This window comes from Leptospira bourretii (genome assembly GCF_004770145.1).
Classification (GTDB): Bacteria; Spirochaetota; Leptospiria; order Leptospirales; family Leptospiraceae; genus Leptospira_A; species Leptospira_A bourretii.
Genome location: NZ_RQFW01000005.1, coordinates 1 through 57,671, shown reverse-complemented (window position 1 = coordinate 57,671; position 57,671 = coordinate 1). Strand labels below are relative to the sequence as shown.

Genomic DNA, 57,671 nt, shown 5'->3' with positions numbered 1-57,671 from the left:
TTAGCATGAAAAACCGCAGGCTCTTATCCCTCACCTTATTTCTATCGGCTTTTGCCCCTACCATTCTTTTGTCTCAAAATTTGAAAATGAAATCTGTCCGGATCTGGGACAGTGAAAAATCCAATTTTAGCGGGTTTCTCGACCTGGAAGTTGTCCAAGGCAAAATCATCTCGATCAAGGAAGGAACCGTAGTTCCTCATCCCAAATACTTACTACCAGGATTTTGTGATGCATCTGTCACAATTGGTTCGAATGGACGAGGGGGAAAAACAAGCCGTGATGAACTTTCCACTTATCTTTTGGGATATTTGGCAGCCGGATTCAGCCATATTGAATCTGTAGGTGACCCAACACTGATACCCTTACAAAACGAAATCGCTAAATCCAAATGGTTTTCTCCCATTCTCACACAATCACAAAAGCCCGCTCTTTATGAAGAATTATCAGCAGGCGAAGGTGGTCTTTACACATCGGGACTGGTTCTTTCTTTTGATTCCAAACGAAACCGGCACCTCCCGATCTTTCTCAAAGAAGCAGAAAATCGGGGATTTTCTCAAACTGAACTTTTTGCGAAACGCAGGGAAGGAGAGGAGAAAGGTTATCTTCCCGTTGCTTATACCTTCGCTGACAAAACCAGTTGGGAAGATGCATTGGATACTGGTTATGCAGTCATTTTTCATCCCATGCCCGAAGGAACAAATTTATACCGAGCTCAGAAACGGGATTTCCTTTGGGCACCAATGTTATCTGTTTTGTATCTCCAAAGCCTTCGGGCAAACCCAGAACAATGGAAGGCTGAGGTTTCTCTTTGGTCCGATCTCCATTCTGTTTTTGGCTCTCGGTGGAAAGATTCACTTGCTGTGAATGCGGAAGAAGAAGAGGGAACGGTTTTCCGTGCCAATTCCTTTTCAGAATACCAGGCCACATTCCAAACAGAAGCCGAGATCAAACGAAATCTTCTTTTTGCAAGTGGGGCTGGCCATTGGGGGCTTTTCCCCGGCCAGGCGGCCATTGTGGAGATTCGCCTTTGGGAGTCACTTCTCACCAAACCAAAAGAAAGAAAGTTGGACCCTGTGGCAAACCGACCTGGGTTTTGGGCCTCCGTATTTGGTTCTTTTTCGCAAAACCTTGTCCCAACAAATGCTGATCCGGACTCCTTGCCCCAGATTCGTCGCGAGATCATCCAAACCCTCACTTGGAAAACCTGTTCCTATCTCGGAGCTGACCATGGCGGACGGATCCGCATAGGTGGCCCGGCCCATTTCTCCGTTCATAACGAAAATCCTTTGAAACGCACTTCCGGAATATTTCCAATTGAATCCATGGTATTAGGAGGAAAATTGGTTTATACCCCAAAACCCACCAAGGAAGGAACCGCAAAATGAAAGGCCCATCCTCAGAATTTGAACGTTTATTAGAAGAAAGTTTTAAAAAAAGACAATCCATCGAACCTGGTTCTCGTCATGAAGCTAAGGTAACAGCTGTTAAGAATGATTATGTGTTCATTCGAACATTAGAAAATAAAATCTTAGGAAATATCTCCACAGAAGAATGGCGAGATGAAGTTTTGCCTAAGGTTTCTGATTCACTCGTAGTTTATTTTTTGAAAGAAAACTCGGGAGATTTTTATTTTACTACCTGTTTATCTGGAGACAACCTAACAGAAGAACATATGGAGATGGCAGCACAGTATGAAATCCCTGTTCTTGGACAAATGCTTGTGGAAGCAAACGGAGGATGGGAAGTCAAACTCGGTAGCCATTCTGCCTTTGTTCCGTTTAGCCAATTGGATGTTTCTGTAAAAGGAAAAAATATCGCGGGCAAACGAATCAAATTTGTGATCTCTGAGATAGGGAAAAAACAAAACAAAATTGTTCTGTCTCAGAAAAAAATTGCTGATAAAGAAAGAGAAACCAAGAAGCAACTGTTACGTGATGAGTTGAAAGTTGGAATGTTTGTATCCTGCACAGTGAAAAGTATTCATAAATTCGGACTCATTGTGGATATGGACGGGTTTGATGCTTTGGTCCCACAATCGGAAGCCACTTACAAAAAAAATGCCGATCTTACAACTGAATTTCGAGTAGGGGAAACTTTACGTGCAAAAATTCTGACTTTAGATTGGGCCTCGAATAAAATTTCACTTAGCGTAAAAGACTTTTTAAGTGATCCTTGGTCTGGAAAACTTCCTTTTAAAGAATCAGATATTGTGACAGGAACTTTGGAATCGATCAAACCGTTCGGTCTCTTTGTACGGTTAGGTGATGATTTTTCGGGTCTTGTTCCCAACAAAGAAACAGGAGTTCCTTCTCGCACTCCACTGAATACCGTATTCAATCCTGGTCAAAAATTGGAAGTGTTTGTTTTGGAGATCAATCCTGAAAAAAGGCAAATTGCATTGTCGATTTCAAAAGCGGCAGAGGCAAAAGACCGGATGGAATACCAAGAGTATATGTCCAAAGAGGAGAATCCGGGGACAGTTTCTAGTTTTGGACTTGCTTTGCAAAAATCTTTGGAAAAAAAGAACAAAAAGTAATTCACGAATTGGAAATCGCACTTTATCGCCCAGAAATACCTCCTAACACGGGTAATATTGCAAGACTCTGTGTCAATGTCGGAGTTCCTCTCTCTATTGTCGGGGAACCGTCTTTTGATCTGTCAGAAAAAGCTGTACGGCGTGCGGGTCTAGACTATTGGAAAGATTTGGATCTTCGTCGTTTTGCAGATTTTGAAGCATTTAGAAGCCAGAAAGAAGCGGAAGGCAGTCGGATTTTCCTGGTTTCTAAATTTGGAACCAAAGTGTACTGGGATGTCAACTTCCAGAAAACGGATGTTTTTTTGTTTGGGAGAGAAACCTCAGGACTTCCGGAAGAAATCCACAAGTCTTGCCCTCCAGAACATATTATTTCCTTACCTATGGCAGAGGTGAGTCGTTCGATCAATCTTTCCAATGCGGTTGCCATTGTACTTTATGAAGCACTGCGCCAAGAAAAAACACGGACTAATCCTTAAAGGATAAAACAATTTACAACTCTTCCGTTCCCGTTGAAATGGGAATATATGCCGTTCCCTCTCTCCAGAACTGAGTTAGAGAAAGAAGTGAAGACTTTGTTCTCCAATGGCCTCTCGGGGAATGTGAACGATTTTTACTCCTGGGTGTTTATGGAAACCCAGCGAAAATTCAAAGATAACCCCAATACAACTTTGGAAGGCATCACCTCTCTTCTCGAAGAATTGATCAAAGACGAAATCATTACCACTAACCCTTTGGACCCAAGGGAATATTTTATTGCAGAATCTTCACCTATCACTCGCAAGATGGGAACGACCGAACAGTTTGTAATTCTTGGTGCTCTTTCCTATAACCCGATGCAATATGTTCGTGCCAGGCTTGATTATTTTCTGAAACGGAACGGAATTGTCGAAGAGTTGCGAATGGATCTATGCATTGCCACTGTGGAAGCTGTGGAAAATGCCGCAAAGTATGGTGACGGAGGTGGAGTGGAAGTGATCTTTCAGATCGATAAACACAAAACCTTTACCATAGAAATGATCAATACGGTAAAAGACTTTAATCTAGAAGATGATATTCAGAGAGGTAAGTTTTCTTCCACAGCAACGCTCATGCGTGGTATGATGGTCATGCAAAAACTTTTCGATTCGGTGGATTTAGAAATCAGCGACAATCGAAAACAAGCTATACTCAAAGCAACTCGTAAACTAACATAGGTTCCTATGGCAAATTTTAAAATGGTTTCTCCTTTTAAGGCAGCCGGAGACCAGGTCAAAGCAATTGAAGATATTGCTAAGTCCTTCGGCGAGGGTAAAAATAAAATTACACTGGTTGGTGTGACTGGTTCAGGAAAGACCTTTACCATGGCAGAAGTCATCGCCCGTGTCAAAAAACCAACTCTCATTTTGTCACATAACAAAACTCTTGCAGCCCAGCTCTTTCGTGAGTTTAAAGAATTTTTTCCAGAAAATGCTGTCGAGTATTTTGTCTCATATTACGACTATTACCAACCAGAAGCCTATGTTCCTTCTTCTGATACCTTCATTGAAAAAGATATGTCAATGAACGAAGAGATCGACAAACTTCGGTTACGTGCCACTTCTAGTTTGTTGGAACGAGATGATGTCATCATTGTAAGTTCTGTATCTTGTATTTATGGTTTAGGTTCTCCCGAAGACTATATGAACTCTGTGGTTATGTTAAGGATCGGAGATAAAATTGATAGGGACCAAATCATTCGAAAATTTCTCCATATCCAATATGCAAGAAACGATATAGACTTTAGTCGTGGTAATTTCCGTGTGCGTGGGGATACCATTGAAATTATGCCTTCTTATCAAGAAGAGGGAATTCGGATTGAACTATTTGGAGATGAAATTGATGGACTCTCCAAAATTGATCCACTCACCGGAAAGGTAAAAATGAAACTAGACCGAGTGGTGGTTTATCCAGCAAAACACTTTATCACTTCTGGTCCCAAAATCAAAGATGCCATTGAAAAAATAAAAGAAGAGATGGCGGAACAAAAAGATAAGTTCCTTAAACAAGGCAAACACTTAGAAGCCGAACGAATTGAATCTAGAACCAATTATGATATGGAGATGTTGGTTGAACTTGGTTATTGTAGTGGGATTGAAAATTATTCTCGTCACCTAACGGGAAGAAGTGAAGGAGAAAGGCCTGCTTGTTTACTCGATTATTTTCCCAATTTAGATTTTTTACTGATCATTGACGAATCCCATGTGACCCTTCCGCAAATAGGTGGGATGTATGCGGGGGATAGGTCCAGAAAACTAACGTTAGTTGATTTTGGGTTTCGCCTCCCGAGTGCATTGGACAATCGGCCTTTGAATTTTGAGGAATTTGAGACTCTCACACCAATGACTTTGTATGTTTCGGCCACTCCGGACCAAAAAGAAATTGATAAAAGTGAAGCAGTCATTGAACAAATCATTCGACCAACGGGTCTACTGGATCCAGTTGTAGAAGTTCGTCCCACGACAAACCAAATTGAAGATTTGCTAAACGAAATCAGACTTCGTATTGAAAAAAAAGAGCGAATCCTGATTACCACTCTGACCAAAAAAATGTCAGAAGATTTAACTGACTATTATAAGGAAGTTGGATTAAAAATTGCTTACCTTCATTCGGAGATTGATACCATTGAACGAACGGAGATCATTCGAGATTTACGTAAAGGTGTTTATGATTGTATCGTGGGGATCAACTTACTCCGAGAAGGTTTGGACATTCCGGAAGTTTCCCTTGTTGCGATTTTAGATGCTGACAAAGAGGGTTTTTTACGGAATTATAAATCCCTGATCCAGACCATTGGGCGGGCTGCAAGGAATGTGAATGGGAAGGCCATTTTGTATGCAGACCGAATGACTGATTCCATGAAAAAAGCAATCAGCGAAACGGAACGCCGCCGTCTAATCCAAGAAGCACACAACACGGCAATGGGGATCACTCCTCAAAGTATCATTAAAGAAATTCATGATATCCTTCCACGTGAAATGGCGGAAGAGGATAGCAAAGAAGAAGCACTCAAGGAAATGGAAAAAGAATTTACCTTGAAGAAATACAAAACCAAAGACAAGTTACGCGATGCTTTAAAAAGAGAAATGTTGCGTTATGCTTCGGATTTGGATTTTGAAAAAGCGGCCATGTTTCGAGATAAGATGTTAGCACTCGGGCCTGATAAAATAGAGTCATAAGGTAGGATTTTGATTGGAAACAAATGAATTTTGGGAAAACTCAACAAAACTGGCGAGAATGGAAGACTCTCTTCCAAAACAAATTTTTCTTCTCCCCATTAAGGTAAGGCCAGTATTCCCAGGAATCATCACGCCTTTAATTGTTCCTCCCGGCAGGTTCATCCAATCCATTGAAGAATCATCCAAAGGGGCTGGGTTTTTAGGTCTTATCCTTCTCAAAGAAGATGAATCGGATCTTCCATCGGAAGATAATATTTTTCAAATCGGGGTAGTAGCTCGAATTTTGAAAAAAATCAATCTGCCTGATGGTGGGATGAATATTTTAGTAAACACGATCCAAAGATTCAAAATCAATTCTATACATACAAAAGAGCCGGTATTGATAGCTAACGTAAGTTATCCGGAAGAGGAATTAGGAACTAGCAAAAATAATATCAAAGCTCTGATGAGAACCTTACTCATTTTGACCAAGGAACTCGCACAAAACAATCCTCTGTTTACAGAAGATATGAAACTGACTATGATGAATGTGAACGAACCAGCAAAAATGGCTGATTTTGTTTGTTCGATTCTGAATTTAGAAAAAGAAGAATACCAATCTGTCATTGAAGCTGTCCAAATTAACGATCGTTTAGAGAAGGTTTTATTATTTCTAAAAAAAGAAATTGAGTTGGTAGTTCTTCAGAAAAAAATCCAAGAACAAATTAACGATAAAATTGATAACCAACAACGCCAATTTTTTCTCAGAGAACAACTAAAAGCCATTCAGCAAGAGTTAGGTGCAGGGGAAGATAAAACAGAACTCAAATATGAAAAACTTTTAGAAAGATTAAAGTCCATCCCCGTTGCTGAGGAAATCATCACAGAGGTAGACCGCGAGATTGATAAGTTTAAAAACTCAGATCCGATTTCAAGCGATTACAATGTCATTCGAAATTATTTAGATTTAGTGGATTCCTTACCTTGGGAAAAACCTTCTGAAAAAGATGTAAACTTGATTCATGCCAAAAAAATTCTCAATCGGGATCATCACAAATTGGAAGATGTGAAGGAAAGGATCTTAGAGTTTCTTGCAGTTCATAAACTAAATCCAAAAAGCAAAGGATCGATCCTTTGTTTGGTGGGACCTCCTGGCGTTGGTAAAACATCTATTGCAAAGTCTGTTGCAGAAGCACTTGGTAGAAAGTTTTTTCGATTTTCTGTGGGTGGTGTTAGAGATGAAGCAGAAATCAAAGGGCATAGAAGAACTTATATTGGTGCCATGCCAGGGAAACTCATCAATGCATTAAAAATCACAAAGGAAAGAGACACTGTGATTCTTTTGGATGAAATTGATAAGATGTCGCAAGGATACCAAGGAGATCCTCAATCAGCTTTGCTTGAGGTTTTGGATCCAGAACAAAATTCAAATTTTCGAGACCATTATTTAGATTTACCTTTTGATCTCTCTGATGTACTATTCATCGCCACTGCAAATACATTTGAGCCAATTCCTCGGGTGTTACTAGATCGTATGGAAGTGATTCAGTTATCTGGATATATCACAGAAGAAAAAGTACAAATTTTCCAAAAGTATCTTTGGAAAAAGATATTTGAAAAAAATGGATTAAATCCAGATTCTTTTTCGATGAAAAAGGAAACTGTGGCCCTTCTCATCAATTCCTATTCAAGGGAATCCGGTCTACGAGGACTCGAAAAAACATTTGATAAGTTGGTTCGTAAAATTGCCCTAAAACAAGTGTTAAAGGAAAAGTATTCCAAGGAAATTCGGGAAAAGGATTTGGTTGAATACCTTGGACCTCCTCCATTTGTTGATGACCGAATGACAATTCCAAAAGTTCCAGGTACGGCGCTTGGTCTTGCTTGGACCAATGCAGGTGGTTCAACACTCCTGATTGAAGCAGTTCTCATCCCAGGAAAGGGTGGTCTCACTCTTACTGGCCAAATGGGAAAAATGATGGAGGAGTCAGCTAACATTGCGTTGTCGTTTGTAAAAAATTATGTAAACAATGATAGTTTGTTTGAAAAGAAGGCCATCCATTTGCATGTTCCTGACGGGGCAACTCCCAAAGATGGTCCTAGTGCGGGAATCACAATGGCCACAGCTCTTTTGTCGCTTGTGACAGATCAGGTGATTGCTCCCGGTTTTGGTATGACCGGAGAATTAACGTTAACTGGTGAGGTGCTTGCGATTGGCGGATTACGAGAAAAAATCGTGGCTGCCAAACGTGTGGGAGTGAAAAAAATCATTTTCCCTAAAGATAATGAAAAAGCTTTCCAAGAAATTCCTGATTATGTAAAGCGGGGAGTTACTTTTTATCCTGTGACTCGTTTCGAAGAAGTAGAAAAACTAGTTTTTCCTAAATCCAAAGGTAAAAAGAAATGAACCATCGAACCAATTCCTTTTTTCTCATTCTAGAAGTATTGTATGGTCATTTAAAAGATCTAATTCGTTTTTTCTGGGTTAGGCGAGTCAGGTTTTTTACTTTAGGAATTGTATTTGGAATTTTTTTATCTTTTTTCTTTTTAGGTGGAGCTTATGTGGTGTGGTCTGGAGAAGAAGCTCGAGTCCATAAGTCATTAGAGAAATATAGATCGGAAGTCTCTAACTTTTACGATAGTTTCCAACCAAAGTCAGTGAAGATTTTGGATCGAAGTGGCAAAGTGATGGGTGAGTTCTACAGGAGAAACTTTCGTCCGATCCGAACTGATAATTTAGGAAAACACAATGTGATTGTATGGGCAGTTCTTTCTTCCGAGGATAGAGAGTTTTTTTCCCACTCTGGTTTGAATTATACGGCCATTGGTCGAGCAGTTGTTACCAATTTGGTGCAGTTTCGATTGTCACAAGGTGGATCTACCATCTCACAACAGTTAGCAAAACTTACCTTAAACTTAGGGAAACGTAATTTATTTAACAAATTAACCGAACTCTATTGTACCTTCTATATCGAAAGCCAATATTCAAAAGAAGAAATTTTGGCCATGTATTTAAACCAAATATTTTTGGGAGAAGGGAATACTGGTGTAGAAGAAGCGGCAAGATATTATTTTAGAAAACCCGCATCAGAACTAAGCCCAGAAGAGGCTGCCTTACTTGTCGGGATTATTCCTGCACCAAGTGTATACAACCCTGTTCGGAATCTAGGAATAGCACTTTCTAGACAAAAACGTGTGTTATATGACATGGCAAGGAACCCAGAACTCCATCCTTCACAAAAAGAAATCCCACATAAGTTTTCCGATTCCATAGAACTAAATTTAAAAAAGTTTAAAACCATCTATAAGGTAAAGGAAAACAAAGACGAAGAGGGTAATCCAAAGTATTCAAGTGAAATTGGGAAATATGGTGCTGATAAAGACTTTCGTGTTAACTTAGCTCCTGATTTTAATTCAGAAATTCGAAGATTTATTTTAGAAAAGTTTTCTAATGAGGACTTAGAAGAACGTGGTCTACTTGTTTATACAACTTTAGACTTAGAAAAACAAAGACTCGCCGAAGAAGCATTACGAGTAGGAGTTGATTCCGTCCGAGCAGATCTCACCAAACAAGAGTCAGATTACCAGAGTAAAGGAAAGGCTGATTTAGCAGAGGTCACCCGTGCGATTTTACCACAGTTGAGTGGCTCCATGATTTCATTAGATCCTGAAACGGGAGATGTGGAAGCAATGGTAGGTGGTTATAAAATTTCAAATGTCTTTCGATTTAACAGGGCAGAAGATGCAAGAAGACAACCTGGTTCCACCATCAAGGCACTTGTGTATGCACTAGCCTTTGAAAAACGCATAGTCAATCCATCATCCAAAATTAAAGACGAAAAATTAGATATCTCGGGATATTCGCCAAAAAACTGGTACAAAGGATATAAGGGAGAAATCACGGTTAGACAAGCATTGGCTCAGTCGGTCAACACCGTCTCTGTTAAGTTATTACATGAAATTGGAATTTCTTATTTTGTTCAAAAATTAAGTGCCATCCTTTCGATTCCTGAAGAAGAAGCCGATGTCCGATTCCAAAGAAATTTATCCTTAGCACTTGGGTCTGGGGAACTTAGTCCTATGGAACTATCTGTAATTTATGCTACCCTGATGAATGGGGGAAGGCGAGTCACACCTAGGAAAATTTTGAAGATAACCGATTTGGATGGAAACGAATTTTATAGCACAGTTGCCAATGAAGCCGCAGAACAAATCTTAGATCCTGTTGCCTGTGCTATGGCAATCAACACCCTACAATCAGTTTTGACAGAAGAAGGAACCATGACTTTGAAGCGAAAAGAAGGAGAACCTTTTTTATACGCTGGAAAAACAGGTACCGTCCAATCTCCCAAACTAAAATCATCAAGGTGGAAAGGTTTGAAAGGGGTTCGTGATGTCTGGTTTGCAGGTTTAACTCCAAGGAATGTAACGGTTGTTTGGGTAGGGCATGATGAAGGAGCACCTTTCCCTGGTTCGGGGTCAGGGGTTTCTGGTGGGATTTGGTACCGATACACACAAAATGTAAAATCAAAACTCGGAATGGGGAATCAATTGATTTCGAATTTCGTAGGGGATTTTGTAAAAGTAGATGTTTGTGCTGATGACGGAACCATCATTGAATCCACTCCGGATTACGTTTGTAAGGTGCCTTTGTATGCGCAGTATTACTATATTGGTGATTTGCCGCCTAAACGAGCAGGTTTTGCAAAACAAGAACCTTTGAACCAAAATACAAACCTGAAACCAGAACCAATGGATGAGGATGATTCGGAAATTTCTACCTATGATTCACAAGGAAGTCGTATCCAGCCAACGGCAGTGGATTCAGTGGAATTAGAACCACCTCTTATAGAAAATCGGCGAGCACGTTATAACGAAGAAACTCCTTAGAAACCAAATAGTTTTCCTGGATCGACCAAAGAAATATCCAGGGTTTGTCCTTACGTATGATTTCTATTGCTTTGATTGCATCTTGGTTGTTCTTAAAAGGTTTATCTAAAATATTTCCCACCTCTTTGTTTTGATAAAAAGAGCGGTTCCCGCCATTGCCTACTTTATTCGGATGAAATAGTGGGTCTAAAAAATTCCAAACAGAATCAAAATCAGAATACCAAGTGAGTAATGTAAGATCTCCTTTACCTTCCCCGTTTTCTTTATACAAGGGAGCTTTTTCCATTGGTTTTAGTTTGATGGTAAGACCAATTTCTTCTAATGCTTGTTTAATGGCTCTTCCTTTGGCTTGGTTTTCGTCATCGCCACGCATTCGAAATTCCAATTCCATCAATTTAATTTTGGGAAAACATGTGGATTGTTCTAGTTCTTTTTTCGCCAAATCTTTGTTATATATTTCGCCGGTTATAGTTTTTCCTTTCGCCATTTTTTCGATGTATTGAATGGGAACTGGACCATAACTAAGATCTGCATGGTTTTCTAGGAGTTTACTGATGATAAGTTCGCGGGGTATGGAAAAATTGACTGCGGCGCGGAAGTGGTTATCAAAGCAGGGATTCTTTTGGTTGATTGCCACATATTGAACAGATCTACCTTTTTTGGTAACAGTGAATTCAGAATTTGCCTCAGGCAAAGAAAGAAGAAAGTCAGTGAGTTTAAACGCATCTAACTTTCCTTTCCGATATAAAAACAAAGAAGTAGAAGATTGTGGTAAGATGAGAAAACGGATTTTTTCCGGAAAATTCTTGTCCTCTTCTTTTTGTCTTTGGACGTCGATGTATTCATTTTTTTTCCAATCGATGAGTTTGTATTTTCCATAGGATTTGAAAGTATTCGTCTCCCATTCTTTTTTCCCAATAATAGAAGCAAAAGGTAAACTGAGTTTCTCTTTCCATTCGGTTTCCAAAGTGCCCGGCTTAAATTCTAACTCCAGTTGATTTTCTGGTAAACTTTGAACTTGGACTAAGAACTGATAGTCCCTTTTTCTTGGATAGGATTCTAGGACCAAACGAGACAAACTAAACTGAATGTCTTCCACAGATGGGGAGGAAGGATTCATTTGGAACCACCAAAGGTTCTTTGTTGGATGAGGGATTTTTCTGTAAGAAAGAATCCAAGGAGAGTGGAATCCTTCTGGATTTTGGATCCAAAGGCCCTGGTGGATGAATTTCGCCAATTTTTGACCCGATAAATCAGTGATATGGAGGGGATCTAAATGTGCCGGATCGGAGGGAAGTGCAATTTTTAAATCAAAATCAGGAGTTTCCTTCCGGCAAAAAGTGAGGGACAAGAGAAAGAAAACAAGGGATAAGGTTCTCATACGTGAAGATTTATCGAAAACTCTGGCCATACTTAACAAAATACAAATACAGACTTAGCCTCGGTGTTTTCTTGTCTATATTTGTTTCCATTTTTAATGGGGCCTCCCTCACGTCTCTCATTCCGATTTTTGACTCTTTGGGAACAGGTGAGAATTATAAGTTTCAAATTGCGTTAACGAAAAAGGACCAATCTCTCCTGGCGGAATATAAAAAACCCGATCGTTTGGAAGGTCTCAAATATTGGGAATGGCAATTTGCAAATCTAAAACAGAGCACAAACGAAGAACTCGCTGATAAAAAGCCAGATGACTTAGTTTATCTATTTTGCCTCATCATTTTACCAATTTATTTTTTGAAGTTAATTTGCCTCGCAGGAACAGTTTACTTTGTCAACTCAGCAGGACTTCTTGCAGTCAGTGACCTCAGGCAAGCTTTATATAAAAAACTCCAGGTATTGCCTCTCAACGAGTTTTATCGTGAAAAAACTGGCGTACTGATGAGTCGAGTGATCAACGACGTCGATATTGTAGGCAAAGTAGTTTCGAATGATTTAAAAGATGCTATCAATGATTTCTTTTATATCGTGACCCACTTAATCATTTTACTTGTGTTAAGTTGGAAATTGTTTTTTTTACTATTTATTGTTATTCCTTTAATTGTCGGCCCCGTAAGCACATTTGCTGATCGGATTAGAAGGACCACTAAGAACCAACAAGAACAATTGTCTGAATTAAACGGTGACCTACAAGAGGTCATTTCTGGAATTCGAGTCATCCGAGCTTTTTCCATGGAGGACAAAGAAGCAAATCGATTTTTGAAGGTTAATCAAAATCTATCTGACAAAACTTTTAAAACGCATTTTTATCACCAAATTGGCCCCGCCTTGACAGAGTTATCTGGTTCAGTTGTTACAATGGTATTTTTAGGGATTGGTGCTTATTTATTAGAAGACGCCAGTTTTTCTAAAGGGATGTTTATTGCATTTTTTCTTACATTGATATTCCTGATGCGTCCACTGAAACAAATGAGTATTCTTGTAAATTTAATTCAGGCTTCCGTTATTGCAAGTGATCGTGTGTTTGAAATTTTAGGAAGAAATGTGGATATTAAGGAGCTGGAAGTCCCAAATCAATTAGGTCCACTCTCAAAATCTATCGAGTATAAAAATGTTTCTTATTTGTATCCCAACACCGAAATTTATGCATTAAAGAATATCAATCTTACGCTTCCGCGTGGAGGTACCATCGCCATTGTTGGTTCTTCTGGAGCCGGAAAATCTACGTTAGTCGACCTTTTGCCTAGACTAATTGATCCAAGTGAAGGTGGAATTTTTTGGGATGAGGTGAATGCAAAGGATCTGAGTTTAGATAATTTACGTAAACGGATTGGAGTAGTATCTCAAAATATTTTTCTATTTAACGGTTCGGTTCGTGAGAATATTGCTTTTGGAAAACCAGATGCTTCTGAAGAAGAAATAAGACGTGCTGCCGAGGATGCATTTGCTTCAGAGTTTATTGAGGCCTTCGAAGAAGGTTATGATACCATTGTTGGAGAACGTGGTGTTATGTTGTCCGGTGGCCAAAGACAAAGGATTTCTATTGCGAGAACATTACTTGCAAATCCTGAAGTTTTGATTTTGGATGAAGCCACTTCAGCCTTAGACACAGAATCGGAACGTCTGATCCAACAAGCATTCGTCAGGCTGTATGAAAATAAAACAGTTATAATCATTGCACACCGTTTATCGACGGTTAAAATAGCAGATACAATTTATTATTTAGAAAATGGTGAAATAGTGGAAAGTGGAAGTCATGCGGATTTACTCAAAAACCAAAATTCTAAATACAAACGTTTGTATGATATGCAGTTTTCTAGTTCTACCTAACTAAAAGTAGGATCGTTTTTAAGCGATCCTACTGGTTCCGCAGTTAGGACAAAACTTTGCATTTGGTACAGCTACAAACGAACCACAGTTAGAGCAAGTCCAGTTTTCATTGATTTTTGGAGTATTTAAAACAGTTACATTTGTCTTTTTGGTTTTTAATTCCAGTTCGACGGAATCCAAAGCCTCTATATAAGGAAGTGACTGAATTTGGAACTCTTCTTCTGTTAATTTTCCTGAGTCAAAATCAGAACGAATGTCTTTCAGTGAATCGAGTAGGTTTCTTTTTTTTTCAGCAATTGGTTTTAGATGGGCATCTTCATCCTTTCCGAAAGGAGATTCATCCAGACGAAACCGGTAGTGGAATAACACAAAAGGAGCGATCAGAATGATTCCAAAAACGAGACAATACAGATATAAGAGAAAATCCATACGTTCAGAATTTGGACTTTTTATTTTTAGGCAATCTCTTTATCTTTGGTCATAGAAGAGATTTTACACTTATGGCCGTTACAAACTCACTGATTGAACAAAAATTAAAAACTGCAGAAGAGGTGGCAGCACTTCTGCCCCAACATGTCACTCTAGGCTGTTCTGGATTTACACCAGCAGGATACCCAAAACTCATTCCGGTTGCCTTTGCCAAAAGAATCGAAGAAGAAAAACAAAAAGGAAAAGAATTTTCAATTAACTTGTATGCCGGTGCTTCTACGGGTGAAGAACTAGATGGTGCTTTGGCAAGAACAGGTGCCTTAAAATTACGAATTCCCTACCAATCCAATTCCCATCTTCGTAACCTCATCAACCAAGGGGAAACGGATTTCATCGATATGCACTTATCTCATGTTGTAAAATACATTGAACATGGGATTTTGCCAAAAATTGATGTTGCGATTGTGGAAGCCATTGACGTTACAGTAGATGGAAAAATTTATTTATCAACCTCTTCTGGTATGAGTGCAACTTACATCCGCAATGCGGAATCCGTTTTCGTTGAGTTAACTGATACACATCCCCTGGAATTAAAAGGATACCATGATATTTATCTTCCAAACCATCATGAGAAGGGACTTCCAATCAATATACTCACACCAGGAGATCGGATTGGATTACCATACATCCAAGTTCCGCCCGATAAAATCAAAGGGATTGTTCGTTCTAGTAAACCTGATGCAGCAACTGTTTTCAAAACTCCCGACGAAGATTGCCAAAACATTGCCGCTCATGTTTTATCTTTTATCCAACATGAAATTAAAATGGGAAGAATTCCAAAAGAATATCTACCATTTCAAAACGGAGTGGGGAACATAGCTAACGCAGTTCTTGCCAGTATGGCAAAAGATCCAAACTTCCACTCAATCCAAATGTATACAGAGGTGGTTCAGGATTCTGTTTTTGATTTGATCGATGCAGGAAAATTAGATATTGCTTCAACCTCTGCTTTAACTTTCTCTGAAGCAGGACTAAAAAGATTCCATGAGAATATCGCCGAATGGAAATCCAAATTTGTCATTCGCCCACAAGAGATATCCAACCATCCTGAAGTGATTCGAAGAATGGGACTGATTGCTATGAATACTGCCATCGAAGTTGATATTTATGGAAATGTAAACTCCACTCACGTGATGGGGACATCTATGATGAATGGAATAGGTGGCTCAGGTGACTTTACGAGAAATTCCCACTTGTGTATTTTTATGACACCATCTCTTGCCAAAGATGGAAATATTTCTGCTGTGGTTCCAATGGTATCACATACAGATCATAATGAACATTCAACAATGGTATTTGTCACGGAACAAGGCTTAGCTGATTTGAGAGGTTGTCCTCCTAAAAAAAGAGCAGAGCTGATTATCAATAACTGTGCTCATCCCATTTATCGTGATAAACTTCGTGAATATTATGAAAATGCCCTTCGTGTTTCCAAAGGAAAACACACTCCGCATGATTTGGAACGTGCACTTTCTTGGCATGTCCAATTCTTAAAAACAGGAAGTATGAAGTGATTGCAGTTGTTGGTTCTGGGATTGCAGGACTGACTGCCGCTTGGGCCATACGTAAATTTAAAGATGTAACTTTATTTGAAAAACATCCAGAGATTGGTATGGCTGCGTTTGGCGCCAAACAAATGATTGATGGGGGAGAGGTTGAGTTTGATATCCCTTTTAGAACCATCAAACGTGACTATTACCCAACTTTATTTCAGGTTTACGAAAAAGCGGGAATTAAAACAAGACCAGTTGATTATTCCTTTCGAGTTGAATCCAATGGTGATTCTGTTTTTGGATTTCGTTCCCATCAAATTTTCGGTATTCCGTTTGGAATTCCAACAATAAACTCATTTGTTTCATGGAAAGGACGAAGAATTTTCTCCGACTTACTAAAGTTTTATGCCAACGCAAAAGATGATTGGAAACGAGAAAGTCGCAATATTTCAATTTTAGATTTTCTGATTAAATATGGTTATTCTAACGAATTTATTTACGAATTTTTACTCCCCACCTTTGCACTTGTGAATACTTGTAAAACAGAAACTGTGGGTGCCTATCCTGCTGAAACAATTATCGGTTATCATTCTCGGGGTTATTCTTATACACCACAAGAAACGGCAAGTTTAGGAACAAGAGATATCGTAAATCGTCTTACTCAAAATTTAGAAAACGTAAGTTTGAATGCCGACATCCAAAAGATCTACAAAAAAGATGGTAAAACAATCATTCAGTTTGCAAACCAAGAAAAAACATTTGATCACGTGATCCTTTCCACACAAGCAAACCAAGGAAAAGATCTTCTTGGGGCTGGATTTGAGTTAGAAAAAGAAATTCTCGGCGAATTTCGTTATGAATCAAGTGATGTTGTTTTACATACTGATCAGTCTTATTTTTTAAATCCATCAGTCTCATTGGTGTTTAAGGTTAGGGATGGTTTTGATAAACCAGAAGTTACTTTGGACTTAGGGAGAATCATCCCGGAGCTTAAGGGCAAAAAAATCTTCCAAACATGGAATCCCCATAAACTTCCTAAGGACAATGATATCTTAAAGCTTGCGAAGTTTGAAAGGCCTGTCATGGATGATCGAACGGCAAAGGCCATTCAAAGGATCACTGCATTACATTCTGAACCGGATCGTAATCTTTGGTTATGTGGGTCTTATTCTCTTTATGGAATTCCTCTTTTAGAAGCAGGAGCAAAATCTTCTTTGCTCGTCGCATCTAAGTTACTCAATCAAAACATTGATGACTTGATTCGAAACTGACAAAAGGGTTTTCTATTTTTGAAAAACGTAGTAATGATAACTAAGACAAAATTGTTTGGTAAACCAATTTAAAACTTTACCAAATGTTTTTAGAGAAGCCGGTAGATTTTCTGAATATTTAATAAATCCATAAAGAACCGGTTTTGTCCAATTCTCTTCTTTTATTTGTTTGAAGCCAATGGATTTTAAATCTTGAATGGTTTCCTCGACTAACTTCAAATTGCCTTTGGGAATGAGAAAGGGAAGATACAACCACCAAAAGTTTTTTTTCTTTTTTTCTGTAATTTGAAAATTTGTAAATACAAGTCTTCCGCCAGGTTTTAAAACTCTGTAACTTTCACGATAAAACGCATTTAAGTTTTTAAAATGATAGGAGGCGTCTAAAGAAAAAACATAATGATAGGAAGAATCATCCAAAGTTGTGATTTTTTCCCAACTCCCTTCTAAAAAAGGAGAAACTGCTATCTTGTTTTCGGTAAACAATTGTTTTGCGAAATCTGATTGTTCCCCAGGTAAATTGATAGCAGACAATTTTTTTGGATTGTACTTTTTTGCAAAGTAAACCAAACTGCCGCCGAGTCCCGAACCCACCTCTAAAATTTTTGTTTTTTCTTCTAACTGACAGCCTTCGGCAAATTCTGATACAAACCGAAGTCCTGCCGTTTCATAAGAAATTTCTCCATCCCAATACCCAAAATTGGAAAGGTAGTAGGGAGGCGCCTGGGGAAGGACGGTGGCTGGTGATTTTGAGAAAGGGAAAGGTGTCATTTTTTGCTTGATGGAATCTTATACCCTGCCGGGTATATACTATGAGCCTTTCGGAAAACCAAACCAAACTGATCCACCGTATCAATCGAATCCAGGGACAGCTGGAAGCAATCAAGAATACCATCACGACGGAAGAAAAAGACTGCGAAAAAGCAATTTTACTTTTAAAAGCCGCCCACCAGGCCATGAAAAAATTTGGCGAAGCATACATCCACGAATACATGGATACCTGCTTTAAAGAAAAAAAATCCGTTCAGAACATCGAAACGGACGTTAAAAAAGCCATCACAGCCGCATTTTCTCTCTAAAATCACCCCCTCCCTTTTTTAAAAAATCTTAAAATCACTTGCCATATATACCCCATGGGGTATATATGGATTTAGAATCTATATACTATAGGGGGTATGGTAATGTTTCTAGCTTCAACAAAATCTTGGTATTTGGAACGAGTGGTGTATTTCATTGCAGGACTTTTCAGTCTTGTGGGGGTATCACTTGGAACTTTTGTTTCACCTTGGTGGTATTTATTGAATCTGCTTGTCGGTGTAAACTTGGTTGTTTTTTCAACCGTTGGTTTTTGTCCAATGGCAATTCTTTTGAACAAACTTGGTTTTGAACCAAAGGTTAGGGACTAAACAATGAAATCAATCATTAGCTTTTTGCTTTTGGTAGGTCCGATGGCTCTCTTTGCAGAGGCCGTCGGGTTTAATGATTTGTGGAAACGGATTGAGGAAAATTCTTCGGCTAGAAAATCCAAATATTTGGAATGGAAGGCAGGTGAAATTGCCAAGGACAGATCCGACAAACATTGGTTACCTAGAGTTTATACCGATTTACGTACTTTCCAAACAAACGATCCTACTCTAAATTTTATGGGAAAATTGAGCCAACGAAGTGCAACAGATTCGGATTTTTCTACGGCTTCTACAAGATACAGACCTGGAAACTTTTTAGATTCTAATAACCAACCTTATTCGACATTAAACTCGGATACAATGAATCTTTTTGCAAAAGATACGCTCAATTATCCGGGAAGTCATACATATTCTCGAGGAACACTTGGAATGGATTTACCTTTGTATGAAGGTGGTTCAGGCAAAACTCTTGCTGCCATGAATGAAAAACGTTCGACAGGTCTTAAGTTTGAGTGGCTTGCCATCCGCGACCGAGAGTTTGCACAAACCGGATTTTATTATAGAGCCATTCAATCTTTGAATGAATATAAAAAAAGATTGGAACAAATTAAAAAAATTGAATCTAGGTTTCAATCGAACTATTCACTGGGTAATAAAGGGAATCCAGTTGGGTATGCAGGTTATCTTGCATTAAAATCGATCAAAAATCAAATTGCAGTTTTAGAAAAACAATCGGATCTGCAAATCAATGATTACAAAGAAACCTTATATGTTCTCTCTGACCTTCCTTCCTCTGAATTAGAGATCGTCGAATCTGATTTGAATGTGTTTTTAGATACATATTTCAAACGCCCCGCAGGTTACGAAAGATCCAATCAAATGAATGCTCAAATCAAATATGCAGAGGGTGAAAGACTCAAAGCAGATATGGAAACGGCAAAGTTTTTACCTAAAGTTGGCGCTTATTCAGAAGCTTATGGGTATCATGGAAGCCGAAATACAACCAATGCCTACCAAGCAGGAGTATATCTGCAAATGAATCTATACAATCCCAAGGATATGGGTGTAGTAGAAGAATCCAAACTCAATGCGGAAGCAGCCTTAAAAAAAATTGAAGAAAAAACCAAAGAAGAAGAAGCGCATGTAAAGTCTCTTTTCCAAAAAGAAATTTCTCTAAAAGAGAGTCTTGAGTTGGTAAAAGAAACAGTAAAATACCAAGACGAACAAATTGTAAATATGCAAAGACTCTTCCAAAGCGGAGCCATCAATGCCATTCAATTTGCGGAAACATTAAATAAGTCTTTGGAATTGGCTCGTGTATTAATGGAAACAGAAATCGCGGTTTTACAGGTAAGAACAGAAACATCGTTATTTTCAAATAAGGAAGGATCAAATGAATCCATTGGAAGAAATTAGAAAAGGGTTTGCTGGACGGCTTGCAGAAACTTTTTTGCATTCACGTCTTACGCCAGTCATAGCGATAGCAAGTTTGGTTTTGGGGCTCTTTGCAGTTTACCTAACACCAAAAGAAGAAGAACCACAAATTTCGGTTCCGATGATTGATATCCAAATTCCTTCTCCTGGGTTTTCTCCAGAAGAAACAGAGCGGAAAGTTACGGAAGTTGTCGAACGTGCTGTTTGGGGACTTGAAGGTGTTGAATATGTTTATTCCACAAGTAAATGGCATGGAAGTTATATCACAGTGCGTTTCAAGGTGGGAGAACCAATTGAACCTTCTCTTGTGAAGATTCACCATAAGTTAATGGAACTAAAGAATGCACTTCCTAAAAATGCGCTGAGTCCAATGGTAAAATCCTATTCCATTGATGATGTTCCATTTTTAGCATTGAGTTTTAGTTCCGAAACTTTGGATGATTATTCTCTACGCCAACTGGTAGCTCCTCTTGCTCGTGAACTTTCTTCTACTCCCGATTTAGCCTCCGTACAAATGTTAGGTGGATTGAAAAAGGTCATTCGAGTGAAAGTAGATCCGAGTCTTCTCAGTCGTTATGGAGTGACTGCGATTGAAGTAGCGGAAAGTTTAAAACAAAACGATGCTTTGATCCCTGCTGGGAAAAATTGGTCTTCCGATTCCGTTTTTGATATGGAAGTTGGGGGAGTATTAAAGAAAATTTCAGATGTCAAAAGACTCCCTGTTGCGCAAAGGGGAGGACGCGTGGTACGGATCCAAGACCTTGCCGTTGTAGAAGAAGGGCCCGAAGAAAGAACAAGATCTTCTGCTTTGTATGATAAATCGTTAGGTGAAGGAAAACGAAATGCTGTCACCATCGTTTTTGCCAAAAGAAAGGGAACAAATGTTGTTAATTTATCTAAGGACTTGTTAGAAAGGGCCAATCTCTTTCAGAAAGATTTACCAAAAGAAATTCGTTTGAGTGTCATTCGTGATTACGGAAGTACAGCAGAAGACAAATCACATGAACTTATCGAACATCTTTTGATCGCTACCATTTCTGTTACGGTTCTCATTGCCCTCTGGATGGGATGGAGATCTGCTCTTGTGGTTGCCATAGCAATCCCAGTGACGTTAGCTCTTACGTTGGCCATTTATTATTTTCTTGGATACACTCTGAACCGTGTGACTTTATTTGCTTTGATTTTTTCCATTGGGATCCTTGTGGATGATGCTATAGTCGTCGTGGAAAACATCGAAAGGCATTTAGAAGAAAATCCAAAACTAGGAATCATTCGAGCAACACTTGTTGCCGTGTCAGAAGTAGGAAATCCTACCATTCTTGCTACCTTTACTGTCATTGCGGCCATTTTGCCTATGGCCTTTGTTCGTGGGCTCATGGGTCCTTATATGAAACCAATTCCAGTCGGTGCAAGTCTTGCGATGATATTATCTTTGATTGTTGCCTTCGTGATCACTCCTTGGGCATCCATAAGATTACTAAAAGAAAACCATTCACATACTGGAAATGAATCTGCCGAACATAAGATTTCAAAACTCGATCAAATCTACATACGTTTTATGAATTGGTTGTTAGGATTTAAAAAGAACGCAGCTGTATTTGGTGCCGTTACCATTGGTTTGTTGTTTATTTCAATGGCCTTTGTTGGATTTAAGTGGGTAAAGGTTAAAATGTTACCTTTCGACAACAAAGAAGAGTTTCAGGTATTATTAGATTATAAACCAGAAACAACACTCGCTCAAAGTATGAGCCATTCAGAAGAATTAACTAAAATCCTATTGAAAAATCCCAATGTAGAAAAAATTCAAATTTTTGCAGGAGAAGCAGCACCATTTTCTTTTTCCGGGATGGTGAAACATTCCTTTCTTCGTAACCTTGATTCAATGAATGATTTGCAGGTGATTTTAAAGAACAAAAACGAACGTAAAGAATCAAGTCATGAGATCATAGAGGTTTTACGATCCGATATACAAAAGTTTGGTGAACGTAACCATGTTGTGACTAAGGTTTTAGAAATTCCACCAGGGCCACCAGTCATGGCAACTATGGTAGCAGAAGTATATGGTCCGACTGCCCTTGAAAGAAAACGTGTAGCAGAAGAAATTTACAATGTTTTCCGTGAAGAACCAAGCGTTGTGGATTTAGATACGTCCTTGCGGAATGGTCGTCCCAAACTAGTATATCCGATTGATTTTGAAAAGTCGGGGCTTTTTGGAATCAAAACTTCTGCCCTTGCCTATACGGGTTCCATTCTTTTTTCAGAATCACCTCTGGTTAGTTTGGCGACTGCGGAAGAACCGGAAGAAGTATCCGTCAACCTTTCTGTCATACAGAGTGCACGTGGATCAAAAAATCCATTCCAAAACCAAAACATCATGTCTATGGAATCTGGAGTTGTTTCCTCTGAACGAGTATTGGGAAATGTTTACAAAGAAGAAGATAGAGCCCTCTTTCGTAAAAATCTAAAACCGGTCAACTATGTCATGAGTGAACTTTCAGGTGCAGAAGAAGCTCCCGTTTATGGGATGTTAAAACTGGCTCCCAAAATCAAATATGAAACACAAACTGCCGATGTACCTTGGAATACAACAAAACCTGTGATCAAATGGGATGGGGAATGGTTTATCACCTATGAGGTGTTCCGTGATCTTGGTGGTGCATTTGCTGTTGTGATTTTACTCATTTACGTTTTGGTTCTTGGCTGGTTTAAAAGTTATACTGTCCCACTTGTGATTATGGCTCCGATTCCCATCTCTCTCATCGGAATTTTACCAGGTCACTGGACAATGGGAGCGTATTTCACTGCAACTTCAATGATTGGATTTATTGCGGGAGCGGGGATCATTGTTCGAAACTCCATCATTCTCGTGGATTTTATCGAAGGTGAAATTAAAAAGGGAGTCGAACTCAAAGAAGCCGTTGTCCATGCGGGAGTCGTTCGGTTTAGGCCAATGTTACTCACTGCTTCTGCTGTTGTGGTTGGATCCTTTGTGATGTTATTTGATCCCATCTTCCAGGGTCTTGCCATCTCACTTATGTTTGGTGAAATCGCAGCAACTGTTCTTAGTCGATTTGCAGTTCCTGTTATGTATTATTGGCTGATCGGAAAATCAAGACAGGGAGTCATCAAACACGCCTAAAGAATGAGTCGAAAATTGGCTTCAAATAAAAAAGGCTGAAATTACTTTCAGCCTTTCAGTCGGAACCCTTTGGCAAAAAACCAAAGGGTTTTTTCTCAGACGAATGAATTAACGAGTTCCCTCGTTTTTAATCTCACTATGATTCTTATACAAACCGGTTGCTGTGAGAGAAGGTGCTCTCAGGTGTCCAGTGTATTGTGTATAAGTAGTGCTACCACTCACGATAGAAGTTTGGCATTTATCAAGTCCACCAGCACGGTTGTATCCACAAGAAGAATGGTATGCTACTGCATAGTCGTCTTCTCCAGGAAGGATGGCAGATGGTCCGAATGCACCTTTATAACCAGGTACATGGTTGATCTGAATTCCACCAGTGTTGTTGTGATTGAATGCCCCACGAGCCGTGGATACGATGAGAGATTTGTCCATCGCATTTCCTGCAAATCCAAACGTTACGCCATTGAGTGCAGAAGCAAGTTCTGATCCACCTGAAGCAGCAGCAAGAGCTGTCACTTTTGTTAGATTAAACCCTTTTGCTGATGCAGTAGAACCAAGGTTTGACAACCAGAATTCAATCGCATAACACCCTGCTGAATGACAAACGATTTTGCAAGAGTTAGACCCTTTGCAATAGTTTGTGAGTCCAGTCGCAATGTTTGTTTGCGCACGGGCAGTTCCGTAAGTTCTAGGATCAGAAGTTCCATCGTAACCGATGAAAATTTTAGATCCAGATACTGTATTCGCAGAGGTTCCCCAATACGAATTTACGTCTGTTGTTCCCACGCCGTTGTGGTTTTTGTCTGATTTTCCGTGAATGAACACGGTGTATGTTTGTGCACTGAGCGAGCCTGCAAACAGCATCGCAAGTACAGTGGTGATCGTTCTTCGCATTTTTTTTTCCCTTTCCTGATTTTCTATATTACGACACAAATACCGTAAATAAGTCAAATATGTCAAATTATATACGAAGAAGGCAAAAAAAAGGCCAGCCAATTTGGCTGACCTGTCCTTTTCCTTTTTTAAGAGGAGAGGTGTGGGAAGTTCGGCTTACCGATATCCTTCTGTTTTGATTTCGCTGTGGTCGAGGTAAAGACCAGTCGCAGTCACAGACGGTGCACGGTAGTGTCCACTGTATTGTGTGTAAGTAACGTTGGAATTGAAAGGCCAGATTCCTTCACTTTGTGTGAGAGATGATTGGCATTTATTCAAACCGCCAGCTTTGTTGTATCCGCAAGAAGAGTGGTATGCTACAGCATAGTCGTCTTCTCCTGGAAGAATGGCGGAAGCACCAAACATACCTTTGTAACCAGGAACGTGGTTAACAGCAACACCAGCAGTGTTGTTGTGATTAAAAGCACCACGAGCAGTGGAAACGATAAGAGACTTGTCCATCGCATTTCCTGCAAATCCAAACGTTACGCCATTGAGTGCAGAAGCAAGTTCTGATCCACCAGAAGCAGCAGCCAGTGCAGTTACTTTTGTAAGGTTAAAACCTTTTGAGGATGCAGTAGAACCTAGGTTAGACAACCAATACTCAATCGCATAACAACCTGCTGAATGACAAACGATTTTGCAAGAGTTAGTTCCTTTGCAATAGTTTGTGAGTCCAGTAGCAATGTTTGTTTGTGCACGGGAAGTTCCGTAAGTTCTTGGGTCAGAAGTTCCATCGTAACCGATGAAAATTTTAGATCCAGAAACGGTGCTAGTAGAAGATCCCCAGTATCCGTTTACGTCTGTTGTTCCCACACCATTGTGGTTTTTGTCTGACTTACCGTGAATGAACACAGTGTAAGTTTGTGCACTGAGCGATCCTGCAAACAGCATCGCAAGTATTGTTGTAATTGAGCTACGCATCTCTTTTTTCCTTTTCCTTTCTTTAAATGATACCGGTTAACTTATCTCCAACCCTCGGTTTTGATTTGACCGTGGTCTAGGTAAAGTCCTGTGGAAGAAACAGAAGGAGCACGGTAGTGTCCACTGTATTGGTTGTAAGTTTTGTTTGATCCAAATGGCCAGAGCCCTTCGTATTGTGTGAGTGAAGATTGGCATTTGTTAAGACCACCAGCACGGTTGTATCCGCAAGAAGAGTGGTAAGCCACAGCGTAGTCATCTTCACCAGGAAGAATGAGGGATGCACCAATCATACCTTTGTAACCAGGAACGTGGTTAACGGCAACACCAGCAGTGTTGTTGTGATTGAAGGCACCGCGAGCGGTAGTGACGATAAGAGATTTATCCATTGCGTTTCCACCGAATCCAAAAGTGATTCCATTGAGTGCGTTCGCAAGTTCTGATCCACCAGAAGCAGCAGCAAGAGCCGTTACTTTTGTAAGGTTAAAACCTTTGGCAGAGGCAGTAGAACCGAGGTTAGACAACCAATATTCGATTGCATAACATCCAGCCGAGTGGCAAACAATCTTACAAGAGTTTGATCCTTTGCAGTAGTTTGTGAGTCCTGTAGCAATGTTAGTTTGTGCTCTGGAAGATCCGTATGATCTTGGGTCGGTTGTTCCATCATAACCGATAAAGATTCTTGTTCCACCAACAGAATTGACTGAAGAACCCCAGTAGCTGTTTACGTCAGTTGTTCCCACACCGTTGTGGTTTTTGTCAGATTTTCCATGGATGAAGACTGTGTATGTTTGGGCACTTAGGGATCCCGCTAAGAGAAATGCCGTGATGGTTGCTAGTATGGTTCGCATTTTGTTTTCCTATTCCTAAAGGTATGTTCCCATTGTTTTATAAGTTTGGCAAAAGATTGACAAGAAATTTTTTTCCAAATTTAGACAAAATTTTAACATAAATTTGCCATTGTCAGAGTTTCACTGACAATCTTTAGGAAAGGTTCCTAGGATTTTGCTAGGGGGATGCGGATCGTGAATAGGGTTTTGCCTGGTTCACTTTCCACTTGGATGTTTCCGTTGTGGTTTTGGATGATTTTTTGGACGATGGATAGGCCAAGGCCTGTGCCCATTCCCAGCTCTTTTGTGGTAAAAAATGGCTCAAAGATGCGAGGTAGGATGTCCGAAGGGATTCCTTTTCCATTATCTTCAATGGTGATAAGGGCATTCGTTTCTTCTTCTTTCAGAAAAATTCGGATCACTCCTCCTTCTTTGGGGCAAGCTTGGATGGAATTGTAGATGAGGTTGGTCCAAACTTGCACGAGTTCGTCGGCATGTCCGAGAACCACTGGATCCCCACTGATTTTCCAATCGATCTCAATGTTTTGTTTCCAACTAGTGGAATACATGGAAAGAACCGAATCGATCCCTTCTTTGAGTGCGAGAAATTTTTGTGATTCTTTCGGACCGGAGTAGGAATGGTGTTTGAGAGCAAACACAATCTTGGAAGCACGTTCCACAGCGGTTTCAATAATTCCTAAATGGAACCCAATGACAAAATCATTGAGTTTGGATTGGAAAGTGTTTCTTCCTTCTTCCGAATCAAATAACTTTTGGTATTCTTCTGGAATGGTTTCAATTTTAAAATCGAAACATGTGTCTGCTAAAGATATGGGATCGGAAACTGATTTGGATTTAAAATAAGCAATGAGTTCTTTTTTTCTTTTGAACCGGGAAGTGACTTCTGAACGTTTTTGGGTTTTGAAATCTTCCAAAAATTCTTCGGCTAAAAGAACCAATTCAGTTTTTTCCGAACGAATGACATTTGTCTGCCCATCTTTGATGAATTGAATGCTTCCTTTAATGGCTGCTAATGGGTTATTGATTTCGTGAGCCACACTGGCTGCAATTTTTCCAAGAGTGGACATCCTCTCTGCTTGTAAAAGTTGTTCTTGGGTTTCTCTAAGTTCCAAGATGGTTTGGTTTAATGATTCCGTACGTTCTTTTATTTTTTGTTCCAATTGTAGTCTTGCATCACGCACAATCGAAATCATTTCATTAAAACTATTAGATAACTCACCGATTTCATCTCTACTGGATACTTTGACTGTAACAAACAAATCTCCAGAATGCATTTTTCGAATACCAGCTAGTAACCTTGTTAACGGGTATACAATACTTGTTTTGTGTAAAACAGGATATAACATGAAGATTGTAAATAAAGAGAATAGGAGTGTTACAATTAACCAAACTACCGTTTGGTGTACGGTATTTCTATATTCTATATAAGGGATTGCTATGAAAAAATGATGATTTTTTGCATAAAAATCGGAAGTCCAATATATTTCGCTGGGGCTTTGGGAAAAAGATTCAACCTTGAAAGTTTCGAAACTTGTTTCTCTATTTTTTGCCTGAATCATTTTTTCCATTGTCAAATTGGTTTTGTTGATTCGAAAGTTTTGACTTTGGATATCTATCACTAATTCAGAAAGATAAACAAACGGGTATGTGGCACCCAATTCCAGTTGTGTTTTGATACTATGTTTTTCGCGGCTCATTTCATTTTGAAAATCTACACGGAACCGGTTGAATAAAAAGTTCGCCACAATCGAAAGGATCAAATACAAAACCGTCAAGTTGAAGGTCATGATTTTGAATCCGACAGTGGAAGGAATTGTCTCTTGGTTGAGGGAAACCAATACGAGAATGGTCATGATAATGATTGTTAGGTTAGTCAGTAAAAATAGAAATGTTGGTTTGCTGAAATAATTTAGATCTACTAGGATGTCGGCAAATGCCAAAGAAAGAATTCCAAGGATGGCCAAAAGAAAACCTCCCGTGTGCCTTTTTTTGGAACCTTGAAAATAGAAAAATTTTGCCGTGAGTGCAGCGATTGTATTTCCCAGAATCAAACACAAAACACCAGCAATGGATACAATGGAAAGTTGGACGAGAGGGGAAGAGGAATGTTGGTTGGGAACATAGAATTCCATTTTGGGATCGAAGTGGACCTCTCGGTAAAAAAAACCGATCCCGTTGGAAAGGATTGCTAAAGTGGCCAAAGCGATGTGGAAACGAAGGCTCCAAGTTTTCCAGCGAGGGAAACTATTTTCCTGGAACCCAAAGGCTAGGTTTGAGGTAGCAATGCCTAAAACTAAAATGACTGGATTTTTTAAAAAAACGAAAATGTAAGCGGTCCAAGGTGCCACAAAGGAATTACAAATCGACCAGGCAACCGACCAAAAAAAGAGACAGAACAAAGGGATAAGGAGGCCCCGAAATGTGGGCGTTAGGTCCTCCTTACGAGAGATAAAGTAGACAAAGGCGATCCCGCTCACCAAACAGAGCCCAAAATAGAAAAAACTATAAAGATTCAGTAAGGGTGCCAAGCCAATCCAGGAATCCCTGACAATTGACTTTCGGCAAGCATTTCGTTTCTCTCATTGGTTTTCGTTGTGCGTCGCACAAAAAACTCCTTGTCGCCAGAAGAGGTCGGGAAATCATGGACTTATTGTGCGATGCACAAATGAAAGTCTGTATCAAGAGAACCCAATGCGAAAAAGAAACTCACTCACTCAAATTCTAGGAACTGGCCTTCTCATTGTCATTTTCCTAACAGAATCTTACGGAAAGATCAGCTCAGCCGGTCTTTCTGTCCGAAACGAATCTTCCAAACGGAAATTGGAGGTATACATTGCCAAAAATCGACCAAGCCTTTCTTCTCGGGAAAGATTAGAATTGGTTTCGGCCATGGAAAATGCAGCTCTGAACCTTCGTCTTCCCGCAGGACAGAAACAGGAACGGTATGATAAACTTGGATTTTTAGTAGGTCTTGTACATACAGAATCACAGTTCCACAGACGGGCTAAATCCCATAAAGGAGCCCTTGGTCTCATGCAAGTGATGCCAACAACGGCCAAGTGGTTGGCGGAAAAAGAAGGAATCCCGTTTTCTGGAGCAAAGGACCTCTACGATCCAGAAACTAATTTGTACATTGGTGTTCTTTATTTGAATTATTTGATCGAACGCACCGATTCTCTGGAAGCTGCTTTGTTATCTTATAATGCAGGGCTTGGTGGTTATAAACGATTTGGAGGCATTCCAGAGTATTCACGATCAGTTTACCGGTACTATGAAGAATGGAAATCAATGCCCACTCCAACACAAAGTCTGATTTCTGAAACTGTTGCGAGTCTTCTTTCTATCTAAATTTTACTTTACATAGTTTTAAAACCGACAAGGCTCTTATCCGTTTTATAAAACAAAAGGATGGGAGCGTATGGATTTAATTCGTAGATACGGTGTGTATCTAGCAGTTGTTATATTGGTTGTGATTGGCCTTATCTTCTTTTTAATTAAGGATAATGTTGGTTCTGATCAAGATGCTAGAGAGAAAGCCAGACAAGAAAGGATGGCCAGTAACTCTGATCCAACGCAAGGTGATGATAGTTCTGGAAGTGGATCTGATGGATCTGGCGGAGTTCCTGATGATGGTGCCACTCCCGAATACATTTTAGAAAAGTATTTAGAATGGGCTGAATACCCTCCATTCTCAAGACCGATGTCCATCCTGAATCATGATTTGGCTTTCCCATTCATCATTGAAACTTCTCCAGATTATTCTATTGATCCAAAAACGAACGAAGCCACCGGTTATGTATGTTTATTCCAACCAAAAACTTGGGCAGTCATCGGAAACAAAGACATGATGTACGTTACGTTAGAATGTCGTGACAAAGCAAGGAATCGAGTGAAGGTATCAATCGATTCTCATCAAGTTTTTAAAGAATGGGAAGGACAAAGGTATGGAGTTGTCAGTGCCTCTGTGAATGACAACGGAACCGATGGAGACCAAACAAGAGGAGACAACATTTTTACTTTCTCTTGGAAACCACAAAAAGCTGATTGGGGACAAATGTCTCTTGTTGCTGAAATTACTTACGGACCAGAAAATCTTAAAACTACTCTTACTTCTAGTTTCTTTTCTAGTCCTTCCATTCCAGCAGAATTTAACGGAGTTTTTTCTGACTCTTTACAAGACGGATCCCTCATTGTTCGTGCAGTGGTGAATGTTTATCGAAAAGGAAAATACCATTTAGAAGCAAATTTAAAAGACGAAAAGAATGGGGAATATATCGCCTATGCCGTGTACGATGGTGATTTGGTTTCTGGTTCGAACGAAGTGGAATTTACTTTTTTCGGGAAAATCCTTCGTGATAAAGACTTAGATGGTCCGTATTTGGCGACATCTTTTCGTGGACACCGAGTCAACTTACCCATTGATCCTGAATGGTTCAACCAAGGTGCAGAAGGGCTCAGAAAAATCCAAGCTGCCAAAACAACAGAACCTGATCGTGAACTCGTTCTACCATATAAGGATGAATACAAAACAAAATATTATAAAGTGGAATCCTTCTCGAATGCAGCTTGGGATTCGGCAGACAAACAAAATCGCATTCGTCAAATCAAAGCACTACAATAACCTATGTTAGATAAAACTAAAAAATTCATCAGAAAGAGACCTTTTTTAAGTCTCTTTCTACTTTTCATTCTCACTCTTCCTGTCACCTTACACTTTTTGTTTTGGGGACTTGTATCCTTAAAAGCACCTAGGTACAGCGGAGAAATTGTTTCTGATAAACTGACAACGTCCGTGACTGTGATCCGAGATGAAGCCGGAATTCCCCATATCGTGGGAGGAGATGCCAAGTCCGCCTATTTTGCATTAGGTTATACAATGGCACAGGATCGTATTTTTCAGATGGAATTACAAAGGCGGATTGGGAAAGGAGAACTCACTGAAATTTTTGGTGATAAACTCATTCCTACTGATCAGTTTTTGAAATCTCTTCTTTTGAAAAAAACAGCGGAAGAATATGTAAACCAGAAGGAACATATTTATCCTGAAGCATGGAACCAATTGGATTGGTTTTTGGATGGGGTAAATCATTTTCTCTCCGAAGACAATTTGCCAATTGAATATACCATTCTTGGAATCAAACCGAAACCATTTAATCGGGTAGATGCCATTTCCTTCCTATTTTATATGGGTTTTTCTTTTGCAGAAGGGATCAAATCGGACAGTTTGTACACCATTATGGAGTCGGATTTAAAGGCTAGGTCTGCAAATGAACTTTTCCCGCGGTATGATTTTGAAACAAATGCAACCATTTTGGAAACACAACCAGGTGTACAAAGGTTAGCGGATAAAAACAATTTTCAAAAAATAAATTCTAAACAAATCCAAAACTCAAGTTTCAATCGAGTTACAAACCAAAGTTATTCCTTTCCACCAGAAACCAAAGACCATTCAAACGGAAAAGAGGTTCTTGGTCTAAAACAACTAGTATCTTTTGTGGACCAATTGCAACTTCCGATTGAGCCACTAGAAGGTAGTAACTCTTGGCTTGTGGCACCTAGTCGTTCTGAGAGTGGTGGGGCAGTTCTTGCTAACGATCCGCACATTGCCCTTTCCAATCCAGGGGCCTGGTATGAAGCCTATATTGAATATCCAGGATATGAAAATTATGGTTATTTCCTTTCGATCATTCCTTTCCCTCTCATTGCACATAATAGGGATAAGGCATGGGGACTTACCATGTTGGAACAGGATGATGTTAACTTGTATTTAGAAACCATTGAAGGTGGGAAATTCAAAACGGGAAATACCTGGAAAGATTTAACATATTATCGTGATCCCATCCGTAAAAAAGATGGATCCGAAATTCCATTTGAAGTTGGGATCACAAACCACGGTCCGCTCATAACAGAACATATCAAAGGATTTAAGGGAAGACCTGTAAGTTTGTATTGGGCTCACCACCATTTACCAAATCCTTTGCTTGATGTTTTATTCCAAATGGGAAAATCCAAATCGTTCACCGAACTTGATTCAGCTTCTTCTATGATTGGAGCACCAGGGCTTAATTTTAGTTATGCGGATAAAAATGGGAACATTGCCTATTATGCAGTAGGAAGATTTCCGATCCTAAAATCGGGAAATTCTCGTAAAATTTTAGAGGGTTCTACTGGTGAAAATGATGTGGTTGGTTATGTTTCGGTAAAAGACAATCCTAAGATCATCAATCCAAAAAATGGAATCATCGTCACAGCAAACAACCAAGTGACAAGTAAATCTCTTCCGGGACTTGGAAAACCAGAAGGAAATTGGCAACCACCTGATCGTTTTCAAAGGTTAGTTGGTATTTTGGAAACAAAAGAGAAGTGGAGTTTGGAAGACCTCGCGGCAATCCAAAATGATACCGTTTCTTCCTTTGCACCAGAGTATTTGGAACTTATTTTGTCTACGGTTAAAGAAGCAAAAACTCCCAATGGGAAAAAGGTTCTCGGGATTTTGAAAAAATGGAATTTTGAACATTTTCCCGAATCCCAAGGTGCTGCTGTTTACGATGTATTCTTTTATATCACTCTTCGGGAATTGTTAATTGATGAGATGGGTCCCGCCAATTTTGAGTTATATGGAGATATGGCAGAATACTGGAATGCTTATCGCCGATTTATAAGGAATCCAAGTTCTCCTTATTGGGATGACTTAAGAACCGAAGGGATCATCGAATCAAGAGAAGACATTCTCAAAAGATCGATTGAGGAGACTGGCAGGTATTTAGAGGCACATCTCTCAGCATCGCCAAGCCTTTGGACTTGGAAAAACTTATATAAAATCAAACACCCACATCCGCTTGGCGTATTGCCAGTGATAGGTGGTATTTTTGATATTGGTCCGCTTCCTTCTGCAGGTGGTGCCGAAGTGGTTAATAATTTAAAATACAAACTTATGAAAGAAGATTGGACTGCGTTTGCAGGTCCATCCAAAAGGCGGGTGATTGATTATGGCCGTTTCGAAGAGTCTGTCACACAACTTCCCATCGGTAATAGCGGAAACCTTGCAAGTCCTTTCTACGGGAACTTAGTGGATGATTATATTAACGGAGTTCACAGGAAAATCCTCTATACGAAGGAACAAGTAGGGGCTGGAAAATTCCGATTGGAATTTCGACCTCGGTAATTTCTAAAAAAATCCCCACGGGACCTGTGGGGATTCCTATTTTTCTACACCTAAAGATTCTCTTTTGGCCGATCTTTAAACCAGATGTTTCGTTCCTTCCTCCTCTGTATTTTGTTTGTTACAGCAACTTTTGCCCAATCGTCTTCCGATCGGTTGGCCTTTGCATTCCGTAGCCAGGCGTCGCTTGACCCACTTCGGATGATTGTTGTGGGAGAGGTTGTGGGAATTGAAAAAGCCAGTTATTATGAAGTGGATACACTTTCTCAAGAATTGGAAGTGGACACAAGACCAGATACTGTGACAATCAAAGTGGCTGACCCAAAAGGAATTCGTGTGGGTCAAACTTTGTATTTATTAGAAAAGAACCAAGACCACAAAACATTTCGTGATGGTAACATTGTGGGAATGATCACGGTGAAATCTGTTTATCAAACTACTTTTTTTGGATGGCAAGTTCGTGGGGAAGGGTATTTGCGACTCATTGAAGATCGCCCTGTAACAGCCGCAAGGTTACTTGATACCACAAAATACGATGAAGCCTTTATGGCCAAAAAGAAAGGTGACCATTATTTTGCCAAAGGGCAAATGGAAGAAGCCCTTCGAATGTATAAACATTCAGTTTCTCTTGACCAAGGTTCACCTGATTCGCATTATGCGCTCGGGAAAGCACATTGGAAAGACGGGGAAGGATACGTATCTACTGCATTTGAATATTCGATGGCTTGGAAAAATAGGGAACGATTTTCCAATGCACAAGAAAGGTTGTTATTCCTGGTCGATTATTTACGATTTTTAACTTTTTATTTTAAAGTAGAAGGGAAAGAAAACAAAAAACAATTGGATCTGATGCCACAAGTGGCAAAAGAAGCGCGTAATCTTTATCCAAAAAATTATGAAGTTTGGCTTTATAGTTTTGAAACTTCCTTTCTCAATCTATTGCATTCGAATATGGCCGATACTGGTGTAGATGGTCGTAAAAAAAGAGAAGAGTGGTCAGAACGTTCGGAAGAATATTTACAAAAGGCTTATGCTCTTAGAAAATCAGATTATTACCTCCATAAACTTGCTTGCGAATTTTATAATCTAAAATGGAAAGAAACTCGGGGTTCTGTCAAAGAAACCGATTACCGAAACAAACTGGTAGAACATGGAAAGCTGCTACGTCTTTACTACACTGGAGAAACCACTTTGTCGGAAGATCTTTTGAATGCCATTAGACTTGCTGAAAAACAGTCAGGATCATTCTGACAAAATTTTCATACTCTTCTCAAATAAATACGATTCCAAATACAACATATCATCTGGGGCAGAACTGAAATAGTTTACCCCAAGGTGGTAATGATCGCCTTTATCTAAAAATCGAATGATCTCACCTCGGATGATCATTGTTCGTTCCTTATTTAAAGGGATAAACATTTTAATGATATTGTGACGTTTTAAATATTGAAACAATCGTTTGTCATAAATTTCAAAGAGAAGACCATCGAGAGAAATATCCACAACTTTTGTTGTTGATTGCATGGTTTCATAACTACCATGTTGGATGGCAATTTTTGTGAATACATAACTAATGATTTCGGCAAGTTCGAAAATATAAACAGCTTGGTTATGTGAGATGGTGAATCGTTCCATCGCAGTAGAATAAACTTTAATAAAACCAACAACATCTTCATAAAGACGAATGGGTGTGATCACATAAGAAACATAAAAGTTTCGTGATTCGTGTTTGCGCATGGACTCAAAGTATTCTAAAGCAAATTCTTCACCGAATTCCTTTGTCATTTCTTTGTATTCGTTAAAATAATTAAAAAGAACATCATCCCCAGGATCATTGATATAGGAAGTGATTCGATTACAATCGGAGATATAAATGGATTTTCCAGTTCTTAGGATGGTTTTTTTAACAAAGTCATCGTATTCGTTTAGTTTTTCGTCTGGTTGAAAAAAATGAATTTCATAATCTTTGGAAATTCGTTCGATTGCCTCGGTTAACATCACATTGATGAGTTTGCTATCTGGCCTATCCTTTCGTACTTCTTTCATTAGGTGAGGGAAACGACTTTCGGCGTATAGGTTTTTCCCCACTTCTCTCGAACCACCAGTTAAACTTCTAAATAAAATGATAAAGTTCATAAACAAATCATCTACAGGAATTCGTTTGTTGGTTCTGAGTTGGTATGATTGTAACTCAGTAGGAGTTTTGATTACCGTTTTATCTTTTTGGATGTCAAGAATGACTACTTCAAACTGGTAGTTGATGTTCATCACTTCAAAACGAACCCGGGCTCGTCTAGAACCTTGTTCCACTAAATCGGGAATCATCAAAGTGACCGTATGGGATTCTATTTCTTCCACTGCGGCAATGAGTGTGTCTTCTTCGTAGATGAATTCGAATTCCCTGTTATCGGCCTTTAGGTAATAAAAGAGGTGTTTGACTATGTTGACATCGGACCCAATGATGGTTTCTTCAAATAACGATTCTAAAATCGTTATGAGTTCCTGCATCGAATCGGTTCTTCCAATTGCCATACTAAAATTATCGATTTTCTAAGAGTGAAAATCGATTTTCTCCTGAGGAAAAAGTAACGGGAAACGACAGAATTCGCCGAAATGGGAAGTATATGGAACTCACTCTCCCAAAACAAGTCAATCCTGAACTTTTGCCAATGATCCGCCAAGGACTCCTCAGTCCGGAGAAATTAGCCATTCTGACCGAATTGTACGCCATTGTGGAAAGGTTTGCGGGTTCCCTATATACTGACGAAGAAACCCAAAAGAAAATTTTGGAACGCACTGGGTCTTTGCCTGACCTTATCACTTGGAGTGATTACTTCCAAACGGAAGTGGCTTCTCGTTATTTCCTAGAATCAGAGGACTCTCTGCGAAGAATCGTTGATACCATTCGTTTTGATTTAATCTCTGCACATTTGATCTTCAGCGGAAAACCAGATCATTATAAAGATAAAATTAGAGCAGAAGTTTTGGTAAGCAAAGGGATTGATTCTCTTCTCCCCAACCAAGATCAGGAAAGCCAACACCTAGAAATTTTACTCAATTACTTTGAAAATATGGAGATCGGGAATAAACCTTTATCTTTACAAGATAAAGCCTGGTACGAATCCTTTCAGATAGATGAAATCGCGATTTGAAACCAAAGAGTATGAATTCCTAGAAATTGAATCCCGTGATACTGAAGATGGAAAGATTGTTTCCATCTTCCTAAACAATCCCACTTCCCGCAATTCTATGACTTGGAAAATGGGGGAAGAGTTCGCAGACCTCATTCATTCCATTAAAAAAGAAAAAGTCCTTCCAAGAGCGGTGATCATTTCCGGACGAAACGATGTGTTTTGTGCAGGTGGAGACTTAAATTTATTAAGATCCTTTTCTGAAAAGTCATTCTCGCAAAACAGGCGTGATATGAGGAAATTCTATGGTTTCTTTTTATCTGTTCGCAAACTCCCGGTCCCTGTCATTGCAGCTGTGAATGGCCATGCGATTGGTGCTGGTCTTTCTTTAACCTTTGGATGTGACTTAAGAATTTTTGCAGAGGAAGGGAAGTATTCTTTTAATTTTGTCAGACTAGGAATCCATCCTGGAATGGGATCTAGTTTCCTTTCCCCTGAACTCCTAGGAAAAAGTTTGGGAGGCCGGCTTTTACTGACTGGTGAAACTTTTGATGGTAAGTTTGCTAAGTCTTGTGGACTTGCATTAGACAGTGTTCCCAAAAAAGAAGTGTATGACCGGGCAATGGAACTTGCTTTGTCTTTGTCAAAGGCTGCACCTCTCGCCTTACAGGAGTTAAAGCGAAATTTATACTCCTGGAAACAGTTGGATTCTGCCCTAAAAAAAGAAGCAGAATCCCAGGCGCGGAACTTTATTTCGGACGACTTTAAAGAGACGATCAAAAGTATCTTAGAAAAGCGGGAACCAAAATTCACCGGCAAATAAAAAATTTAGAAGGTTTCTAAATTATGGCTCGACAAGGATTTTTCAAGAGGTTACATCGAAGCTGAATGGCGGATCTTCCACTCAATCCCGATTGTTTTGCTTGTGATTATAAAAATCACAATGTCCTGCATTGCGCTGCGCATGAGACCATAGAAAGGATCAACGCAGGTAAGGACTTCACTGTCTTCCCTAGAGGAAAACATCTTGTTTCTGCTGGTGAAAAGGCTGCGGGTTTTTTCTTCATCAAATCAGGTCTTGTCAGAAGTTACGTCCAACTTGCCAGTGGAAAGGAACAAACGTTACGACTCAGTGGCCCTGGGGACTGGGTTGGGTTTCGCGATTGTATTTCTGATTCAGTTTCCCATCACAATGTCGTAGCGGTCGAAGACACCCACGCATGTTACATCACCGGCGACCTTATAGATGCTCTTGTAAAAGATGATATCAACTTCCAAAAAGAAGTCTTCAAACAGATGGCTAAGGAATGGCAAGAGATGGAAGAACATGTAGTTTCTCTTGGAACCAAACAAGTCCATGAAAAACTAGCAGAAATCCTAATTGTTTTAGACAATGCCCAAGGTCGAAAAAACCAAGTAGAACTCAAAGTCACTCGTGACGTCCTCGCCACATTCATTGGAACCAAAACAGAGACGTTGGTCCGGGCTCTTTCTGACCTCAAAGCCAGAGAATTCATTTCTGTGGACAAAAACCGCATTGATATTCTGAACAGAGAAGCTTTGTATTCCCTTTCAAAAATCGCCTAAATTTTTTCCTGAATCTATTAAGCCCCCACCTCGGAATTCCGATGGTAGAAATGATTGATAATCAAGGTAGGGTCTGTTGCCTGATTTTACCTTAAGTCACTCCCGGGGGGCTTCCGAAAGGATTCCCCCTTTTTTTATTTCCCTTGTTTCTTTCTAAGCCATCTAGATTCTGGAAGTTACATGTCTAGAAATCGAGGCCAGAGTCCTAGTTTATTTGGGAATCCCATCCTTCATCCCCTGAATGTAATTCTCATCATCAATTGTCTTATTTTTTTTCTACAATACTTTGCAAACCAACAGTTAATTTATCGATTTGGTTTAACGCCTGATTTCGTGTTAGGTGGTGCGGTTTGGCAAGTGTTTACCTATGGGTTTTTACATGCAGTGGATCTTATCCCTTTTCACTTGTTAGTGAATATGTATGGTATGTATATGTTGGGAACTAATATCATCCCCATCATTGGCAAAACAAAATTTACCATTTTATACTTTGCCTCACAAATTGGAGCGGGAATTTTTGTGGTTCTTTCTGCTTATTTAAATGAGATATTAGGTGGCAATCTTCCTTTTTTAGAATCAATGACCACTCAAACCATTGGTGCATCCGGGGCCTTATTTGGATTACTCGCACTGTTTGGAATTTTTTATCCTAACGCAGAACTCTTATTATTTATTTTCCCTGTAAAAGCAAAAAATGCCGTTTGGGTTTCTCTTGTCATTGGATACTTAATTTCCCAATTAGGAAATGGTGCCATTTCCAATACTTGCCATTTGGGTGGAGCTCTCACGGCTTTACTTCTCTATAAAATTTTCCAAAAACAAATCAAACCAGGGAGTTTGCCATACATCCCGGGATTGGAATGGGAAGCACCGAGAGAATCCAAAATCCAACAAAAAACCAAACCTGCGGTCGTTGAGGACCTCTTCCTTGACCAAAAAAAAATAAACGAAAATGTTTTGAAACAGATTGATTCTAAAAAAGATAATGATTCGGTAATAAATTATTTACAAGGATTGCAAGTGGCAAACGCAAATATTTGTCCTCCTTCTACGTATAACACCGAGGATCCGATCTGTTTGCGTTGTGAATGGTTAGCAAATTGTGCGCTTCGTAAGGCAAAAGAATAATTTTTCGTCTAATTCCTTGACAGACTCACTTGGTGGGGATAATGAAAATATGCCTGTAGAAAAGAAATCCTCCGTAGAAGAGGTTCTCAAACGCGAAAAATTAGCCAAAGAATTTGAAAAAGAAAAACGTGTTTCTGAACAAAAAGCGATCGAACAAGCGGCCGCTAAATTGTCAGCACAGAGCCCGGAAACCGCAGAACCAGCCAAATCATCCAAATTTATCACTAATATCGATATTGCTTTTTCTCAGGCCAAAACGGATTTACGGTTTTATTTTTTGAATGATGGAACTTATGCAGAAGATTTCAAACGAATGTTCCAAGAAAACGAATCATTATTCAAACGTTACGGAATCACAAGCCAAAAGTATTTAGAATACATTCGCGAATCCTTTGATCGTTATAAAAAAATCCATGATATGATGCCTCTGGATCCAATGAAACCCAAACATTTCAAATATGTGGAAGACTCTATTTCGGAACTTGTCCGAATGTTCAACCAACGATTCGGAAAATAAACTTTTATAACAATCTTTCTCTAACCCATAGGAATTCCCTAAAACATGAGAAGTTTTCTCCTGCCAATTGTTGGTTCTCATAGAGGGACTTCTTTGCCAGAACATTGGAAACGCATTCTTATTTTTTCGCTTGTCGCAATGGTTTATCTTTTTTGGGTTTTTGTTGGGTATGATTTAGCCGGGGTTCTTGGCCTCGCTTCCTAAACCTCCCCACATTCTCTCTTGACACCTGGGTTTTCTACCAAACATGCTAGGAATATGGTGGAATCAAGAAAGACATCCGAGACAGACATCCGACTGGACCTAAACGTCCGTGGTACGGGTGTTTACAAGTTTGATACAGAAATCCCGTTTTTTGAGCATATGCTCTCCCATATCTCCAAACATGGGCTCATTGATATGGACCTAAAGCTCAGAGGAGACATTGGGATCGATTGCCACCATTCAGTGGAAGACACTGCCATTCTCATGGGTCAAATGATCCATACTCAGTTAGGTGATAAAAAAGGAATTTTTCGGTACGGACATTTTACTTTGCCTATGGATGAAGTATTAACGACTGTGGCCGTGGATCTCGGCGGACGTTTTTATTTCAAATACACCGGACCTCCGATGGACGGAAAATTTGGGATTTATGACGCTGAACTATCGCTTGAGTTCCTTCAAAAATTTGCCCTCAATGCTAAGATGAATTTACACGTAGTCGTACACTACGGTGAAAACCGCCACCACATCCATGAGTCTATCTTTAAGGGACTTGGTAAGGCATTACGGCAAGCCATAACAATTGACTCAATAACAAAGGATCAAATTCCTTCTACAAAAGGGATGTTGGAGTGATTGTTGTTTTAGATTTTGGAATGGGGAATATCCATTCCTTACTGAAAGCCGTTTCACTTTATACCAAAGATTTTCAATTCACAAGTGATCTCGAAACAGTAAAAAAAGCAGATAAAATCATTTTGCCTGGTGACGGGCATTTTGATAAAGCCATGCAGAACTTAAATGAAGCTGGGTTCTCTTCTGTTTTAAAAGACCACGTGAACGCAAAAAAACCTTTGTTTGGAATTTGTATCGGCTATCAAGTGTTATTTGAAGATTCGGATGAAACTTCTAAACCGGGTGCAACCATTCCAGGTCTCGGATTCATTCGAGGTAAAATTAGGAAGTTCGAAGGGAAACAAAACTTAAAAGTCCCTCATATGGGATGGAACAAATTATTTGATATCAAGGCCAAAAATACAAAACTGCTAAAAGGAATTCCGAATGAATCCTTTATGTATTTTATTCATTCCTATAGACCAGTTGGAGTGGATCGTTTGGATATTACGGCTAACTGCCATTACTATGGGGAATCTTTCCCGGCAGTGGTAGAAAAAGAAACTATCTTTGGAACTCAATTTCATCCCGAAAAATCGGATACAACAGGACTCGGAATCCTCAAAAATTTTATAGAACTTTAATATGTTAGTATTACCTGCAATTGATCTTTTAGAAAACGAAGCTGTGCGACTCCTCCAAGGGGATTATTCTAAAAAGACTGTTTATTCTTCTGAACCGGAAAAAATGATCAAAGTCTTTGAAGAACAAGGTGCCACTCTCATTCACATTGTTGACTTAAATGCAGCCAAAACCGGTAAGTCAGAAAATGAAAAAGCCATCCGTAAAATCAAAGACAACTGTTCCGTTGAACTGGAGCTTGGTGGTGGGATTCGTTCTTTAGAGAACATGAAGTTTTATGATGGTTTAGGCGTGTCTCGGTTTATTTTGGGAACTGTGGCAGTAGAAGACCCATCGGTGGTTGAACAGGGATTGAAAACCTACGGTCCTAATCGGATCGTGATCGGCGTGGATGCAAAAGACGGCTATGTTCGCACAAAAGGTTGGGAAACCAACTCTGGTATCAAATACACTGACTTTTTAAAAACAATGTATGTTATGGGTATCCGGCATGTGATTTTTACAGATATATCCAAAGATGGGATGATGGCTGGACCCAATACGGCCGTTTATTTGGAGTTGTTAGCAGAGTTTCCCGATTTACAACTGGTAGCTTCGGGTGGAGTTTCTTCCATCGAAGACTTGGTAAATTTGTATGATGTTTCCAAAGGAAAACTTTTTGGGGCCATTACGGGAAAAGCCATTTATGAAGGAAAATTAGACCTAAAAGAAAGTATCAGGATTCTAAGTAAGAAGAGGAATGAAAATTGATGAATCGTAAGAATTTAGCATTAGCAGGAGTGGTCGGTGGAGTTATCGGACTCATTGTCTCTTTCCTATTGGCAATTGAATACTTTGGCATTGGAAGCGATAATATTGCCAATTCCGCATGTTCCGCGCTAGGTGGTGGTGACTCTTGTTTAAAAGTAGCAGAAAGTTCTTATTCTGCAATCCCGGGAGTTCCCTTTTTGGGAAATGTTCCCATTGCCTTACTGGGGTTTGGGTTTTACGGATTACTAACGTATTCTTTCTTTTTGGTTACAAAAGCAAAATCGAATGAAGAAGTTTCTAAATTCATTTCTCTTTTATTCCCTGTTTTGGTTTTAGGACTTTTATTTGATTTAATCCTTTTTGGGATTTCAGTCGGAATCATTGGAACCATTTGCCAACTTTGTTTTGTGACTTACATTGTCACCATTGCCCTCCTTGGTATTTTGTATTTACTTTGGAAAACAGAAGGAAAACCAAAACTGGATGTTCCAGTGGCATTAAAAGAAGGGATCACGACTCTGGGTCTTGTTTATTTTTTTAGTTTTTCTTTAGGTTTTGCCACAAGCAAAATGTGGGTGAGCAAAGCAAGTTCCAATACACTTGCAACTTCAAGAGGAATGGATTCAGCAGAAATCCAATCTAAAATTGCCACTTATTTCAAAGAACCCACTCTCGGAATCAATGTTACCGGTTCTCCTTCGATTGGTAAAAAAGATGCTCCAATCACAATTGTTAAATATGCAGATTACAACTGTGGTCATTGTCTTCATACAAGCCATATCTTACATACAGTTCTTTCTGAGTATGATGGAATGGTTCGTGTTGTTTATAAAAACTTTCCTTTGGATGGGACTTGTAACCGCCTCATGCAACAACCAAGGCCAGATGCATCTTCTTGCGTTGCAGCCATTGCCGCCATTTGTGCGGATAAACAAGGTAAATTTGAGCCAATGTATCGTGGTCTCTATGATAACTTAGAAAAGGGTGTGGCTCACTCTGGATCCAGTGTTGTCAATTTAGCAAATTCTATCGGACTTAATGTTAATTCTTTGAAAGCATGCATGGCTTCTAAAGAAGCACAAAACCAATTGAACGCAGAGATTGATGAAGCAGAAAAGTTAAATATCCAATCAACTCCTTCTCTTTATGTGAATGACAGAAGAATCGAAAGTGGAACTCCTAATCCAATTTTTCTAAAAACACTTCTCGAACAAATCATCCAAAAGATGTAATTGCAAAAGGCACCTATTTAGACTTAGGTGCCAAGCGAACAGGTCCTTCTGGTAAAAGAGAAGGATCTCCTACTCGGTTTAACTCCCAAGAATCCAAAACAAAACTGTCTTTTGTGTGTAGAGCAGGCCTTAAACTAAGAATAGAATTTCCTTTTTTATAGAGGGATCTTCTTCCGTAAAACCAACCACCTGTTTCTTCTGGATGTGTGTTTTTTCCATACACCCCACCCATCTCAAAACTTTGTTGTAAATCATTTGCCAATTTTGAAAACATTATTGGATCCATAGAAATTCCGTGATCGGGACCTTCTAAATTTCGGTCCAAGGTAAAATGTTTTTCAAAAACAACTGCACCAAGTCCACATGCCACCGACGAAGCCAAGGTTCCATCTGAATGATCGCTAAAACCCACAACATAGTCTGTTGTGTCCAAATAAAATGGAATCGACTGAAGGTTTACTTTGTTTAGTGGCGTGGGATACATTGAAACACAATGGAGTAAACAAATCTCTGTTTGGTGTTTTTGAAAAAGAGAAATGGCCCTTGTTACTTCTTCTGGCAAAGCGGCACCAGTGGACACAATCAAAGGTTTTCCAGACTGGATGCATTGATTCAGCAAAGGTAAATTAACAATATCACCAGAGGCAATTTTTAATACAGGAACATCGAGCCCACATAACAAATCAACAGCGGACAGAGAAAGTGGGGTGGAAAAAAAATCAAGCCCTAGATCCAGTGCCGTTCTTTGAAATTCTTTATGTTGGGATTCGTTTAATTCGTATTGTTTGAAGATGTCAAAAAGAAATTTAACATCGGGATTGGAACTATCTATGAATTCTTCTGTTCGGTAGGTTTGGAATTTGACCGCATGGGCTCCCGACTCTTTTGCTTTCGCAATGGTTCGTTTGCCGATTTCAAGGTCTGCGTTATGGTTGAGTCCAATTTCTGCAACAAGATAGGGTGCAGATTTTCTGGTAAGAGTTTTTGTTCCAATGTGAAAATCCAAGTTTTTCCTCTTTCATTGATTGTCGGCAGTTTATGCAAATCCTAGAATTTTTCCCAACTGAAAAATTAGAAAGGATGCAGTGAAAGCAAGGATGGTCATATATAAAAACTGAACGATTGGCCATAAGATCGTGCCAGTTTCTTTTTTTGTGACCGCAAGTGTTGACATACATTGGCTTGCAAAAGCAAAAAATACTAAGAGTGACAAACCAGAAAGTGGTGTCCAAACAAGCGATCCATTTGCTCTTTTTTCCGTGCGAAGCGTCGATCGGAGCGATTCACCTTCTTCGTTTTCTTCAGAACCATATAGCACTGCTAAGGTGGAAACCATTACTTCCCTTGCGGCAAAAGAAGTTAGGATAGAAATACCAATTTTCCAATCAAACCCCAGTGGTTCAATTGTTGGTTCCATCACCTTCCCTATGGTTCCAATATAAGAAGATTCAATTGGGCTTGTGTTCCACTTTTGGTCTTTATACTCTGCTGGGAAGTGGCTTAGAAACCAAAGCAAAACGGAAATGTATAAAATGATTTGGCCGGCTGTGGATAAAAATGATTTTACCTTCCCATATACGGTATGGAATAAACTTTTCATAGAAGGGACATTGTATCTAGGAAGTTCCATTACAAAATAAGAAGAATCTTCTTTGAATACTGTTTTGCGGAAAAGAAAAGCAAACCCAAAACTTGTTATCATTCCGAGAAAAAACATCGAAAACAATACAAACCCTTGGATATTAAATATTCCAAACACAGGGGGAAAACTAAAAACTGTTCCTACAATTAAAATGTAAACTGGGTATCTGGCAGAACACATGATAAGAGGAGATACCATAATCGTTGTAAAACGGTCTGATTTGTTTTCGATCGTTCTAGTCCCAAGGATAGCGGGAACGGCACAAGCGGCAGAAGAGAGCAGTGGAATAAAAGATTTCCCTGACAATCCAAACTTACCCATGATTCGATCCATTAAAAAACTAGCACGTGCTAAATATCCGGATTCTTCTAAGATCCCAATAAATAAAAAGAGTAGGGCAATCTGTGGGATGAATACAATCACACTTCCCACACCGCCAATGATTCCTTCTGAAATTAAAGATTTTAAAAGACCTTCGCTTAGGAAACTTTCAACAAACAACTGTAAGTTTGCGATACCGGATTCAATTAAATCCATCGGAAGTTCAGCAAAACTAAATAAACTTTGAAATAAAAATCCCATCAAAAGAAAAAAACAAACAAAACCAAGGACAGGATGTAATAGCACTCGATCTAATTTTTCTTCCCAACTTCCAGGAATGGTTTTAGGATAGGTAATCACATCGACCAAAACTTTTTTAATGAAAAAAGAGCGGTAGATCATTTCTTCTTGGTAAAAAAAGGAATACCCTTTGCCTTCCACTTCGGATCGTAACCAATTTTTTGTTTCATCAGGAAATTTAACAAAATAACGTTCTTCACTTAAATTAGGATCTTTGTTAAGATATTTTAATGATTGTGATAAAAAGAATTCTGCTTCGTTGGTATTGATTCCTAATTTTTGTTTTGTTGATTTTAAAAACGATTCTTCTTTGGCTCCCCATGTCCATAACCTAGGGCATTTTCGAAATTGACTCGGATCTTTTAAAACTTCTTTTAAAACATCAATGCCTTCACCTGATTTTGCGTTGACCAAAACAAATTGGAGCCCAATGGCTTTTTTTAGTTTTTCTAAATCCAGTTGGATTCTTTTTTTCTCCAACACATCTTTCATAGTTAGAACAACAAGTGTTGGAACACCCATGTCGATGATTTGTAATAAAAACTGGAGGCCTCTTTCTAGATTTAAAGCATCCAAAACATAGATCACTTGTTCATCTGGTTTTCTTGAAAGTAATACTTCGTAAGCAATTTTTTTGTCTTCGGCAATCCCACCAAGACCGTATGTTCCTGGTAAATCGGTGATGGTCCATTCCGACTGGTCTAATACCAAAGTCCCTTCTCTTTTTTCTACAGTGACACCACTGAAGTTTCCTGTTTTTTGTTTGAGACCAGTGAGTTGGTTGAATAAAGTAGATTTCCCGCAGTTGGGATTTCCAACTAAATAAATTCGTTTGTCTTTCATGTTTGTTTCAGTTTGATTTCGATTGCTTTCCCATCATCAATTCTTAATGCGATGGTGGTCCCACTCAAATTGCAGACCATCTTCCCAAGTAAGAGCGATTTATTTTGGAGTGTGATTTCGGCTCCAGGAAAAAATCCGAGTTCCAATAACTCTGTCACCATTGGTTTGGGGAGTTTTTGTGAATTCAGTGAAACAATCTCTGCTGTCTCACCGATTTTTAAATCTTGTATAGTCATTGGTATCTTTTAGGAAATTGCAAATTTTTGTGAATCACGGAATAAATTGATTTCTGGTGCGATTGACTTAACATATCTATCAAAATATAACATCTGTTTCATGAGAAGGGCAAATTCTCTCGGAATTTTTAATCCATTTTTTTCTGCAATTTCCTTCATGTCGTACATGATTCGATTTACCCTAGATTCGTCAAACATCTCATTATCGGTCAAATGGACATAAACTGATTCTAACTCATTAAAAACTGAATCTAGTTCTTTTGCAAGGACAGTCGGATTGACTCCGCTATTGGTTGAATCCATTTCGACCAATCCTTGTGCCACTAACGTTGGTTCGCCGATTCCAATTCCTTGTGTGAATAACATCAAACCTTTCCAAATTTTCGGAGAAATTCTCCCCACAATACCAAAGTCAATAAAACCGATGGTTCCATCTTTTAGAATCATTAAATTTCCAGCATGGACATCTGCATGAAAGAAACCTTGGTTGGATAAAGAAGAAAACCAAATTTCCAAAGCATCACTTAGAATCTTTCTTGGGTTGTTTGTGAATTTGCGAAGGCCAACTTCATCCGTGATAGGAACTCCGTAGAACCGTTCCATTGTTAAAACTTTTTTGGAAGAAAGAGTATGATACACTCTAGGAACTCGTGCTCTTGACTCTTTGGCTCGCAAAAGATAATCTTCAAACTCTTCGATGTTTTTGGCTTCTTGGATAAAATCGATTTCCTGTAAGATAGAAATTTGAAATTCTTCGAACATCGCTGTAAGCCCTGATTTTTTAAAATCGGGAGCAATGAATTCTAAAATTTTAGTTAGGATTCCAAGAATTTGCATGTCAGTTTTTAATGTTAGGTGGACATCAGGCCTTTGGACTTTTACAACCACATCCAAACCTTCTTTGGTTACCGCAGCATGCACTTGGGCAATGGATGCGGAGGCTAGGGGAGTTTCCTCAAAACTATGGAATAAATTTTCGAGTTTCCCACCCAATTCCCGTTCTACGGAAGATCGAATGTCCCGAAAGGCCACGGGTCGTACGGAGTCCAAACAAGCCTGCATCTCTTCCACATATTCTTTGGGGAAAAGGGAAGGGGCGCTCGCAATGAACTGCCCTAACTTGATATAGGTTGCCCCTAGATGGGAAAACGCCTCCCTGAGAGTGATGGCAATTTCTCTGTGGTTCGGTTCTCCTTTGGCAAGTTGGGCCAGGATCCCAAAGGCTTTCGAAGTGAAGACAAAACTGGAATGGGCGACTCGTAGGCTTGATTGCCAACCAAAAGAAACGATTTCAGAAAGGGAATCCATACGCCCTAGTTTAAGACCTAAATCGGGATTGGAAACGAGAAAATCCCTTTCGATCCTGCAATTGAAATAGAGTTGCAGGAATAGGTCCCGACCAAAAACTTATCAAATCGCACCCATGAGCCAAGAAACCGTCCTGTACCAAGAGTTAGAGAAACTCGATCTTAACGAGATCAAAAAAATCGCCAGCCTTTGGAACATCCAAAAGATCCCGGGAAAGGACAAAAAATCGACCATTTTAGGTCTCATGGAGATTTTCCAGAACGAATTTTACCTCAAAGGGGTTCTGGAAAAATTCACCCCCCTCCAAGTCAATATTCTGACATCCATTTTAAAAAACAAAGGGGTCATGACCCTCGGTGAAATTTCAAGAAAGGTCAACATTCCACCCATTAACGTGGAGATGGAACTCAATGTTCTTAGAAAATACTACCTTCTTTACCAAAGAAAAAACCGAGAACGTCTTACCAACAACTTAGATAAATACCATACATATGATGAATATTTAAAACTCATCAAGGTGGAAACAAATCCTAAGGGAGAGAAATTCAAATTCTCCATTGAGAAGGCTTTACACAAATCAACTCTTGCTGAACTCCCTGAAGAATGGAAAGAAGCAGTTGGTGCCAAAAAAGGCGAACACATTGAAACCTTCTTAAAGAATGCCTTAGAACAAGAATTCCTTCAAAAGTTAATCGAAGGGCTTTCTGATTTTGATAAAGACATTCTCCATCAAATTTACATTCATGGTGGTGTGATTGAAGCGGATACAATCCGTAACTACATCACAGTCAATCGTGGTAAGTTCGAACAAACTATTCCTCACCTAACATCACTTTATCTTGTTCGTGATTTATATTATGTAGAAGATAAATTCATTCGGGTCATTGTCATTCCGAAAGAAATTTTGGATCATTTGCAGTTCGCTCCTATTTTACCTCCTGTAAAAAAAGGAACAAGAGTACGTCAGGAAAAAATTTCTGCCAATGGACTCGACTTTTTCTTAAACGTTAAAAAACTCATTTCTTATATTTCACGTAAAGGTTTGAACCTTGCAAAATCAGGAAAAATCAAACAGGCAGACCATAAAAGAACTGAAACTGAGCTTTTATCTCCTGATATAGAAATTTTCTCTGAAAAAAGTCAGGTGTATCAAATTGAACTCATCCTTCCTATCCTAAAACTATTGGGATATGTGGATATCAAAGGTGAAAATGTCATTCTCATTCAAGAAACCGATGAGTTTTTAAAGAAAGACATCTTTGAAATCATGAAACTTGTGATTCATGAAGTCAATGAAGCAAGAACACGTCGTCTAAATCCTCCTGAAGTGTTTACTGCCACCGAAGTTCCGTTCTACGAAAAAGGAATTTTGGATAAAACTGTAAAACTCATTATGGCACATGGAAAGATCAATACCTCTGTGATTTTTTCTCATATCATTCGTGACCATTTGGTTTTTTCTCCAACCTTCCAAATCAAAACGTATGAAGAAGATTTGGCAGACTTACGAAAAGAAATCATTTCTGCTATTTTTTACTTACAACTATTTGGCCTAATCGAAGTGGAATACCCACAACGAAACCTAAGCCTTTCGGAGCTTGGTGCTCATTACTTCAACCACGAAGCTTTGGTGACAGCGACAGAAAAAGGTGGAATCACCATCAACCCAGACTTCTCGATCATTGCTTTCCCTGATCGAGTGTCTTTACATGGGATTCATTTGTTAAAAGCTTTCTGCGAGTTAAAAGATTACGATCGCGTTTATACTTTTTTACTTACCAAGGATAGTTTCCAATTGGGAATTCTTCTCGGTTATGACAAAGAAACATTTATTCATTTTTTAAGAGAGTCTTCAAAAGCGGATCTCGCACAGAACTTACTCTTTTTATTGGATGATTGGGGTAACAACTTGCCAATTGTTACCATTACAGAAGATTCCGTTCTCCTTAGAACGAAAGACTCACAAGTGATGGAACTTCTACTTGGTCAAATCAAAGGGAAAAAATTTGTTTTGGAAGAAGTAAGCCCGACGGGAATCATCATCGAAAAGTCGAAGGTGATGGAAGTCATTGCCATTGCAGAAAAATTAAACATGATCATTCGATTGAATCGTTAGTTTAAAAAATCTAAAGATCCAATAAAAAAAGACCAACGTTTGTTGGTCTTTTTTTATGTACATATGGCTTGAAATGAATGACTTCAGGCCTGGTTTTTGATGGTTATTTTTTTTCGCCCGCAGCGAGTTCTGGGTCAGTCACTTTGATTTTGTTTTTAAAATCCCATTTACGAAACGGAGAGACGGCATCCAAACGTTCTTGAGTGACAAAGAACAATCTTTCACCGTATTTAACAAGCCCACCCTTATAATAAGCATACTTGGTTTTGTGGTCTACCATTCCCACTTCCATGACCTTATTCCAATCTTCGCAGGTCTTTAAGGAAGGTACCTTTCGGAGATACAATTCCTTAATTGAGTTTTCTTTCACCGCATCGCGAAGTATTTTTTCCCATTCCATATTCGAATAGCCTTTCTTTCCTTACCTAAATTTCAATTTCATTTTTCTTTTTATGAGGGAGTAACTGAGGTGGACTGCGGAAAAAAACCAAAAATATTAGAAAAAGGGCCAGGATTCGACAAGGACTTGGGCCGAATTGGAGATAAGGCGTAGATCTCTCCTTGGTCACTGTTGGTAAATCTAGGTAACCGATGGCTTTTTGGAATGTTTGTAAATCACCCATCATCTCTCTTCCCCATGGATCAAAGGCAGTGGTGAGCCCTGTGACTGCAACACGAACCACGGGCCTTCCCGATTCTATGGACCGAAGCCTTCCTGCGCCCGCATGTTGTTTGGTTTCCGTTAAACTTTCGAACCAGGAATCATTGGTAAGGTTCAGAATGAACTCGGAAGGAGAATGATTGACTATCTTTCGAACAAATTCAGGATAAAGGACTTCATAACAAATGAGCGGACTGAATGTAACGGTTTCACCCGTTTTTGTTTGAAACCCCAAAGCATCTGTTAAATTCCCTGGAACGTGACGGCTTGTTTCCGGGAATATGGTTCGTAACCAAGGAAATTCTTTTTCCCCTGGTAGATACTCTCCAAAGGGTAATAATACTTGTTTGTACCTTCTTTCAGATGTAAGGGACAAAGGATGGAGGAGTGTGAGTGAATTCCTTGAACCTTGGTCCCAAACTAATTCATTAAAGGCGAGTGGGGTATTGCCGATTCGAACCAAACTTGTTGTAATATCCACAAAACTTTTGCTATATGTTGAATTGTGATCTTCTGAATTTAGAGTACCCAAAAAGGGAATCGATGATTCTGGCATCACTAACAAATCAATGGGTTTTGGAGAATTATGAATGGCCTCAAGTCCTATATCATAAACGGATTGAATGGTTTTTGTCATCCAATCTTGGTTTTCCTGAATTTCTCTCTTCGCATAAGGAGTGTTTGGTTGTAGTAAAGCGAGGTGGATGGTTGGACCCTGGGGTATGGTTTCTGCAAGAAAATAGAGATTGATCGAAAAAAAACAAAAAATGGGGAATAGATAAGGAAGATAACTTTTTACTCCCTTGGTAGATTTTAAAAGCATCAAATAGAGAAGGGAGGCCGAGATCACAGAAACAAAACCCAAAACTTCAATCCCAAACCTTGCCATTTGGCGCCAAAGGATTTGGTTGCGAAACAAATCACCCCAATACACAGGAAATACCATTGGGCAAATCCAATCAGAAATTAAAAATAAAGAAGGAAGGACAAATAAAAATAAATGACTGTCCTTGATGTTGCGATGTTTGGTTAAAAAAACGGATCCAAAAAAAACAATTCCTATCTTATAAAAAGAAAGAAGTGCATAAACCAAAAAGAGAAAAGTGGAGATTAGAATCCCTTGGCCAGAAATATTGCGAACAGCATTCCAAATCCAATAAAAACTTGTCAATGTCACAAGTGAGGAAAACAAAATTGTGGCATAAAAGGTATCTTTCCAACTAGAAATTTTTGTTAGTTGTTTGGTGAAGTAAAGTAATAGAAAGATACAAAGAAACCCCGCAGAGGTAAGTCCGAAGGGTTCTAAGGCCAGCGCAAAGAGAATTGCGACTGGAAAAAGTAAAAGGATTGGGTATCTAATTTCCGGAATTTTTGAGTGTTTTCTCATATTCCATTCTTCTTGTGTATTCCTCGGCGAGTTCCTTGCTTCCCAAAGTTTGGATGCGAAGGTCCATTAGTTTTTTTTCACGTTCAGATTCAGAAAGATTAGGATAGTTTTTTATTAGGTTTTTCTCATCCACTTGGAGTTTCGAAATTTTTTCTTCTTCTTCTTTCATCTCCTTTAAAACCTTTTCCATCCTTTCGTTTCCGTCCTTCCCAAAATAACGAATTCGAACTTCTTTTTCTTTGGTTTCCCGATCTGAACTAGACAATTTAGAAAGTTCAATTTGTCTTAAGTCCATTTCTGTTTCGAACTTATCAAACTTAGGTTCCCTTGCTTCAACCGCATTGTAAAATGCTCCAAAAGATTTTTTCCGATAATCTTCATACAAACGAATTCTTTCGTCTGCTTTTAGATTTTTGGTTTCATCTAAAAAGTTCTTTCTATTAAAACTAAAATCCGCAGTGGCTTCTTCTAGTCCGAATATGAGTTCTGCATCTTCTTTCGCAAAATACTTTCGACGAAGTTGTTTGATTTGTTCATATCGTTCTTGGTTGGTATAAGATTTACTGGAAGGATCCAAATGCACCATAGCTTCTTCGTATTTTAAATAATTGGAAAGCATCGTAACCAATCGTTTTGCTTCTTCTCCTCCATATTCGTTTTGGAGAAAAGCTTTGATGTATTCGTGGCATTGTTCGCGGGTACTCCCTTCTGGGCATTGCCTACGTAAGTTCCAAAGTTCGGAAACTAAATTCAACTCTCCCGATTTTGCTCGTGCCAATATTTCTTCAAAACGAAGGAACTGTCCATCGGCAGAAAAAATTGTTTTTGCTGATTCTAAATAGAATGGGTCCACAGAAAATCCGTCACTTTGGGTTCGAAAATAGGATTCTGCTTTGTCATTTGGATTTTCTTCATTTGTGGTTTCTAACTCACTTGGTGAGAAGATTCGAAAGGCAACATAGATAAGAAGAAGGGCGCCAATGGCATAACTAAGGTAACGTAAATTTTTAACATTCATGGGAGATGGTATCGTAGTAAAGGATGGATGAAACTTCTGGAAACAAAAAAACCCAAGTCAAAACTTGGGTTTTCTGAAAAAAACTTCGAGAGTGAATTACTGATTTGCCTTCATGTTAGAAGCCATATTCATGTAGAATCCTTCAACATCATACCATAGACTTCCAGAACGGAGAGTGTTGGATACTTGTAAATGGTCAATTCCGGTTGTGAAGATTCCATAAGAAGGTCCACCTTTCCAAGTTCCCCATTTTTGTGAAGAAAGTGGAACAAGTCCATCGTTTGTAAACCCTTGTCCTTGGAAAAGTCCACCAGCCCCACAAGCAGGGTGAAGGATTCCCATAAGAGGGTGTTGGATGAGGTCAGGAATAGTGATAGAAGATCCGTAAGAGAAATATTTCACACCCGATTTGTTAGGAGTGTATCCGTTAAACGCAGTGAGTCCTTCTTTGGAAAGTGAAGCCAAAGCCGCCAAAGCATTTTGTTGGTTGGTTCCACCATAAACAAGTTTCACAAGAGTTTCTACAACACTTGCAACGAATGGTTGGATCCAACTAGGAAGAACTGTTTTCACGATGTCAGCAATTGGAGATCCGTAGTGAGGTGTGTTGAGGGTTGTGAGAGTTGCTGTGCGACCAGAAAGTCCTAGGTTAGAAACCATATAACGGCTATCGAGTCCACCTTGGGAGTGACCGAGGATATGGAATTTTCCTGTGTAGTTTGTTGCCGCTGCGTAAGTTAGAATGGCTGCTTTTAGTTCCTGAGCTCGCACTTCGTTGGAGTTGGCTGCCGTTTTTCCTGGAGCAAATACGGTTGCGCCTTGGCTTCTGAGGTAATCATCTGTTCCACCCCAGTAGTTGACGATGCTGATGATTCCACCGGAGTTTTCGCCCCAGCCAAAAAGACCATGAGAAAGGATAATGGGATAAGTGCCTGCAAGTGGTTTGGAAGAAGAACCGGAACTAGCGAGAACGGGAGTTGCCAGCGCAAATGTAACAAGAATGGCTAAAAGACCTTTACGAATCATAAATATTTCACCTCTGAATTTTCTAAGATAAAACTGTGTCAATTTGCCTTATTTGGGGCAAGGATATTTTTGCTACAGATTCGAAAAAAATGGAAGGTTTGGACTAAATTGAACATCTTTAGTTATAAACACATGTTTTCAAAAACTCTTCTTGTCAAAGCCTGAAATCGTTGTTAATTTCTTCCGCATGAAATTCACCCGTAAGATTTGGATCTTCCTTGGGATTGGTTGTTTTTTTATCTCTTCGTTATTTTCCCAACGTTTGTTGGCAAAAGAGGTTAGAGTCTTAACCAACCATCTCACGGATGAAGTGGGGATTTTGTCTCTAGGGAACCAAAGCCAGATCCAGAACATTCTTTCGGGGATAGAAACAAAAACATCGGCACAAGTGTATGTTTATATCATCCCAAGTTTAGAAGGTGAAAACCTAGAATCCTATTCTCTTGCTGTAGCAGAAAAATCGCAGTTGGGACAAAAGGGCAAAGACAATGGTGTTTTGGTTTTACTATCTACAGGAGATCGTAAGGTTCGTATCGAAGTAGGTTATGGTTTGGAAGAAACTTTAACCGATGTTTTGTGTAATCGGATCATTCGGAATGTAATGATTCCTGAGTTTAAAAAAGGAGAAATGGCGATTGGGCTCATGGCAGGAGTTCGCGCAATCGAAACCATTCTATATGGAAACCAAGAAAATAATTCAGCATTATCATCTGATTACCCTGAAGGGATTGGGATGGCTTTATCAAATGAATCGACTCCAAAAAACATCGCTTTTGCATTTGGAATTTTAATTTTCACTTGGATTATTTATTTTGTACTAAATGAAAACAAGTTCTTTAAAGGTAAAAAATGGTTAGAAGTTTTGTATGGCCTTGTTGTGTTTATTTGCCTTTGGTATTTTTTCCCCGACGCTTTGTTTTATTTTTTCTGTTTAGGACTAATCGCAGGTAATTTATATCTGCTTTATGGAATTTGGACTCCACTTTCCTATTTATACTCTTTTCTTTCGATCCTGTTTTGGATTCCTTTTTTACACCTTACTTTCAAAACAGATTTTCAAGTTTTGTATTGGGTTTTTGGAATCATTGGATTCCTTTCATTTGCGATTAAAATTTTTTCGGATGATGTCATCACAAAAAAATTCAATCAAATTGCCAAAGGTTGGGGGATGAGTCCGAAGGGATTGTTTTTGCATATCATTTCGTTTTTAACTTTTGCTTTTACCATTTTTTCTATTGGGAATGGGGAAAGAATGGTTTATATCTTATTTTACCAAGGTCTTATTTTATTTTCCATTTATGGGTTGGGGTTCCAATCGTTTCATTTTAAACCCGTTCATTTTTTTATCGTCATTGTCCTTTGGTTGTGTCTCATTGCTGGTTTTGTAATTTATTTACCGGGAACAGGAGAAAATACCAAAACTTACAATCTAGAAATCATGGTCATTTGGTTTCAGTGGTTCCTTTGTTTGGTCGGTGGTTTTATCCTAACAAAATCCATAGAAGTTAGTTCCTGGAAATATCGTTTTCTCAAATATGCGTTCATTGCTTTCGTTTGGACTCTGGGTTTTTCTTTTCATAGTTTTTTGGGATACTCTGAAAGTAGAATTGGTTTTATCTTTTTATTTTCTTATGGTGCCTTACTGGTTCTCCATTTTCTTTATGTAGTCGCCAATGAATCGGGAAGTGGATCGTACTCCTCTTCTAGTCGTTATGGGTCTAGTTCTTCCTCATCCTACTCATCTTCCAGTGGATACAGTTCCTCTAGTTCCTCGGGAGGTGGCGGTGGTGGTTTTGGTGGTGGGGGGAGTTCAGGAAGTTGGTAAAAATTCGTTTATTCCACGCGTTTGCGGTAACGAATATAAAATCTTTCAAAAGAAGATTTGTCCCAGAATTCTACAGCTTCTTTGTTCTGTAAAATGGCCCGAAGTTCAATTGCCGGAATGGATTTTTCTTTGCACCAAAGGTCTACATCGTTTAAAAGTGCAGACATATATCCTTTTTTCTTTTTCCCAAGTTTGGTGACGGCCAAATCAATGAATAGACTTCTTTCTTCTTCTAAGTGAGGTTTTTCTTCCACTCGACCAATGAGTAAAGAAACAAGCTCTTGGTCTTCGAAAAACCCACGCATATAGACTTTTCCAGTGCCAATCAGTTTGAAATAAATGTCTGTGAATTTGGTTGCAGCGCGGGGGCGTATGTGGAACAAACCATCTAACTCGAGTTCGTTTACTTTTCGGTAAAACTGATTTACGAGTTCGATGGTTTGGTTTCTATCAGATTCTGTTAAATCTCGAATCACCTATACCATTCTGTTTATGAGGTAAGATTTGATTTCTGAGACTGCAATCCTTTCTTGTTTCATGGAATCTCTTTCCCGAATGGTAACGGTTCCATCATTCATGGTATCGTAATCCACTGTGATACAAAATGGAGTTCCAATTTCGTCGTGACGGCGGTATCTTTTTCCAATGGCTCCACTTTCATCGTAGTCTACATACCAATGGTTGCGAAGGTCAGTATAAATTTCTTTGGCTTTGGCATCGAGTCCGTCCTTTTTCATCAGAGGAAAGATCGCCACTTTCATAGGGCTCACTCGTTTTCCGAATCTTAAGACAGTGCGAATGTCGTCTTTTTCTAACTTTTCTTCTTCGTAAGCATCACATAACACTGCCAAGAAGAGACGGTTCAATCCAAGGGCAGGTTCTACGACATAAGGAAGGTATTTTTTCTTCTGATCCAAATCATGGTATTTTAAGTCTTCTGAAGAAAACTTTTCATGTTGGGTGAGGTCATAATCAGTCCTTGAAGCCACACCCCAAAGTTCTCCCCAACCAAACGGGTATTTGTATTCGATATCACTTGTGGAATCACTATAAAAAGAAAGTTCTTCCTTTTCATGTTCGCGGACACGTAGGTTTTCTTTTTTTAAGCCGACCACATTCACAAGCCAGTCCATACAGTAGTCCACCCAATACTTGAACCATTCTTTTTGAGTGCCTGGTTCGCAGAAAAACTCCATCTCCATCTGTTCGAACTCGCGGGTTCTAAAGATAAATTGGCGAGCCATGATTTCATTTCGAAAAGACTTTCCAATTTGTGCGATTCCGAACGGAACTTTTTTCCGAGCAATTTGGGTTACGTTTTTGAAATTGATAAAGATCCCTTGGGCGGTTTCTGGGCGAAGGTAAATGTCTGTCGCACCTTCTTCCGAAGCCCCATGAGAAGTTTTGAACATCAAATTGAATTGGCGGGCATCAGTAAAACTTCCCACAGTTCCGCAAGTGGGGCAGGCATATGCTTTGTCCCTGATGGTGTTTGTGAGTTCTTCTAAACTTTTTCCAGTGGCAGCACCTTCGCCTTCCTTATCTTCTAAAAATTTATCCACTCGCACGCGAGTTTTGCATTTTTTACAGTCCATTAAGGGATCGTTGAAGTTGGAAATATGGCCAGAAGCCTCCCAAACACGCGGGTGGAGGAGGATGGAGGAATCAAGGCCCAAAACGTCGTCCCGTCTGTGCACAAAGTATTCCCACCAAAGTCGTTTTAGATTGTTTAATACTTCAATTCCATTCGGACCATAGTCAAAGGTATTGGAAAGGCCTCCGTAAATTTCGGAACCTGGGAAAACAAATCCCCTTCTTTTGGAGACTGCGACTATGGGTTTGAGCGACTGTTCTTCTTTCTCTTTCGGCTGTGCCATATCCGCCAAATTTTTTGTTTTCCATGAAAATTCAAAGTATTTTCCTTGAGATAAGACTAAAGAATGGATTCGGCAAATTCAAAACAACTCTCTCCCTGGGCTAAAAAATCCTTAACCTTCTTCCTGTGGATGTCCCCTCTTTTTTCTCTTGGACCATTTTTGGCGCTCGGCATCCTATTTGCGTTTCCAAAAGAATTTCGCCTTCGCCTTCGTGCTGTCTCGGTGATTGCCGTTTATATCCTATCTTGGGTTGTTTTTTATCCCATCGAACTTGTGCACAGGTCGGGACTCGAATGGGAGGCAGTCATCAATGAATTTTTGGCAAAGGATTCTCGGGGCCTCCAGC

The 57,671-nt window shown here is 39.3% G+C and carries 48 protein-coding genes and 1 pseudogene; 31 read left to right on the top strand and 18 right to left on the bottom strand.

Annotated features, from left to right (window positions below; all coding sequences use genetic code 11):
* Positions 1–5 precede the first annotated feature (5 nt).
* The 7 genes from EHQ47_RS01840 (at position 6) to EHQ47_RS01810 (ending at position 10,599) form a co-directional block, all read left to right on the top strand.
* On the top strand, positions 6–1,385 hold the full coding sequence (locus EHQ47_RS01840) for a hypothetical protein (protein WP_135776444.1): 1,380 nt from the start codon (positions 6–8) through the stop codon (positions 1,383–1,385).
* Positions 1,382–2,536, top strand: coding sequence for a S1 RNA-binding domain-containing protein (locus EHQ47_RS01835; protein ID WP_135776443.1), 1,155 nt, complete (start codon positions 1,382–1,384; stop codon positions 2,534–2,536). The genes EHQ47_RS01840 and EHQ47_RS01835 overlap by 4 nt, the downstream gene beginning before the upstream one ends.
* Before the next feature lie 8 nt (positions 2,537–2,544).
* Positions 2,545–3,012, top strand: a complete 468-nt coding sequence (locus tag EHQ47_RS01830; protein WP_135749218.1) for a tRNA (cytidine(34)-2'-O)-methyltransferase — start codon at positions 2,545–2,547, stop codon at positions 3,010–3,012.
* Between the two features lie 123 nt (positions 3,013–3,135).
* The gene (locus EHQ47_RS01825) at positions 3,136–3,729 is read left to right on the top strand and encodes an ATP-binding protein (protein ID WP_244290172.1); all 594 of its coding nucleotides are present in this window, start codon (positions 3,136–3,138) and stop codon (positions 3,727–3,729) included.
* Between the two features lie 6 nt (positions 3,730–3,735).
* The gene (gene uvrB, locus EHQ47_RS01820) at positions 3,736–5,730 is read left to right on the top strand and encodes an excinuclease ABC subunit UvrB (protein ID WP_135776442.1); all 1,995 of its coding nucleotides are present in this window, start codon (positions 3,736–3,738) and stop codon (positions 5,728–5,730) included.
* Positions 5,731–5,788: 58 nt separating this feature from the next.
* Positions 5,789–8,116 (top strand): endopeptidase La, encoded by a 2,328-nt coding sequence (lon, locus tag EHQ47_RS01815; protein ID WP_244290223.1) that lies wholly within the window; start codon positions 5,789–5,791, stop codon positions 8,114–8,116.
* Complete coding sequence (locus EHQ47_RS01810) at positions 8,113–10,599, top strand: transglycosylase domain-containing protein (protein ID WP_135749214.1); 2,487 nt, start codon at positions 8,113–8,115, stop codon at positions 10,597–10,599. Before lon ends, EHQ47_RS01810 begins: the two co-directional genes overlap by 4 nt.
* On the opposite strand, the gene EHQ47_RS01805 is transcribed toward EHQ47_RS01810, so the two are convergent.
* Positions 10,556–11,980, bottom strand: coding sequence for an ABC transporter substrate-binding protein (locus EHQ47_RS01805; RefSeq protein WP_135776441.1), 1,425 nt, complete (start codon positions 11,978–11,980; stop codon positions 10,556–10,558). The genes EHQ47_RS01810 and EHQ47_RS01805 overlap by 44 nt on opposite strands.
* A gap of 2 nt (positions 11,981–11,982) precedes the next feature.
* Here EHQ47_RS01805 and EHQ47_RS01800 point away from each other — a divergent pair, with 2 nt between their 5' ends.
* The gene (locus tag EHQ47_RS01800) at positions 11,983–13,866 is read left to right on the top strand and encodes an ABC transporter ATP-binding protein (protein WP_135749212.1); all 1,884 of its coding nucleotides are present in this window, start codon (positions 11,983–11,985) and stop codon (positions 13,864–13,866) included.
* A gap of 18 nt (positions 13,867–13,884) precedes the next feature.
* Here EHQ47_RS01800 and EHQ47_RS01795 read toward each other — a convergent pair whose 3' ends face one another.
* The gene (locus EHQ47_RS01795) at positions 13,885–14,295 is read right to left on the bottom strand and encodes a zinc ribbon domain-containing protein (protein ID WP_135776440.1); all 411 of its coding nucleotides are present in this window, start codon (positions 14,293–14,295) and stop codon (positions 13,885–13,887) included.
* A 71-nt stretch (positions 14,296–14,366) separates the two neighbouring features.
* On the opposite strand from EHQ47_RS01795, the gene EHQ47_RS01790 reads away from it, so the two are divergent.
* Positions 14,367–15,869 carry a succinate CoA transferase gene (locus tag EHQ47_RS01790; RefSeq protein WP_135776439.1) on the top strand — a complete coding sequence of 501 codons (1,503 nt, stop codon included), beginning with the start codon at positions 14,367–14,369 and terminating at the stop codon, positions 15,867–15,869.
* A complete protein-coding gene (locus tag EHQ47_RS01785) occupies positions 15,866–17,119 on the top strand; it encodes an FAD-dependent oxidoreductase (protein ID WP_135776438.1) in 1,254 nt (417 codons plus the stop codon). Before EHQ47_RS01790 ends, EHQ47_RS01785 begins: the two co-directional genes overlap by 4 nt.
* A gap of 12 nt (positions 17,120–17,131) precedes the next feature.
* On the opposite strand, the gene EHQ47_RS01780 is transcribed toward EHQ47_RS01785, so the two are convergent.
* Positions 17,132–17,887, bottom strand: a complete 756-nt coding sequence (locus tag EHQ47_RS01780; RefSeq protein ID WP_135776437.1) for an SAM-dependent methyltransferase — start codon at positions 17,885–17,887, stop codon at positions 17,132–17,134.
* 41 nt (positions 17,888–17,928) lie between these two features.
* Here EHQ47_RS01780 and EHQ47_RS01775 point away from each other — a divergent pair, with 41 nt between their 5' ends.
* From EHQ47_RS01775 to EHQ47_RS01760, 4 genes are all read left to right on the top strand, one after another.
* A complete protein-coding gene (locus tag EHQ47_RS01775; RefSeq protein WP_004786149.1) occupies positions 17,929–18,195 on the top strand; it encodes a metal-sensitive transcriptional regulator in 267 nt (88 codons plus the stop codon).
* 102 nt (positions 18,196–18,297) lie between these two features.
* Positions 18,298–18,522, top strand: a complete 225-nt coding sequence (locus EHQ47_RS01770) for a YgaP-like transmembrane domain (RefSeq protein WP_135749208.1) — start codon at positions 18,298–18,300, stop codon at positions 18,520–18,522.
* A 3-nt stretch (positions 18,523–18,525) separates the two neighbouring features.
* A complete protein-coding gene (locus EHQ47_RS01765) occupies positions 18,526–19,938 on the top strand; it encodes a TolC family protein (RefSeq protein ID WP_135776436.1) in 1,413 nt (470 codons plus the stop codon).
* Positions 19,916–23,095, top strand: coding sequence for an efflux RND transporter permease subunit (locus EHQ47_RS01760; protein ID WP_135776435.1), 3,180 nt, complete (start codon positions 19,916–19,918; stop codon positions 23,093–23,095). Before EHQ47_RS01765 ends, EHQ47_RS01760 begins: the two co-directional genes overlap by 23 nt.
* A gap of 108 nt (positions 23,096–23,203) precedes the next feature.
* On the opposite strand, the gene EHQ47_RS01755 is transcribed toward EHQ47_RS01760, so the two are convergent.
* From EHQ47_RS01755 to EHQ47_RS01740, 4 genes are all read right to left on the bottom strand, one after another.
* The gene (locus EHQ47_RS01755; protein WP_135749205.1) at positions 23,204–23,986 is read right to left on the bottom strand and encodes a hypothetical protein; all 783 of its coding nucleotides are present in this window, start codon (positions 23,984–23,986) and stop codon (positions 23,204–23,206) included.
* Between the two features lie 156 nt (positions 23,987–24,142).
* Positions 24,143–24,949, bottom strand: coding sequence for a hypothetical protein (locus tag EHQ47_RS01750; protein ID WP_135776434.1), 807 nt, complete (start codon positions 24,947–24,949; stop codon positions 24,143–24,145).
* 41 nt (positions 24,950–24,990) lie between these two features.
* Entirely contained in the window at positions 24,991–25,797 is an 807-nt protein-coding gene (locus EHQ47_RS01745; RefSeq protein WP_135776433.1) for a hypothetical protein, read from the bottom strand.
* 146 nt (positions 25,798–25,943) lie between these two features.
* Complete coding sequence (locus tag EHQ47_RS01740; RefSeq protein ID WP_135749202.1) at positions 25,944–28,325, bottom strand: sensor histidine kinase; 2,382 nt, start codon at positions 28,323–28,325, stop codon at positions 25,944–25,946.
* Between the two features lie 163 nt (positions 28,326–28,488).
* On the opposite strand from EHQ47_RS01740, the gene EHQ47_RS01735 reads away from it, so the two are divergent.
* The 4 genes from EHQ47_RS01735 (at position 28,489) to EHQ47_RS01720 (ending at position 34,210) form a co-directional block, all read left to right on the top strand.
* Positions 28,489–29,145: a lytic transglycosylase domain-containing protein gene (locus tag EHQ47_RS01735; protein WP_135749201.1), complete on the top strand. Its 657-nt coding sequence runs from the start codon at positions 28,489–28,491 to the stop codon at positions 29,143–29,145.
* A 70-nt stretch (positions 29,146–29,215) separates the two neighbouring features.
* A complete protein-coding gene (locus EHQ47_RS01730; protein WP_135749200.1) occupies positions 29,216–30,418 on the top strand; it encodes a hypothetical protein in 1,203 nt (400 codons plus the stop codon).
* Positions 30,419–30,421: 3 nt separating this feature from the next.
* On the top strand, positions 30,422–32,962 hold the full coding sequence (locus EHQ47_RS01725) for a penicillin acylase family protein (protein WP_135749199.1): 2,541 nt from the start codon (positions 30,422–30,424) through the stop codon (positions 32,960–32,962).
* An 84-nt stretch (positions 32,963–33,046) separates the two neighbouring features.
* Positions 33,047–34,210: a tetratricopeptide repeat protein gene (locus tag EHQ47_RS01720; RefSeq protein ID WP_135749198.1), complete on the top strand. Its 1,164-nt coding sequence runs from the start codon at positions 33,047–33,049 to the stop codon at positions 34,208–34,210.
* On the opposite strand, the gene EHQ47_RS01715 is transcribed toward EHQ47_RS01720, so the two are convergent.
* Positions 34,202–35,491 carry a PilZ domain-containing protein gene (locus tag EHQ47_RS01715; RefSeq protein WP_135776432.1) on the bottom strand — a complete coding sequence of 430 codons (1,290 nt, stop codon included), beginning with the start codon at positions 35,489–35,491 and terminating at the stop codon, positions 34,202–34,204. The genes EHQ47_RS01720 and EHQ47_RS01715 overlap by 9 nt on opposite strands.
* Positions 35,492–35,583: 92 nt before the next feature.
* Between EHQ47_RS01715 and EHQ47_RS01710 the strand changes: the two genes are divergently transcribed.
* The 10 genes from EHQ47_RS01710 to EHQ47_RS01670 all read left to right on the top strand — a co-directional run bounded on the left by EHQ47_RS01710 (position 35,584) and on the right by EHQ47_RS01670 (position 42,765).
* Positions 35,584–36,111 carry a hypothetical protein gene (locus tag EHQ47_RS01710; RefSeq protein ID WP_100716446.1) on the top strand — a complete coding sequence of 176 codons (528 nt, stop codon included), beginning with the start codon at positions 35,584–35,586 and terminating at the stop codon, positions 36,109–36,111.
* Positions 36,095–36,913: an enoyl-CoA hydratase/isomerase family protein gene (locus tag EHQ47_RS01705; protein ID WP_135749196.1), complete on the top strand. Its 819-nt coding sequence runs from the start codon at positions 36,095–36,097 to the stop codon at positions 36,911–36,913. Before EHQ47_RS01710 ends, EHQ47_RS01705 begins: the two co-directional genes overlap by 17 nt.
* Positions 36,914–36,978: 65 nt before the next feature.
* Positions 36,979–37,677 (top strand): Crp/Fnr family transcriptional regulator, encoded by a 699-nt coding sequence (locus EHQ47_RS01700; protein WP_135697257.1) that lies wholly within the window; start codon positions 36,979–36,981, stop codon positions 37,675–37,677.
* 180 nt (positions 37,678–37,857) lie between these two features.
* Positions 37,858–38,805: a rhomboid family intramembrane serine protease gene (locus EHQ47_RS01695; protein WP_135749195.1), complete on the top strand. Its 948-nt coding sequence runs from the start codon at positions 37,858–37,860 to the stop codon at positions 38,803–38,805.
* Between the two features lie 49 nt (positions 38,806–38,854).
* Positions 38,855–39,322 carry an LIC11177 family protein gene (locus EHQ47_RS01690; protein ID WP_135776431.1) on the top strand — a complete coding sequence of 156 codons (468 nt, stop codon included), beginning with the start codon at positions 38,855–38,857 and terminating at the stop codon, positions 39,320–39,322.
* 45 nt (positions 39,323–39,367) lie between these two features.
* The gene (locus EHQ47_RS19645; protein WP_167483251.1) at positions 39,368–39,526 is read left to right on the top strand and encodes a hypothetical protein; all 159 of its coding nucleotides are present in this window, start codon (positions 39,368–39,370) and stop codon (positions 39,524–39,526) included.
* A gap of 54 nt (positions 39,527–39,580) precedes the next feature.
* Entirely contained in the window at positions 39,581–40,162 is a 582-nt protein-coding gene (hisB, locus tag EHQ47_RS01685; protein WP_135749193.1) for an imidazoleglycerol-phosphate dehydratase HisB, read from the top strand.
* Positions 40,159–40,785: an imidazole glycerol phosphate synthase subunit HisH gene (gene hisH / locus EHQ47_RS01680; protein ID WP_135776430.1), complete on the top strand. Its 627-nt coding sequence runs from the start codon at positions 40,159–40,161 to the stop codon at positions 40,783–40,785. Before hisB ends, hisH begins: the two co-directional genes overlap by 4 nt.
* Position 40,786: 1 nt before the next feature.
* Positions 40,787–41,533, top strand: coding sequence for a 1-(5-phosphoribosyl)-5-[(5-phosphoribosylamino)methylideneamino]imidazole-4-carboxamide isomerase (hisA, locus tag EHQ47_RS01675; RefSeq protein ID WP_135776429.1), 747 nt, complete (start codon positions 40,787–40,789; stop codon positions 41,531–41,533).
* The gene (locus EHQ47_RS01670; RefSeq protein WP_135749190.1) at positions 41,533–42,765 is read left to right on the top strand and encodes a vitamin K epoxide reductase/DsbA family protein; all 1,233 of its coding nucleotides are present in this window, start codon (positions 41,533–41,535) and stop codon (positions 42,763–42,765) included. Before hisA ends, EHQ47_RS01670 begins: the two co-directional genes overlap by 1 nt.
* Positions 42,766–42,778: 13 nt before the next feature.
* Here the strand turns inward: EHQ47_RS01670 and EHQ47_RS01665 are convergent, their stop codons facing one another.
* From EHQ47_RS01665 to EHQ47_RS01650, 4 genes are read right to left on the bottom strand one after another with little or no spacing between them, the layout of a single operon-like run.
* The gene (locus EHQ47_RS01665) at positions 42,779–43,771 is read right to left on the bottom strand and encodes an N-acetylneuraminate synthase family protein (protein WP_135776428.1); all 993 of its coding nucleotides are present in this window, start codon (positions 43,769–43,771) and stop codon (positions 42,779–42,781) included.
* Positions 43,772–43,801: 30 nt separating this feature from the next.
* Positions 43,802–45,871 (bottom strand): ferrous iron transport protein B, encoded by a 2,070-nt coding sequence (gene feoB, locus EHQ47_RS01660; RefSeq protein WP_135776427.1) that lies wholly within the window; start codon positions 45,869–45,871, stop codon positions 43,802–43,804.
* Entirely contained in the window at positions 45,868–46,107 is a 240-nt protein-coding gene (locus EHQ47_RS01655) for a FeoA family protein (protein ID WP_135776426.1), read from the bottom strand. Before EHQ47_RS01655 ends, feoB begins: the two co-directional genes overlap by 4 nt.
* Positions 46,108–46,116: 9 nt before the next feature.
* Positions 46,117–47,415 (bottom strand): ABC1 kinase family protein, encoded by a 1,299-nt coding sequence (locus EHQ47_RS01650; RefSeq protein WP_135776425.1) that lies wholly within the window; start codon positions 47,413–47,415, stop codon positions 46,117–46,119.
* A 115-nt stretch (positions 47,416–47,530) separates the two neighbouring features.
* On the opposite strand from EHQ47_RS01650, the gene EHQ47_RS01645 reads away from it, so the two are divergent.
* Entirely contained in the window at positions 47,531–49,531 is a 2,001-nt protein-coding gene (locus tag EHQ47_RS01645) for a helicase (RefSeq protein ID WP_135749186.1), read from the top strand.
* A gap of 103 nt (positions 49,532–49,634) precedes the next feature.
* Here EHQ47_RS01645 and EHQ47_RS01640 read toward each other — a convergent pair whose 3' ends face one another.
* From EHQ47_RS01640 to EHQ47_RS01625, 4 genes are all read right to left on the bottom strand, one after another.
* Positions 49,635–49,931, bottom strand: coding sequence for a hypothetical protein (locus EHQ47_RS01640; protein ID WP_004784493.1), 297 nt, complete (start codon positions 49,929–49,931; stop codon positions 49,635–49,637).
* A gap of 25 nt (positions 49,932–49,956) precedes the next feature.
* Positions 49,957–51,579, bottom strand: a complete 1,623-nt coding sequence (lnt, locus tag EHQ47_RS01635) for an apolipoprotein N-acyltransferase (RefSeq protein WP_135776424.1) — start codon at positions 51,577–51,579, stop codon at positions 49,957–49,959.
* Positions 51,548–52,597, bottom strand: a complete 1,050-nt coding sequence (locus EHQ47_RS01630) for a lipase secretion chaperone (protein WP_135749184.1) — start codon at positions 52,595–52,597, stop codon at positions 51,548–51,550. Before EHQ47_RS01630 ends, lnt begins: the two co-directional genes overlap by 32 nt.
* Before the next feature lie 96 nt (positions 52,598–52,693).
* Positions 52,694–53,620 carry an esterase/lipase family protein gene (locus EHQ47_RS01625; protein WP_425269556.1) on the bottom strand — a complete coding sequence of 309 codons (927 nt, stop codon included), beginning with the start codon at positions 53,618–53,620 and terminating at the stop codon, positions 52,694–52,696.
* Positions 53,621–53,810: 190 nt separating this feature from the next.
* Between EHQ47_RS01625 and EHQ47_RS01620 the strand changes: the two genes are divergently transcribed.
* Entirely contained in the window at positions 53,811–55,448 is a 1,638-nt protein-coding gene (locus EHQ47_RS01620) for a TPM domain-containing protein (protein WP_135776422.1), read from the top strand.
* A gap of 8 nt (positions 55,449–55,456) precedes the next feature.
* Here EHQ47_RS01620 and EHQ47_RS01615 read toward each other — a convergent pair whose 3' ends face one another.
* Both EHQ47_RS01615 and EHQ47_RS01610 read right to left on the bottom strand, forming a co-directional pair.
* A complete protein-coding gene (locus EHQ47_RS01615) occupies positions 55,457–55,924 on the bottom strand; it encodes a GNAT family N-acetyltransferase (protein ID WP_135749181.1) in 468 nt (155 codons plus the stop codon).
* Complete coding sequence (locus EHQ47_RS01610) at positions 55,925–57,325, bottom strand: glycine--tRNA ligase (protein ID WP_167483250.1); 1,401 nt, start codon at positions 57,323–57,325, stop codon at positions 55,925–55,927.
* A 63-nt stretch (positions 57,326–57,388) separates the two neighbouring features.
* Between EHQ47_RS01610 and EHQ47_RS01605 the strand changes: the two are divergent.
* Positions 57,389–57,671 (top strand): annotated as a pseudogene (locus EHQ47_RS01605) (energy transducer TonB family protein); the annotation flags it as partial.

Coding starts and splice junctions, on each gene's coding strand:
- EHQ47_RS01720 (WP_135749198.1), top strand. CDS start 33,047: ATGTTTCGTTCCTTCCTCCTCTGTATTTTGTTTGTTACAGCAACTTTT.
- EHQ47_RS01700 (WP_135697257.1), top strand. CDS start 36,979: ATGGCGGATCTTCCACTCAATCCCGATTGTTTTGCTTGTGATTATAAA.
- EHQ47_RS01620 (WP_135776422.1), top strand. CDS start 53,811: ATGAAATTCACCCGTAAGATTTGGATCTTCCTTGGGATTGGTTGTTTT.
- feoB (WP_135776427.1), bottom strand. CDS start 45,871: ATGAAAGACAAACGAATTTATTTAGTTGGAAATCCCAACTGCGGGAAA.
- EHQ47_RS01610 (WP_167483250.1), bottom strand. CDS start 57,325: ATGGCACAGCCGAAAGAGAAAGAAGAACAGTCGCTCAAACCCATAGTC.
- EHQ47_RS01805 (WP_135776441.1), bottom strand. CDS start 11,980: ATGAGAACCTTATCCCTTGTTTTCTTTCTCTTGTCCCTCACTTTTTGC.
- EHQ47_RS01810 (WP_135749214.1), top strand. CDS start 8,113: ATGAACCATCGAACCAATTCCTTTTTTCTCATTCTAGAAGTATTGTAT.
- EHQ47_RS01840 (WP_135776444.1), top strand. CDS start 6: ATGAAAAACCGCAGGCTCTTATCCCTCACCTTATTTCTATCGGCTTTT.
- EHQ47_RS01645 (WP_135749186.1), top strand. CDS start 47,531: ATGAGCCAAGAAACCGTCCTGTACCAAGAGTTAGAGAAACTCGATCTT.
- EHQ47_RS01795 (WP_135776440.1), bottom strand. CDS start 14,295: ATGGATTTTCTCTTATATCTGTATTGTCTCGTTTTTGGAATCATTCTG.
- EHQ47_RS01710 (WP_100716446.1), top strand. CDS start 35,584: ATGGAACTCACTCTCCCAAAACAAGTCAATCCTGAACTTTTGCCAATG.
- EHQ47_RS01760 (WP_135776435.1), top strand. CDS start 19,916: ATGAATCCATTGGAAGAAATTAGAAAAGGGTTTGCTGGACGGCTTGCA.
- EHQ47_RS01770 (WP_135749208.1), top strand. CDS start 18,298: ATGTTTCTAGCTTCAACAAAATCTTGGTATTTGGAACGAGTGGTGTAT.
- EHQ47_RS01725 (WP_135749199.1), top strand. CDS start 30,422: ATGTTAGATAAAACTAAAAAATTCATCAGAAAGAGACCTTTTTTAAGT.
- hisB (WP_135749193.1), top strand. CDS start 39,581: ATGGTGGAATCAAGAAAGACATCCGAGACAGACATCCGACTGGACCTA.
- EHQ47_RS01695 (WP_135749195.1), top strand. CDS start 37,858: ATGTCTAGAAATCGAGGCCAGAGTCCTAGTTTATTTGGGAATCCCATC.
- EHQ47_RS19645 (WP_167483251.1), top strand. CDS start 39,368: ATGAGAAGTTTTCTCCTGCCAATTGTTGGTTCTCATAGAGGGACTTCT.
- EHQ47_RS01835 (WP_135776443.1), top strand. CDS start 1,382: ATGAAAGGCCCATCCTCAGAATTTGAACGTTTATTAGAAGAAAGTTTT.
- lnt (WP_135776424.1), bottom strand. CDS start 51,579: ATGAGAAAACACTCAAAAATTCCGGAAATTAGATACCCAATCCTTTTA.
- EHQ47_RS01765 (WP_135776436.1), top strand. CDS start 18,526: ATGAAATCAATCATTAGCTTTTTGCTTTTGGTAGGTCCGATGGCTCTC.
- EHQ47_RS01715 (WP_135776432.1), bottom strand. CDS start 35,491: ATGGCAATTGGAAGAACCGATTCGATGCAGGAACTCATAACGATTTTA.
- lon (WP_244290223.1), top strand. CDS start 5,789: ATGGAAGACTCTCTTCCAAAACAAATTTTTCTTCTCCCCATTAAGGTA.
- uvrB (WP_135776442.1), top strand. CDS start 3,736: ATGGCAAATTTTAAAATGGTTTCTCCTTTTAAGGCAGCCGGAGACCAG.
- EHQ47_RS01755 (WP_135749205.1), bottom strand. CDS start 23,986: ATGCGAAGAACGATCACCACTGTACTTGCGATGCTGTTTGCAGGCTCG.
- EHQ47_RS01655 (WP_135776426.1), bottom strand. CDS start 46,107: ATGACTATACAAGATTTAAAAATCGGTGAGACAGCAGAGATTGTTTCA.
- EHQ47_RS01670 (WP_135749190.1), top strand. CDS start 41,533: ATGAATCGTAAGAATTTAGCATTAGCAGGAGTGGTCGGTGGAGTTATC.
- EHQ47_RS01705 (WP_135749196.1), top strand. CDS start 36,095: ATGAAATCGCGATTTGAAACCAAAGAGTATGAATTCCTAGAAATTGAA.
- EHQ47_RS01730 (WP_135749200.1), top strand. CDS start 29,216: ATGGATTTAATTCGTAGATACGGTGTGTATCTAGCAGTTGTTATATTG.
- EHQ47_RS01745 (WP_135776433.1), bottom strand. CDS start 25,797: ATGCGAACCATACTAGCAACCATCACGGCATTTCTCTTAGCGGGATCC.
- EHQ47_RS01640 (WP_004784493.1), bottom strand. CDS start 49,931: ATGGAATGGGAAAAAATACTTCGCGATGCGGTGAAAGAAAACTCAATT.
- EHQ47_RS01650 (WP_135776425.1), bottom strand. CDS start 47,415: ATGGATTCCCTTTCTGAAATCGTTTCTTTTGGTTGGCAATCAAGCCTA.
- EHQ47_RS01630 (WP_135749184.1), bottom strand. CDS start 52,597: ATGAATGTTAAAAATTTACGTTACCTTAGTTATGCCATTGGCGCCCTT.
- EHQ47_RS01775 (WP_004786149.1), top strand. CDS start 17,929: ATGAGCCTTTCGGAAAACCAAACCAAACTGATCCACCGTATCAATCGA.
- EHQ47_RS01780 (WP_135776437.1), bottom strand. CDS start 17,887: ATGACACCTTTCCCTTTCTCAAAATCACCAGCCACCGTCCTTCCCCAG.
- EHQ47_RS01750 (WP_135776434.1), bottom strand. CDS start 24,949: ATGCGTAGCTCAATTACAACAATACTTGCGATGCTGTTTGCAGGATCG.
- EHQ47_RS01790 (WP_135776439.1), top strand. CDS start 14,367: ATGGCCGTTACAAACTCACTGATTGAACAAAAATTAAAAACTGCAGAA.
- EHQ47_RS01735 (WP_135749201.1), top strand. CDS start 28,489: ATGCGAAAAAGAAACTCACTCACTCAAATTCTAGGAACTGGCCTTCTC.
- EHQ47_RS01690 (WP_135776431.1), top strand. CDS start 38,855: ATGCCTGTAGAAAAGAAATCCTCCGTAGAAGAGGTTCTCAAACGCGAA.
- hisA (WP_135776429.1), top strand. CDS start 40,787: ATGTTAGTATTACCTGCAATTGATCTTTTAGAAAACGAAGCTGTGCGA.